This window comes from uncultured Streptococcus sp. (assembly GCF_963456385.1).
Taxonomy (GTDB): domain Bacteria; phylum Bacillota; class Bacilli; order Lactobacillales; family Streptococcaceae; genus Streptococcus.
In genome coordinates, this window is sequence record NZ_CAUOLF010000016.1 from 1 (window position 1) to 57671 (window position 57671).

The window sequence follows — 57671 nt, forward strand, 5'->3', positions numbered from 1 at the left end:
ACTCCTGGGCTAGACCAAGCAATTGCCTTAGGATAATGCTTCTTCCAGTCAGCTATATAGGCATAGTGAATCTTATTAGGCGAGACAAGGTGTGCAACTGGTCCCAAAGCGTCCAACTGATCAAACAAGGCTTGATTTGGCTGAATTGGTGAATGGCACCAGAGCTGGCCATTTGCTAACTTGATGACAGTCATGCGGGTAGAAAAAGGCAAATTTGTCACCACTGCATCCATCTCAATCAAATCACCGTCGACAATCCAGATATTCTCAGCAATGGGCTTCAAGCTATAAAGCGGTTCATAGGTAGGAACAGGTCTTTTCATTCTAAAGACTCCTTCTTTCTAGTCCAAAAGTGAAACTTCCCTAGGGCTTGAGGATACTGGGCTAGTCCTAGGGCGGACAGAATCAGAATCTGTGGCAAAAACTGAATCAGATAACGGGTCTTTCCTCCCTCAAAAATCTGCAGAAAAAGCAGGCCGCCAAAAACAGCTAAGGTTAGAAAATTCAGTTCGTCACTGGATCGATATTTCCAAAGAGCAAAGACAAGTCCTGCCGCCATGACAATCCAGACCACCTGCTTGGACAGCGAGAAATAGACAAATTCTGACTTGTCAGTGTTCAGGAAGAAGTTACGGACAAACTGAGTTAAAGGATTATCTTTCGTATCTTGGTAAAAAGGCGATATATAAGGCGTCTTTTCATTTTCGACACTGCGGTAGAGCCAGCCCAAATCTCCTTCTGCTACAGTCAGAGACTGCTTGTGGAAGAGATGATGAGCTAAAGTCAAAGGATTATAATCGCTCAAGCGCCGCTTGATTTCCTTGATAACATATTCCTTAGCAAACATGCCATTGTTATAGTCATACTGCTTGTCAGGCTCAATATACTGCAAGAGCCCTTCTTTCATATCTTCCTGATTGTGGCCATTGAAGGTCAGACCTAAATTGATAAAGAGCAATGGGCCTTTTGCCAAGCCCTCTCCCTTCATAATCGGCACTTCCGTCTGGTGCTTGGACCAGTAATGCAGCGGGGCATAGCTAATCGCAAAACTGCAAGTAAAAACAACTAGTGCCAAAAAGAACTTCTTCCAATTCTTTTTGAAAAAGAGGACTCCGAAGACAGCTATCAGCAGAATCATTACTGTTGGTCTAAAAAAGAAAGCCAGACTAGTCATCAGCCCAAGCAAAATACTGCGCCAAACCAGCTGTCTACTAGTTTCCTCTCCCTTCAGCAATCCCAGAACTAGGAAAATCTGCAGACTGATGAAAGGCAGGGGCGGAATATCGGTATACATTGAAAAGAAATAAGGAGAAAAGCCCAGTAAAAGCACGTATAAACTAAAGACAGCATCTGCAGTCTTTTGGGAAAAATACTTTTGGCAGCCCTTAAAGAGAATCAAGGCCGTTACGTTAGTATAAACAATATTCAAGGCCTGCATGAGCCATAGACCGGATTCCCCAAATACATTAAAGAAAAAACGCTCGTAGAGGAAAAGTGAGACATTGTTAGGGTTGCGAGTCAGATAGCTGGAAATGGAGCTTTCTTTCAGAGTTTTGAAAGCCCCTGTAAAGACTACTGCTGCATCCCGCCTAATCAAAAGCTCTGCCGAAAAGAGCATAATCAGCTGAAAAATAAAGACAGCTAGCATAATAAGAAATTTATGCTGCATTAGCCAATGATAAGCTTTTTCTAGAAAATTCCGATAGCGATAGGCCAGATAAACCAAGCCAGTAAAAGCAATAATAGCTATACTATTCAGCTCTGAAACATGCCATATGGCAATCAAAAACCAGTGAACAGCCGTAATCAGCATAACTTTCTGTAATATCGAAAAGGATAGATGATAAATCTTAGACATAGCTCTATTATACCAAACACAGAGACTTTAAGCCATTTTTAAAGGCAAGACAAGGACGTTTTACTGAAAAATGACCTGAATAAAGGTCAGATCATTTTATTTGTATTCGGTCTAGGCCTGCCAATTTTCTTGGTCTTCCTTAAATCGTTTCAACAAGGCTAATCCTTCAGCATTGATATAGCCTTCTTGCTCAGCTAAGTGAATCAACTCTGTATAGTTTGATAAAGTCACCAATTTCACACCCGCATCATTAAAGTTCTTTTCTGCTTTTGGTAGCTCATAGGTAAAGATGGCCGCTGCGCCAATCACGTCCGCACCTTCTCGTTTAGCGGCAGCGATAGCATCCAAAACCGAACCGCCAGTTGAGATTAAGTCTTCAATGACAACCATCTTTTGCCCAGGCGCTACGCGACCTTCGATTTGATTGCCCGCTCCGTGATCTTTTGGTTTGCTGCGGATATAGGCAAATGGCAGGTTCATCTTATCAGCGATAATAGCTCCGTGAGGAATACCTGCTGTCGCAGTTCCAGCGATGACTTCTACATCTGGAAATTCCGCCTGAATCTTTTCGACAAAACCATCTTCAATCAAGGTCCGAGTCTCTGGATAAGCCAAGGTCACACGGTTGTCCGTATATATAGGTGATTTGATGCCCGACGCCCATGTAAAAGGCTCTTCTGGCTTCAAATACACAGCTTTAATTTTCAATAAATCACGCGCAATCTCTTTTGCTAAAGTCATTTTTGCTCCTTATAAATTTGAAATTTTATGATACTGTTAATTTTGTATAACGATTTAATTCGAATTCCTTGTTTTGCTTAGCTATTCCACTGCTTCTTGATCTCATGGTAGGCATCCCAAGGATTTTCAGCTTGGATAATCGGACGGCCGACTACAATATAATCACTGCCGATTTGATGGGCTTCCTGCGGAGTCATGACCCGTTTTTGGTCGCCGATTTCTGATCCAGCTGGCCGAATGCCCGGCGTCACACAGAGAAAGTCATTTGCAGTTGCTGCCTTAATCAGTTCCACTTCTTGAGCCGAGCAAACTACGCCATCTAAACCAGCTTCTTTGGCTTTCCGAGCGTAATTGACAACAGACTCCTGAACTGTGGTCTGGATGTTTTGGCAATCCCGCATATCTTCCTCACTGGTCGAGGTCAGCTGGGTCACAGCAACCAACTTAGCCTTATCCCCCAAGACCTTCTTGGCTTCGCTCATCATCTCCACACCACCCGCTGCATGGACCGTCACCATGTCGATACCAAATGTTCCTAAGACAGACATAGCTGATCGAACCGTATTGGGAATGTCGTGCAGTTTCAAATCCAAGAAAATGCTGTGTCCCAGAGCTTTCAGATAATGAACGATTTCTGGACCGATGGCATAGAAGAATTCCATGCCGATTTTGACATAGAGTTTTTCATCTTCCGGAAAATGCTCCAAGAAATCTTTGACATCATCAAAAGATGGAAAGTCGAGGGCGATAATAGGCCGTTCTTCACGCATGAGGGGAAAATCTCCTTTTAAATTATTATCTTCAAAGAGGTCCATTAGACATTTATATCTCAAAACCACCTTCACATTAGGCTCAGAGACATAGAAAAAACCTTGCCCGAGAGCAAGGTTACACGAAAATGTGGCAGTATCTGCCATTCAAACGTATGTACCTTAGTAGCCTCTCTGGACTTCTTTAAAGGTTATATTTAGTTCATTCTATAATTTCACAGCAGGTTTGTCAAGTAAAAATGTAACTTTAAAGCAAATTCTCTCGAACTTCTTTTCGTAAAGTTTCAAGACTCTCGATGCCGTATTTATCCATAAGCTCAGGCAGGTTCTCAATGATGGTCGGGCAGGCATAAGGATCCGTGAAATTAGCAGTTCCCACTCCAATAGCTGAAGCGCCCGCTATAAACATCTCCAGAGCAGCCTCCGCTGAATCAACTCCACCCATACCAATAATAGGAAGTTTGCTTGCCTGAGCCACTTGACGGATCAGCTTGAGCGCTACCGGAAAGACAGCTGGACCCGACATACCACCTGTGCCATTAGCGATAATAGGCTTGCGCGACTTCAAGTCAAATCGCATACCTACTAAGGTGTTAATCATGGTAAAACCAGCAGCACCAGCGTCTTCAACAGCCTTAGCTACCTGAGTGATGTCTGCTACGCTCGGAGTCAATTTGACATAGACTGGTACAGCAGAAGTCTCTACTGCTGCCTTGGTTGCTCCGTAAGCCAACTCTGGAACTTGACCAATCAAAAGGCCAGCATTGCCATGGTCAACGTTAGGGCAGGAGATATTGAGCTCGATAGCCTTGACATTAGGAGCTTGAGAAATTTTCCCAGCCACTGTGGCATATTCTTGATTGGAAAAGCCCGCTACATTGGCGATGATTGGCAGGTCGGGATAATGCTTTTCCAGCCAGGGCAGTTTTTCAGCTAGAACAACCTCAACACCTGGATTTTGCAGGCCAATGGCATTGAGCATACCAGCTGGCGTTTCTGCCACACGCGGAGTGGGATTGCCAAAGCGTGGCTCCAGAGTCGTAGCCTTTATCATGATGGAGCCTAGCAAGTCCAAGTCATAGTATTTGGCATATTCCTGTCCGAAGCCAAAGCAGCCAGATGCTGGAATAATTGGATTTTTCAGGTCCAAGCCTGGCAAGGAAACTCTTAAACGTTGGTCACTCATTCTTTCCCCTCCTAGACAATAATCGTCCCCGTCTCAAAGACCGGACCGTCTTCACAAACCCGCTTATTGACCGACTCGTCCTGACCGGCCACATGAACTACGCAGGCATAGCAGGCGCCCATGCCACAAGCCATACGAGACTCCATGGAGAGATAAGCATGCGGATGGTCCTGAAACTTACGATCCACATACTGAAGCATAGCAGGCGCACCACAGGAATAGACAGCCGCATAGTCTTGAGACAACTCATCCACAACGGCTGATACATAGCCCTGACGACCATAAGAACCGTTATCCGTCGTGACAATGACATCAGCGTATTTTTTCATTTCTGCTTCCAAAATGACAACAGATTTATCAGCGAATCCCAATACAGCTGTCACTTGAGCTCCCTTGGCATGCAAGTCTTTAGCAACCTCAAGCAGAGGAGGAACACCAATCCCACCACCGATAATCAAAGCTCGCTCACCTTCCCTTACAGGACTCAAATCAAAGCCATTGCCCTGAGGCCCCATAACATCAAGAAAAGATCCAACTGGCAGTTGAGAAAAAATAGCTGTCCCGCCGCCTTCTATCCGATAAATGATGCGACAAGTCAGATTGTCTCGGTCAATCTCTGCGATTGAGATAGGCCGGCGCAAAAGCTTGCTGTCATCTGGTACCCGAATATGTAAAAACTGCCCTGCCTGCATCTGAGCAACCATTTGTCCCTTTAGAATCATGGAAAAAATATTAGGTGCAATTTCTACTTGCTCCAGCAGCTCCATCTGCTCCAGCATAATCTTGCCAAATCTCTTTTTGCAACTGTCACTAGCCATGACAACCTCACTTTCTACAAGAAAAAACCTCGCCGCAGCAAGGTTTCGCAAAAAACAAGGCAGCCAACTGCCTCTTATACCGTTTTTCCTACCTTGCAGCCTCACTGGACTTGATTAAAGGTTAAATTGTAAACATTATATCGTTAGCGATGAGGAATGTCAAGGTGACTACAAAAAAAATAATGCATCAGAAAATAAAATCTAGAACTAGTTCAAATTTACAGAATCTTTTTTCACAAGATACCAGCTGCCCGAATCTATCTTAATAAACTCTAAATCGACTTGCCTAAGCTTCATATTGCTTTCATCTGGCTTAGGTGACACATAAGAAACTTTTAAATTAGAAATATAATCTTCAGCTGACAGATTTTGATTTTGCGGTGGTCCATACAGACTGATAATTTCTTCATAGGTAGAACCCGTTTGAGAATTTCCTTCCTTATTTTCCAAAAGCAAACTATCGAACGCTGCTTGAGTCCAAGTGAAATCTCTGCTCGCTTCGGTATCAATGGGTAATTTAGAACTATTTAAATTGTAGTATTCTTTAGAGATAAGTTTGTATTCATCTTTAAATTTTTCAAAAACTAAGCTTACATAAGCATACTTATAACGCTCGATACTATGCCATCGCAACCGAATTTGAGGAGTTTCTTTCCCATAATTCAAGGCTATCCATCCTTCACCCGAATCAGGCCTCCCATATCTGCTGATTATCGCATCCAGACTTGTCCCTCCAAGATTTTTGTCAAATCTTAAACCATCAAAATCCTGAACTTCCCAAGAAAATTGATATTCTTTTTCGTCACTTATCAACTTTCTAGCAAAAATTTCTGCCTCATTTTGTTCAGAATCAGAACTTGTAGAAGATACTATTTCCTGTGTTGAACTAGTTTTTCTAGAAGTTGAATGTTTATGCGAATGAAGAAATGAAAAAACAACAGCCGTCAAAATAAGTGCTCCGTAAACTAAAGAACCTATGACAATAAATGCAGTCCTTTTATTCTTGCTCTTTTTCTCCTCTTTGGAAATATCTGAAAATATTTCTTCGAATGATTCATCATCTTTTTTCATAACTTCTTGATTTAATTACCTTACTAACTTATAGATTTAGTTTAGACTACATAGATAGTATTCAAAACAGATTTCATTAACACAATCTAACTAGACTAAGACCAACTTTTATTTTATCATGGCTATTTCAAAAAATCAAAATCCAGACGCAACCAATCCTATAAAAATCGTTATTCAAGTAGATTGAGAAAATCTACTTCCACCATTCTATATCCATAGTAACATATAGAAGTTCTTACATATGTGAAGTTTGTCCTCAGAACTAGCAATCACTAGAAAAATCAACTAAGTTTGTGATAAAATAGTCCTATGAGAATTCAACAGTTACACTATATCATCAAAATTGTCGAGACTGGTAGTATGAATGAGGCTGCCAAGCAACTTTTCATTACTCAACCTAGTTTGTCCAATGCTGTGCGGGACTTGGAAAATGAAATGGGGATTGAGATTTTTATTCGCAATCCAAAAGGAATTACCTTGACCAAGGACGGCATGGAGTTTCTTTCTTATGCTCGGCAGGTAGTTGAGCAGACGCAGCTTCTAGAGGAGAGATACAAAAACCCTGTCGCCCACCGAGAGCTTTTCAGCGTTTCTGCTCAGCACTATGCCTTTGTGGTCAATGCCTTTGTCTCCCTTCTTAAAAAAAGCGATATGGAGAAATACGAGCTCTTTCTGCGGGAAACTCGGACTTGGGAGATCATTGACGACGTAAAAAACTTCCGCAGCGAAATTGGCGTCCTCTTTCTCAATAGCTACAACCGCGATGTTCTATCCAAGATGCTGGATGACAATCACCTGATTGCCACTCATCTCTTCACGGCTCAGCCCCATATCTTTGTCAGCAAGTCCAATCCGCTTGCCAAGAAAAAGCTGGTCCAATTATCTGACTTAGAAAACTTCCCCTACCTCAGCTATGACCAAGGGACTCACAACTCCTTCTACTTTTCTGAGGAAATTCTCTCTCAGGAACATCATAAAAAATCTATCGTGGTCAGCGACCGTGCGACCCTCTTTAACCTTTTGATCGGTCTGGATGGCTACACGATTGCAACCGGTATCCTCAACAGCAACCTCAACGGAGATAATATCGTGTCAATCCCACTGGACATTGATGATCCGATTGAGCTGGTCTACATCCAGCATGAAAAAGCTAGCCTATCCAAAATGGGAGAACGCTTCATTGAGTATCTGATTGAGGAAGTGAAGTTTGATAAATAAACTGCAAAAAACACCCGAAAAAGCTTTTTCAGGTGTTTTTCTATTGTTTCAACTTCCCCAACACTTCTCCTATCTTGCCCTCAATGACTAGATCTGCTTGGCTGTCTTGAGTGATGCTGGTCTTGTTGATGACGACCAGATGCTTTCCTGCAAAGTACTGGATGAGGCTGGCCGCTGGATAAACGACTAAGGAAGTGCCACCGATTATCAGTAGATCTGCTTGATGGATAGCTTGAGCTGCCTGCTGGAAAACTTCCATATCTAGCGGTTCTTCATAGAGGGTCACATCTGGCTTGACAATACCGCCACAGTCAGAGCAGTGAGGAATGGTAGCGTGCAGAGCCAGAAAGCCGTCCAAATTATAGAATCGCTTACAATTCAGACAGTAATTTCTATCCGCACTGCCATGTAATTTGAGAACCTTTTTCGAACCGGCCATTTCATGCAAACTATCGATATTTTGAGTCACCACAGCCTTGAGCTTACCTGCTTTCTCCAAGTCTGCCAAGTAGACATGAGCAGCATTGGGCTTAGCCTCTGGATAGAGTAGGTACTTCTTGTAAAAATCAAAAAATTCCTGCGGATAGCGCTCAAACATAGTGTGAGAAACCAGCTGCTCCGCTGTAAAGTGCCGACCCAGCTCGACGCTGTATATCCCATCTGAGCTGCGGAAGTCCGGAATATTGGACTCCGTCGAAACCCCCGCTCCACCGAAAAAGACCATATTCTGACTTTGGTCTATCCATTCTTGCAGCCTTGCAATCTTATCCATCCTGCTACTCCTTATAAGAGACTTTCTATGACCGCATTCGCTCGGTCGAAGTAAAAAGGTTCCCCCTGGTAGACAATGCCTGTCTCCTGCGCCAAATCAATCAGAAGCTCCATAAAGTGTTGAGATGAGAAACCTGTCGTCCTGTGCAATTCTTCCTCATCGAAAGGCTTGATAAGATGAGCCATCGGATTGCGGACTGACTTTTCTAACTCTCTTAGCTGTTGTGCTGATTCTTTGACTGATTCGGGCAAATTTAACTGCAAAATCAGCTCCGTCAAACTAGAAGAATTGACCGTGCTTTCCGCATGAAAATTTTGCAGGTCAGGATTATCAGAATTCCGCATCTTTTCAAACTTCCAACGGTCGTAACTGGCTCCTCGCGAATTATGAATATAGCAGTCAATATCCGGTACTTGCATGCGAATCAGCCGCATAAAAATCCGATAAATAGCCGGACTGACTGCTCTGATAAAGTCTATCAACTGTTCATTTCTCAGTTTGGCTTCCAAATCATAAAGGTAATTGACCAGCTGCTCATCCGCTTCATTTTCATGGTAAAAAAGCTGAAAATCAGCTAGGTCAGACCCAGTGATTTCCAACTTTAGATTCATCATAGATTGGATGTTGAGCTCTCTTCGATCCGCTAAACACTCAAGAAGAAGGACCAAGTCAGACCGGACACTGCTTCCTGCTCGCTCAGCCAGCTTATACGCATAAGCATAGTCATAGCGGGAAATAGCAAAGAGAATAGCTTCTTTGACATCTACTTTCATGCTTCTGCAATCAAGGTTTCCAAACCAACCTTCATCATATCGGTAAAGGTATTTTGGCGTTCTTCAGCCGTCGTATCCTCTTCAGGATTGACCAAGCTATCAGAAATGGTCATAATCGCGAGAGCATCTACATGGTGCTGAGCAGCCAGATAGTAAAGTGCCGCGGCTTCCATTTCAACTGCCTTAACGCCCCATTTACCAAGCTCAATATTCTTTTCAAAGTAGTTTGAGTAAAAGACATCTGACGACAAGACATTTCCAACGTGCGTCGTCATACCGAGATCTTTGGAGATATGATAGGCCTTATCTAGTAAATCAAAGCTAGCGATTTGTGGGAAATCATACTGTGGCCAGTCATTGCGGATGATATTGGAGTTAGTTGCAGCCGCCTGCGCCAGTACTAATTCACGGACATGCACATCAGCATTCAGCGAGCCTGCTGTTCCGACACGGATCAGCTTTTTCACACCGTAATCAACAATCAGCTCACGCGCGTAGATAGAGATTGACGGCATTCCCATTCCAGTCCCCATAACAGATACACGATGACCCTTGTAAGTACCAGTGTAACCGAACATATTGCGGACTTCATTGAAGCAAACAGCATCCTCAAGGAAATTCTCCGCAATAAACTTAGCCCGAAGCGGATCCCCCGGAAGAAGAATTTTATCCGCAATTTCACCTGGCTTAGCAGAAATATGAATAGACATAGTTAAGATACCAAACCCGTCAAAAACAAAGGGAAAATAGGAGATGGTCGCAGTGAGCGATGCTCGCAAGACCAACTATCTTTTTCCCATAGCTTTTAGGATGGGTTCAATTCCTTTCTTTCTTAATTTTAATATTTCATAGAAAGACTAGCCCGAGTTCAATTCAGACTCAGACGCCCTTCCTTTCTGTGTTTATTTTAAAGATAGTTTTCCGCTTGTGTCCAAATCTGAACACCTCGCTCTACCTTTCTTGAGTTTAATGATTTTATCAGCATAGATAGAAAGGCTAGATCGGGTTTAATTACCACCCCAGACACTCCGCCTTTCAACATTTTTACAATTCAGCAAGTGTTTCTTTAAGTAATCGTTTGAAATCACCCTTGACACGTTCTGTTACTTCAACCACTTCCTCATGATTAAGCTCTTCTTGGAACCCAGCAGCAAAGTTTGTAATGCATGAAATCCCAAGGACTTTCAAGCCAGAATGTGCTGCTACAATCACTTCAGGAACAGTAGACATGCCGACTGCATCCGCTCCAAGTGTCTTATAAGCTCGGATTTCTGCTGGCGTTTCATAAGTTGGTCCAGTTACACCGATATAGACACCCTCATCCAGCTTGATGCCAAGCTTATCAGCAACTTTGTGAGCGACGGCACGGTATTCTGGAGTGTAAGATTTAGACATATCAGGGAAACGCGGACCAAATTCATCCAAGTTTTCACCAATCAAAGGATTTTGACCAGTCATATTGATATGGTCAGTGATCGCCATAAGCGTACCAGGGCCATAGCCGATACCGCCAGCAGCATTGGTAACAATAACACCTGTCGCACCAAGAGCCTTCATCACACGCACTGGGAAAGTAACGATTTCTAATGGATTTCCTTCATAGAAATGGAAACGGCCTTGCAGTGCCAAGACTTTCCGTCCTGCCAAGTCTCCATAAACTAATTTACCAGCGTGACCAACAACAGTTGAGCGGCCCCAGTTTGGAATATCCGCATAGTCAAGACTAACGGCATTTTCGATTTCTTCAGCCAATTCTCCCAAACCAGATCCCAAAATCAGACCAAACTCAGGCTCTGTCATACCTTTTTCTTTCAAAAAAGCCGCTGTTGCTTTGATTTTTTCTGATAAGCTTGTCATAAAACATTTTCCTCACTCTCTTATAATGCTTATACCAATTTGTCCAAGAAGCTTTGACCAATCATCGCCTTGTCCACTCCGAAGTTTTCAGCAACGGTAGCTGAGATATCCGCAAAGTGTCCGACAGGAATATGACCATGACCGCTCAGCGATTTTCCGAAGACCAAAAGCGGAATGTATTCACGAGTGTGGTCGGTTCCAGCATAGGTCGGGTCATTACCATGGTCAGCAGTAATCATGAGCAAATCATTTTCACGCATGTTTTCAATGATTTCTGGGATGCGCGCATCAAACTCTTCCAAACAATCACGGTAGCCATGTGGATCACGGCGGTGACCATAAAGAGCATCAAAGTCTACTAGGTTAGTGAATGAAAAACCTTCTTTGAAATTCTCGTCTTTCAGAGCTTTGACCAAAGTATCTACACCATGATTGTTAGACTTATTGTGTCCCAAGTCATGGTTGATTCCAGCACCGTTGAAGATGTCGTTAATCTTACCAACAGAATAAGTATCAATTCCAGCTTCATTGAGCTTATCAAGTACAGTTGGATTAAACGGAGAAACGGCATAGTCGTGACGGTTGGCTGTACGAGTGAAGTTGCCTGGCTCACCTACATAAGGACGAGCGATGATACGTCCCAGAAGCGCAGGCCGTTCCATGGTAATAGAGCGGGCGAACTCACAGATACGATAGAGCTCTTCCAAAGGAATCACTTCTTCGTGTGCCGCGATTTGTAATACTGGGTCTGCAGAGGTGTAGATAATCAGCTCGCCTGTTTCCATCTGACGAGGACCAAAGTCATCAATAACTGCTGTACCAGAGTATGGCTTGTTAGCCTCACGAATGATCTTGCGACCAGAAAACTCTTCAATCTGAGTCAGGATTTCTTCTGGGAAGCCATTCCAGAAAGTATCAAAAGGCTCAGTAATATTGAGACCCATGATTTCCCAGTGTCCTGTCATCGTGTCTTTTCCAAGAGATACTTCTTCCAGCTTGGTATAGTAACCGCTAGGATTTTCTTCTTGAGGAACGGTCTTCAAAGGAGCAGGACGCTCGATATTTCCCAGGCCGATCTTAGCCATGTTTGGCACATTCAGTCCTACCGTTTTGGAAATATGTCCCAGAGTATCTGAAGCACCATCTGGTACCCCTGCATTGACAAAATTATTAGCATCTGGTGCAGCACCGATACCAACTGAGTCCATGACTACCAAGTGAATACGATTAAATTTTGGCATAAAATACCTCTTTCTATTTATTGGCCTCTAAAACTTGAAGACCCGATTTTCCAGCAACAATGACCTTGTCTACCATTTGATTAAACAGTCCATGCTCCACTACGCCCACTACATGATCTAGTTCTTGCGCAAACTCGACTGGATTTTCAATCACACCTAAATCTAAGTCGATAATGAAATTCTGCATGTCCGTAACAAAACGCTGACCGTCCTTCTGACGAAAGGCTGGGTTATAGCCCGCACGTTCAAAGCGACGAAAGAGCTGCTCAGCACCGTACTGAACAACTTCTACTGGTAGCTTGAAGGCACCTAGCTTCTCTACCATCTTGCTCTCATCGACCACCCAGATATAGTGCTTAGTAGGAACCGCCACGACTTTCTCCATGAGAAGTGCGCCGCCACCGCCCTTGATACCGTTAAAAACTGAATCAACCTCATCAGCACCATCAACAGTGACATCCACCTGATCCACATCGTCGATAGACTTGAGCGGAATGCCCAGCTCTTCAGCCTGTTTGCTAGTGACACTGGAAGTCGTCACAGCTGTAATCTGCAATCCTTCTTCCTGGATACGCCGACCAATCTCTTCGACAAAATAATAAGCAGTTGAACCCGTCCCGAGACCAACAATCATCCCGCTTTGGACAAATTCAGCAGCCTTTATCCCTGCCAGTTTCTTTAGATTTTCCATAGCACCTCCTCGAATCACACTACTTTCATTATATCATGATTCTCACTAACATGAAAGTGTTTTCTTTGCCAGACTTAAATTGCATTCTTTCCGCTTGATAATCGAAAGCCTTGCTCCTCCTTGATTTTTGCGTTACAATTAGGGTAATTGATTTTAAAAAACAAGGAAAAACACAGTATGATTACCAGAGAATTTGATACAATCGCTGCAATTTCTACGCCTCTTGGCGAAGGGGCCATCGGTATCGTCAGACTAAGCGGAACTGACAGCTTTGCTATTGCCCAAAAAATCTTCAAAGGGAAAAATCTGAGCAAAGTGGCCAGTCACACACTCAACTACGGCCATATCGTCGATCCTCAAAATCAGGAAATTCTAGACGAGGTCATGCTTGGTGCTATGCGCTCTCCCAAGACCTTCACGCGCGAGGATATCATTGAGATTAATACCCACGGCGGAATTGCGGTCACTAATGAAATCCTGCAGCTCGCTATCCGCGAGGGCGCTAGAATGGCTGAGCCTGGTGAATTTACCAAGCGGGCCTTTCTCAATGGGCGCGTAGATTTAACTCAGGCCGAGGCCGTTATGGACATCATCCGCGCCAAGACCGATAAAGCCATGAACAATGCTGTCAAGCAGCTGGATGGCTCCCTCTCTGACCTCATTAACAATACCCGTCGGGAAATCCTCAACACACTGGCTCAAGTCGAAGTAAATATTGACTATCCCGAGTACGACGACGTGGAAGAGATGACGACCCAACTTATGCGAGAAAAAACAGCAGAGTTCGAGGCATTGCTGAGCAATCTCCTCAATACTGCACGACGAGGTAAGATTTTACGCGAAGGTATTTCCACTGCTATCATCGGACGGCCTAATGTTGGCAAGTCCAGCCTGCTCAACAATCTCCTGCGCGAGGACAAGGCCATTGTGACTGATATCGAGGGAACGACTCGTGATGTGATCGAGGAGTATGTCAATATCAAGGGCGTGCCGCTCAAGCTCATCGATACCGCAGGCATTCGGGAAACCGACGACCTTGTGGAGCAGATTGGAGTTGAGCGCTCTAAAAAAGCCCTGCAGGAAGCTGACTTGGTTCTATTAGTTTTAAACGCCAGCGAGCTTCTGACGGATCAGGACAAACAATTGCTCGAAATCAGTCAAGATAGCAATCGTATCGTCTTGCTTAACAAGACTGACCTTGAGGAAAAGATTGAGCTGGATCAGCTGCCAGCAGATGCTATCAAGATTTCTGTCCTCCACAATCAAAATATCAATAAAATTGAAGAACGCATCAATCAGCTCTTCTTTAAAAATGCTGGTATCGTCGAGCAAGACGCTACCTACCTGTCCAACGCCCGTCACATTTCCTTGATCGAAAAAGCTCTGGAAAGTCTGCAAGCCGTCAACCAAGGCTTGGAAATGGGTATGCCGGTAGATCTACTCCAAGTCGATATGACCCGCACCTGGGAAATCCTTGGCGAAATCACTGGCGACGCTGCACCAGACGAGCTCATCACCCAACTCTTCAGCCAATTCTGCCTAGGGAAATAGAAAATAAGAGGACTGAATAAAACAGTCCTTTTTATGATAAGTAAAAACGAAACAACACAGTTTCTCCTTATCACGACCTATCAAAAATTCATAAATCGTATGTATTCTATTGTACAGTTACTTAAATCTTGAGAGTACAAAAACTCGATTTTTGCTTCTTCAAATGTCACGATGATTGTACAGTTACTTAAATCTTGAGAGTACAAAAACCATCTTATGTTACCTTTAAATGTTCTGAATGTTGTACAGTTACTTAAATCTTGAGAGTACAAAAACTCCGTATCGAGCTTTAAACTCTTCACGAAGGTTGTACAGTTACTTAAATCTTGAGAGTACAAAAACGTATGTGCTGGTTATTAACAACAAGCAATAGTTGTACAGTTACTTAAATCTTGAGAGTACAAAAACAACTCAATTGTTGTTTCATTTTCTCGCAAGGTTGTACAGTTACTTAAATCTTGAGAGTACAAAAACAAGGAGGAACACATTATGTTCAGAAGAATGTTGTACAGTTACTTAAATCTTGAGAGTACAAAAACCACTACCAACAGATTCGATAATGGAACCGAGTTGTACAGTTACTTAAATCTTGAGAGTACAAAAACGTTGGCGAAGTTTATACGACGCTCATTTCAGTTGTACAGTTACTTAAATCTTGAGAGTACAAAAACAAGCCATCATAAAGTAAATTCATAAGTATAGTTGTACAGTTACTTAAATCTTGAGAGTACAAAAACTGCTCGTTGCATCATGTTTCCGAGCACATTGTTGTACAGTTACTTAAATCTTGAGAGTACAAAAACTACGGCGGGTGGAAGAGCAGACTGAGGTTGGTTGTACAGTTACTTAAATCTTGAGAGTACAAAAACTAGCCTTAGACCTTACATCTTTCAGCTTATGTTGTACAGTTACTTAAATCTTGAGAGTACAAAAACTGATACACACTCCTTACAAAATGTGCAGGGGTTGTACAGTTACTTAAATCTTGAGAGTACAAAAACCAATCGCTATAAGAAATTATTGGCTCAAAAGTTGTACAGTTACTTAAATCTTGAGAGTACAAAAACTGAACAGGTGTGCGAAGACGAGTCTTGTATGTTGTACAGTTACTTAAATCTTGAGAGTACAAAAACGGAGGTTTAACAATGCCTATGTTATGACGCGTTGTACAGTTACTTAAATCTTGAGAGTACAAAAACAAACCTCTGCTCAGCCTCTAGTCTAGCGATGTTGTACAGTTACTTAAATCTTGAGAGTACAAAAACTATCAGCTTTAATGACTTGTGTTACTGGTTGTTGTACAGTTACTTAAATCTTGAGAGTACAAAAACCGGTTCGAATGATTTGATTTTAAGAATATAGTTGTACAGTTACTTAAATCTTGAGAGTACAAAAACAGATGTCAGAATATGACAAAGATAAAATTGGTTGTACAGTTACTTAAATCTTGAGAGTACAAAAACAGATAACCAGACAATTCAACATTTGCAGGAGTTGTACAGTTACTTAAATCTTGAGAGTACAAAAACCAAAGACATAATGGGCAAGCTTCCTAAAGGTTGTACAGTTACTTAAATCTTGAGAGTACAAAAACCTATATGTGGTAAGGAAGATGAAAGCTATTGTTGTACAGTTACTTAAATCTTGAGAGTACAAAAACATCAGTTCTTTATATCTTGGGCCAGCAATAGTTGTACAGTTACTTAAATCTTGAGAGTACAAAAACCGTGCTGGAGCGCCTACATAGAGAGCATCCGTTGTACAGTTACTTAAATCTTGAGAGTACAAAAACAGGAGCAAGCTCCTTTCTTTTGTTACCAGAGTTGTACAGTTACTTAAATCTTGAGAGTACAAAAACTCATGATAACTATTGCTTGTCAAAGTAGGAGTTGTACAGTTACTTAAATCTTGAGAGTACAAAAACGCAAAGCGTTCGTTCTGTGCAATCTTCCTGGTTGTACAGTTACTTAAATCTTGAGAGTACAAAAACCTCACAAGGTGTCTTAAAGATTGAAAACGGGTTGTACAGTTACTTAAATCTTGAGAGTACAAAAACTGTAGAAGAAAGGAGACAGCGTATGAAAAGGTTGTACAGTTACTTAAATCTTGAGAGTACAAAAACTTTTGAAATGTTTAAGATTATATTCATTTCGTTGTACAGTTACTTAAATCTTGAGAGTACAAAAACCGCGACGGTGAATAGAACCTGGAGTAGTTTGTTGTACAGTTACTTAAATCTTGAGAGTACAAAAACACCGCTTCTCACAACTGCTTGAAGTGAACGGTTGTACAGTTACTTAAATCTTGAGAGTACAAAAACCATGGAGGAAACAAATGAAACTAAATCCAAGTTGTACAGTTACTTAAATCTTGAGAGTACAAAAACATCGGCAGCCTCTGCCTGACCTACGCACTCGTTGTACAGTTACTTAAATCTTGAGAGTACAAAAACTCAACACACCATTGGACTGAAGCTGATTGGGTTGTACAGTTACTTAAATCTTGAGAGTACAAAAACCAGCTATCTTGAATATAGATGTAAGTATACGTTGTACAGTTACTTAAATCTTGAGAGTACAAAAACGATTTGGATAATAACATCAGCAATAGATTGGTTGTACAGTTACTTAAATCTTGAGAGTACAAAAACCAGGGTTAAGCGCAGAGTAATTGACTCCGCGTTGTACAGTTACTTAAATCTTGAGAGTACAAAAACTTAGAACCAAAGCTGTTCATCTCACGTTGGGTTGTACAGTTACTTAAATCTTGAGAGTACAAAAACCAGAGAAGTCTCCTTTGTTTTCGTTATATAGTTGTACAGTTACTTAAATCTTGAGAGTACAAAAACCTCAAATGTAAAAATTGTGATTTTTATACTCATATATTGATTATAATGTCTATCGCGATTCCTGTCAATTATGGGTATTCAAAAACTTAATCAATAGCGGATTAGACATCTTAGAACAAATTTTTTGTTTTTTATCGTATTGGTACAAATGATTTATAATTTTCAAAGTAACTATATCTTGAATAGATAAACTAATATGAGCAGTATCCTTACTAAAAAGATATGACGAAACTTTTTGTAACGATTCTAAAAAAAACTTTTCATCCGGTACCTCATTAGCAGGATATTGACCAATAAATCTTTCATACATAAATGAAAATTCGTAAAAGTGCTCTACTAAATCCGCGACAATATTAACATTCATTATATTTTCTTTATTTATATAAATATATCCCTCGCTTGATAAAAAGTTAATAACGTGAAAATTTTGTAAATCCATAGTCATCTCATTCATCTTTTTACAACAATTTATAAACTCAGTATAGTTTAAATAACTATCCATGTTATGAGTGATAAGAATTATCTTACTACTGCTTTGACATGCAACTTCTGATATCATGTCTAAAAAGAAGAAAAATTTTGTTTCATTCTCTAAAAATTCAAAGGAGATGTTTTTATCACCTAGACCGAAATAAGGTAGAAAATTTTTAATAATTAGTTGCTCAGGGTTAAAATACTGGCTTTCAGTGTGATATTGAACTTCTCCAATGTGAAGATTAAGTCTTTGATTCACACTACTTGAAATGAGATCCAATTTGTCATTAATCACATCAATTAGTCCCATTATTTCAAAATCATTTAGCTTACTTTTTAAATAATCAAAGGAAACTGTACCTTTCTTATAAGCCATTTGTTCGATTAAATCTTGTATATCTGAAATTGAGATAATCTTATAATCTGTTCTTTTCAAAACATTTTCGTCAGAAATAATTACTGGCTCATTTTGCTCAAAAAGACTTAGGTCTTCCATACTATATTTTTTTCCATTAAAATACCAGATTAGTATTTGCCAAATATAATATTTCAACTGTTTATTTTCTCCTATTATTTGAGTAAACTTTCCAAAGTTTATTGATAAATCTTCTCGATAAGGATGTGTGAATTTCCATTTCATATAACCACCATTTTTTTATCACTAACTACTTCTTCTTGTTTAGTTTTGCCACCAATGATTAGAACCATTTCAGAAAACTGTTTTTCTGTTACAGCTAGTAGACGAACATTACCGCTAGGTAGGTTACTTTGTTTTAGTTTTTTGTAAAATTTACTAGCAAAACTACGATTAGGACAAGTTCGATAATATACGGAAAACTGTAGCATTTCAAAACCATTTGCAATCAATTCTTTACGGAAATTACGGTAGCTTCGCTTTTCCTGATTAGTTTCCATAGGAAGATCAAAAAAACAAATCAATCTCATCGCTTCATACCTCATTTTATTTACTCCATTCCAAACTCGAGACAATCGGACAATAAAATTTTGTTGTATCTTTGTCCGCAATACATTTGATAAATCCTTTTACATATTTATCCATAGCTCCAGTTACAGTGCAATTTTCCTTACCATAACGAATCTTTGCATTTAATAAATCCGTTAAAGCTAATCGAAATTCATATTTTAAATAGTCTTCTTCCCTTAAATGATGATAAACCCATACATCAATAATCTGTCTGAAAGGTTCCATCAGATCATCTACTAGATTAAATTGATTGTATTCATTTTTGTGAAAGATTCCAATCAAGGGATTTAATCCATAACCAGCCACAATCCTTGCCATTTGAGCTCTCATAATCGCATAACCATAATTTAAACCTGCATTAATAACATCAGCTTCCTGCTGGGTTACGCGAACAAATTTTTTACCAAATAATTCATTAAAATAAACTTTAGCTGCATGTCCTTCTCGATTAGTTTTATCTCCTAGTTCAATATGGTCTTTATAGTCAGCCAATAATTGAATACAAGCTAAATCTTTCTCAAACATGGCTAACACATCCTGCTGATTATTAATCTTGAAATAAGTAATAATTTGCCAGAGCTTGTCTTTTTGATCCTGTGTCCAAAGCAATTGTTCTTGTAATCTCTTATAAGCTCTGAAATGCCCATTTTGAGAATGATAGACACCGGTTGGCAGATGCTCATTGTCACAAACGACCAAAGCAATGTTGTATTTACTTAGAGCACTTAGTAAACGAAGTGTAACAACTGTATCCCCTCCCTCTGCAACTATAATGGAAATATCACTCAAAGGAATGGTATATTCTTCTCCCAACTTTTTAATTAAGAGGTTATCTAGTTTTAATCTCATTTTTTCACTTTGACATACATGTACAATTCTCCAAGTCATAAACTTCTCCTTTACACACGAAAACACCCCGTCAAGAGACAGGGTGTTGATTTCGGCATGAAGCCTTATCTTTGTAGCTTCTGCAAGATTTAAGTAACTGTGTAAGGCGTCCCTTACAATTATCATTATAATATATTACAGAACTAATTGCAACTCTTTTTTAAAAATTATTTTAAAATTTGAGCTTTGGAGCATCACCCTCTTTTTTGATGAAACGTTTGTTACCCAAAATATCTGTTTGGACTTTGTAGATGGAGATATTCGCTTTGTTTAAACCTTTCAAGCACTGTCCTCCTTTAGCGACATTCCCTAATAAAGCCATTAGGGGCTGATTCCCCTCAAATTTAGCTTTATCATAGGGTTTCAATTCAACATAGTGTTTTTGGTTTGGCATAGTTCTAGATAAAAACCTAAACATTTGTTGTTCATCAGTCTTTGTATCCCTAACTAAAATCAAATCATTTTTATATAAGGTAAATTTGAATTCTGATTGTTCGCTTACTCCTTCTTTTTCTTTGATTTTGTAATATTTTTCTGAATTGATAGAATAGTTCCCAGTTCCCTTTTCAAACTGTAAATCAGCATATTTCAATCCTAGTAATTCATATTTTCCAGTCTCAGGATTAAAATAGACATCTGTACGCCATGGAGATAAAGATTGCAATATAACCTGATTCTCACTATTATCTGGGGTAATATCTATATGATTCCCTAATTTGTTATCATAGTATTTCAGGCTCTTAATTTCTGGACCTTTTCCTTTTTTACTATATTTTCGAATAGGACCATTTTCCTGTCTATATTTCTCAAAAGGATTGCAAGCAACTTCTTTTCCTTTTTCATTCTGTTCCTTATCAGGATACGTTTTTAAAATCTCCTCAATAACCTTTTCAAAAGTTAGTGGATCCTTATGGTACATCAGGAATTTACTTTTATCCTTCTTATAGAGTTTTATGAAAGCGTCATAGCCCGTTTGAGTATATATATCTTTAATCTTACCCAATACATAAGTTTCCTCTGACTTATCTTTACCTAATTTCGCTTTTCTCGTTGCATAAATTGTTGCATCAGAAATCTTACGATTATATTTTGAATCCTTTTGATAGGAAAATAAAATACTTTCTTCGAATTTTTCGCTGCTTACCGTATCAACAAAATGATCATAAGGAGCTCTAAATACTAATTCTTTGTACTCATCATCAGTCAATGAAATAATCTCTCCTGTTTCAGAATCCACAAATTTGGTATCTTTATACGAAATCAGAGGATTACTCTGCTTTTTCCAAAGTCTTAATTGACTGGACACCGCGATAATTAATGCATCGACTGCATGATGATGATAAGTTTCACGCGATTTGTCAATCCGCCACTTTCTTCTAAGTTGAGAAGTAAATTGTCCGCGCACTACTGAAATCTTGGTATCAAATTCATTCAATTTATAAAAATCCTGAAGAGTATTTAAAACTACTCTGGAAGAATAACGAGTATCAACTAGATTGCGCTCAATAAATTTTTGTTTTACTTCAATTTTGTTAATGTCTTCCTCATTCAGCAAGTAATCTTTCTTTTTATTACTGAGTGTCTTAGAGTCTTTGACATAGGATTTAAATTCTCTATATGACCAAGAATCATCCATAGCATCAAGAGCTTGAAATGGTGTACGCTGTCCTTTCTCTTGATTGGCCGTTGCTAAAACTAGCACCTTATTGGCTAAACTATCATCAAAAGAAAGAGAAAGTGGCAAAATATGATCAATCTCATATTTGTATTGATTATGAATTAAATCACTGATTGGAACATTCTTTCCAGTGTATAAACATTTTTCTCCCTGTTGATGCCAGAGTCGAATCTTTGTTGCCAATTCTTTATGCCCGTGAAAGACATTATCTGGTAGTTCTTTTTTTCCATTATATTGATAAGCTGCTTTTTCCATTGCAGCATTTTTCTCATCTTCATTAGCTTTTTGACGCTTCACATAATCTTTCTTTGCATCTTCTTCATTAGTTTCCCGCGCCATTTCAATAACGATATTGTCAAAGATACCATATTTTTTTGTAGCAAAATTTATGATTTTAATTGCTTGTCTGACTGACTTAGCAACTACTGGATTGTAAATTTCTTCGGTCAATTCCTTCTCATCAATATACTTAGTTCGTTTTGATGTTGCCTTTGTTTTTTGTTTACCCAATCGTGTAAGGATTGTCATCTGCTCTTCAGATGTTTCATAAAGCTCTGGAATTAACTCCATCATCAATTTGATTGAAAAATTATGCCAGCCTTTTCCAAACAAGGAACTATTAGACTTTCTAAATGAAACTAATTCAGCAATCTGATCTTGTTCAAATTCTTCTTTGGTAAATGATGCTTTAATCGCTTCTTCAATTCCTTCACGTTCCGTATTGAGTGTGAGGATATGAGCAAGCTCATCTAAAACTTCTCTGGATAGTCTCTCAACATCGACCGTTTCCAATGTTTGCATTTTTCGATAAATATCCAAAGTATGCATTTCTGGTTTTTCACTTTTATCAATCCGATATCCCTTGATATCGTCCACTGACGCGTCAACCATTTTTGCTATATACTTCAACAAAGTAGCAGCACCTAAAGTTTTAGCTCCTTTTGCATACTCAATAATCTGTCTCTTCTGCTCCTCACTAAGCTTCTTAGTTTCTGTTGGAACAATCAGATTGTTCAAATCATTGAGTAAATTAAATTCCTGAGCCGTGTAAGAAGCTTTAGAAGCTCTGTATTCCTCTGGATAAAAGGTACATTTCCCAATCAAAATACCAAAAATATTATCCAAAGTTGTTCCATCTGTTCTGAAGCGTCCATAATCCGTGCGAGACTTTTCATTCCCTGGTCCATGGTAATACTTACGTTTTCCAGTTAAAATCGTTAAATAAGCCTGAATAAATTCATCTGTGATATCTTGATTATAGTCTTGCTGTTTTGTCAAGATTCGCTCTGCTTCTTTTTTATATGAAGAGGTCGAAAACACATTAAGCAAACGGTGTTTTTCTCCATTTTCTTCGATAGTAAAATCACCTCGAACCTGTCCGTATTTCTCAAAACGTTCCAGCTGAATCTGTCCCGGCGTTTTATCTGCGAGCAGCTTTCTATTTTCTTCAACAGCCTTTCCATACTCTGAGGAAGAAGACTCTCCATCTTCGTTAGCATCATCAAGATAACTAATCCCTCTCCTTTTGACAATATTTTTCAACGCAATGAATAATTCTTCATTAGTTAATTTCTCAATTAGTCCCTTAACTCGTAGCTCATATGGGTTTAAATTGATAGGTACTTTAGAAAAATCTGTCAACAAACCATATTCATCAAATAACTCGTTTAGTCGTTCTCGACGATGCTTATTACGACGATTTAATCTTCTTGATTGTCTATTTTTTCTACGTTCCACATTATTGTCCGCAGTTGCAGCAGGAAATATCCTTGAATTAGCATGTATAATTTTGCCAGTTTTCTTATCTAAAATACCGACTCCAACTGATGCAATACCAATATCCAAACCTAAGACTAAACCATTCATAATAATCTCCTTTTTAATATATTATCTTAACTCCATTTTACAACTAAATTTTTTAAAACTCAACTAAAAATGCAACACTTTTTTAATTATTTACTAGGGAGTATTAGGCAGTAGAAGAGTAGGAATAGTTATTTCTATCTTAAGATTTAAAACACTACACTAAATAATCCCTATCGTGAGAATTTCGATAGGGATTATTCTTTATTTAATATTCTAAATACTCCGTCCAAAACTGACGTTAACGACTCAGTCAGGCTCAAGAGAAAATGACAACCCATCTCTTTTCCTCCTGAGAGCATTGAAAAAAGCCTTAGACAGGCTTTTAGAATGTCCCCTGCCGGAATCGAACCAGCAACTACTCCTTAGGAGGGAGCTGTTATATCCATTGAACTAAGGGGACTTAGAGAAAAACTCTGCCCAACAACAGAGTCTTTCTAAAATTAACGGCGAATTTCTTTGATACGCGCTGCCTTACCTTGCAATGCACGAAGGTAGTACAATTTAGCACGACGGACTTTACCGTAACGAACGACTTCAATCTTGTCAACACGTGGAGTGTGGATTGGGAAAGTACGTTCAACACCGATACCGTTAGAGATTTTACGAACGGTGTAAGTTTCTGAGATACCAGCACCTTTACGAGCGATAACCACACCTTCAAAGATCTGGATACGTTCGCGAGTTCCTTCGACAACTTTCGCGTGAACGCGGACAGTGTCACCAGGACGGAATGCAGGGATGTCAGTACGAAGTTGACCTTCAGTCAAGCTTTGGATTAATGGATTCATTTTTTCTACTCCTATCTTACTAATCTTAAGGTTCAAGACCGCAGCGGATTAGCCGTTTTTTGTGCTTCCATTAGGCACAAACTATATTATATCAAAATTTCTAAAAATGTAAAGATGTTTAAATGAAAATTCCCAAAAGAATCGCTAAAAATCCGAGGATATAAGTCAAAGCCAAATAGAGAAGAAATTTCTTTCGCTCCGAAAAGAGATCCGCCAGCTCAGCATTCAAGGTGGAAAAGGTCGTCAGACCACCACAGAAGCCTGTTGCCAAAATCACATAAAGCTGCTTGTCTTCTATATGATTATAAAAATAACCAATGAGAAAAGCACCTAGCAAGTTTGCCAATAAAGTCCCAATCGGCAGAGATGCTCTGCTATTAACCTTGGAGAAAACATAACGAACGAGAGCACCAGAGCCGCAACAGATTAACATCGCCCAGATCATGACTTCACCTGCTTTCCAACCCATAGGGCGATTGCAAGGCCGCCACCTACACTTAAAACTAGATAAATAAAAAGCTCCATATAGCGCCCTGAATCAGCTAGTTTGATACTGTCTAGCAGAAGACCAGAAAAAGTCGTCAAACCTCCGCAAAAACCGGTCGAAAGCGCTAGAATTAGGCGCTGAGACTTAACTTTACTGCTAAGATAGTCCTTGATAATATAGACCAGCAAAAAAGTTCCCAAATAATTGACCAGTAAGGTACCCAGCGGAAATGAATCAGCAACAACTAATAAAAGAGCTATCTGATAACGTAGCCAACCGCCTGCCATCGCAGATAAAGCCACAGCTATCGAGTTCCGTACTTCTTTCATTAGATATTTTTATTCTGAAATTCACGTGAACGTTTTAAAATGTCAGAAAAAGTCGCAACAACAGTTTCCTTATAGTCTTTGTTTTCAACCTTATCCGCCACTCTGGCAAAAATCACATCTTCTCTCTTGCTATCCAAGACAGCTGCGCCTGTTAATTTTTTTAAAGCTACGACTTGGCCAACCAGATTCATGCGTTGCTCCAGCAGGGCAACGATTGCATCATCCACTTGATCAATTTCCTGTCTGATTTCTTCTAACGTCATCTACTTCCTCCTTGTATTTTATCTATCATAACAAAATATAGTAAAATTTTCTAGTTTAATTCTAAATAAAAAAGTCCAATGGACCTTAGATTAAGGGGGGAGTCGCAAGGGCGAGTTTTTATCTACAACCTAAAACAGTCCCCCGGACATTATTAAAGGGAACTTGCTTTTGCGAGTTCTCATCAGCAGGTTAAAAAGGTCCAGTGGACCTTTTTAACCAACTGAGCCTTCCATACTCATGTTGATGAGTTGGTTGAGCTCGACAGCGTATTCCATTGGAAGTTCTTTGGTAATAGGTTCCATAAATCCGTTGATAATCATAGCTGTGGCTTCTTCTTCACTGATGCCTCGGCTCATCAGGTAGTAGAGCTGGTCCTCAGACACTTTGGAAACCTTGGCTTCATGTTCTAGCGCGACATTGGAATTATGGATTTCATTAAAAGGAATGGTGTCAGAACTGGACTCACCATCCATCAGAATGGTATCACACTCGATATGAGATTTGGAGCCTGCACTATTCTTACCAAAGCGGACCTGACCACGATAGTCTGTCTTTCCACCATCCTTAGCCACTGATTTAGAAATTAAGGTACTGGAAGTCTTGGGTGCATTATGAAATACCTTACACCCCGCATCCAAGTGCTGGCCATAGTTGGCAAAAGACATAGATAGAACAGAAGTTCTTGCATTGCGACCATTAAGAATGCTACAAGGATATTTCATATTGACCTTGCTGCCTAAGTTTCCATCAATCCACTCTAAGGTACCGCCCTCTTCAACAATCCCTCGCTCCGTTACAAGGTTATAGACATTGTCCGACCAGTTTTGAATGGTCGTATAGCGGAAAAAGGCATCCTTTTTGACAATGATTTCGACATTTGCCGCATGAAGACTATTGCTTGTGTAAGTCGGTGCTGTACAGCCCTCGATATACTGGATAGAGCCACCCTCCTCGATAATCATCAAGGAGCGCTCAAACTGGCCAGCATTTTCACCATTGATTCGAAAATAGGTCTGAACAGGAACTTGGCACTGGACGTTCTTAGGCACATAGATAAAGGTTCCGCCGGACCAAACTGCACTATTAAGAGCAGAGAATTTATGCTCAGCATTTGAAATCACAGTACCAAAATACTGCTTGACCAAGTCCGGATATTCCTGAACAGCCGTATCCGTGTCAGTGAAGATAATCCCCAGCTTGGCAAACTCTTCCTTCATATTGTGGTAAACCACTTCAGATTCATACTGAGCCACAGCTCCAGATAGAAAGCGCTTCTCGGCTTCTGGAATTCCCAAGCGGTCAAAGGTTTTCTTAATCTCTTCTGGGACTTCATCCCAACTGCGAGCCCGATCTCCGCTTAGCTTCTGATAGTAGATAACATCATCAAAGCGAATCCCTGACAAATCAGGGCCAAAGTCGGGCATAGGCAGCTTATGAAAGAGTTCCAAGGATCGCAGACGATAGTCCAGCATCCACTGGGGCTCATTCTTGATTTCTGAAATTTCTCGAACCACTTCTTCTGTCAGGCCTTTACCAGTCGAAAAGAGCGGCTTGACATCGTCATGAAAGCCAAAGGCATAGTCGCGTTCTTTCATAGGGACTCCTCCTTTATCTGATGGATAGCGCTTACTTACATTATACTCCTAATCATGAGAATTGTCAGAAAATAACACTTTCGCACAAAAAAAACGGCCGCAGCCGTTTCCTCTATTTATCACTTTAAACTTTATTAACCAAGCCTTCTGCAAAAGCTTCTAAGCGCGCAATATCATCATCTTCTGCAGATAGGTCTACTTTAACGCTTTCTGCACCCTTCACCGCTCCTGTAGCAGCAAAGACAGAATCAAAGTCATCGACAGCCTTGCAGAATTCGTCATAGAAAGTATCGCCCGACCCGACCACTCCGTAGACCTTGTCAGACAAATCCAAACCAGACAAGTCTTCGTAGAAGTCCATCATCTCATCAGGCAGCTCACCATCACCATAGGTATAGGTCGCCACAATCGCAATATCTGCTTCCAAGAAATCTTCTGCATCGACAGTGGTGCACTCGTCCACTTCAACTTCTACATCCAGGTCTCTTAGCTTATCCGCCACAATATCAGCAATTTCCTCGGTGTTTCCAGTCATGCTGGCAAATACAATTTTCGCTAAGGTCATAGTTTCCTCCAAATTCTAATCTGCTCTCATTATATCATATCTTTTTTATTTTAAAAATAAAAACTCTTATGCTACAATGGGTAAAGAAAGTTGACGAGGTTATTTATGACTCTTTATCATGATATTTTAAGTAAGATCAAAGAATACGATACTATTATCATCCACCGCCATATGCGGCCAGATCCTGATGCTCTTGGCAGTCAGGTCGGACTACAAAAGCTGCTTCAGTACCATTTCCCAGAAAAAACAATCAAAGCGACAGGCTACGATGAGCCTAATCTCATGTGGTTGGCGCAAATGAACCAAGTTGCAGACGAAGAATACCAAGAGGCCCTAGTCATCGTCTGTGACACTGCTAATACAGCCCGCATTGACGACCAACGCTACACGACAGGTGATTTCCTCATCAAAATCGATCATCATCCTGATGATGAGGTTTACGGAGATATTTCTCTAGTTGATACAAGTTCCAGCAGTGCCAGTGAGATGATTGCTCTCTTTGCCTTTGAAAATAACTTAGACTTGAGCAAAGAAGCTGCAGAACTCATCTATGCTGGTATCATCGGTGACACTGGCCGCTTCCTTTATCCTTCTACTAGTGCCCGCACATTCGAAGTAGCTGCCAAATTACGCAAGTACGATTTCGACTTATCAGCCTTGTCTCGCAAAATGGACTCTATAAGCCGCCAGGTAGCTAAACTGCAGGGCTATGTCTATGAGCAATTGGAAATAGATGAAAATGGAACTGCACGGGTCATTCTGCCTCAGGAAGTTTTACAAGCCTATCAACTGACCGATGCTGACACAGCAGCCATCGTCGGGGCACCTGGACGAATCGAAGAAGTCGGTCTGTGGGCTATCTTTGTTGAGCAACCAGACGGGCACTATCGTGTCCGCATGCGCAGCAAGGTTATTCCTATAAATGGTATTGCTAAAAATCATCACGGCGGTGGACACCCCTTAGCCAGCGGAGCCAATGCATTTTCTAAAGAAGAAATAGAGCAAATCTACACCGAGATGAAAGAATTGGCAAAAAAGTAAGAAATTAGTCTAAAAGTCTTGTCAAATCAATCAGAATTTGATAAACTATCAAAGTAACTAATCTATGGCTCGCAAAGAGACCATGGCAGAAAGGAAATTTTTGTAAAATGAGAAAAGATATTCATCCAGAATACCGCCCAGTTGTCTTCATGGACACTTCTACCGGCTACCAGTTCCTTAGTGGTTCAACTAAGCGTTCAAACGAAACAGTTGAATTCGAAGGGGAAACTTACCCATTGATCCGTGTAGAAATTTCATCAGACTCACACCCATTCTACACTGGACGTCAAAAGTTCACTCAAGCAGATGGACGTGTGGATCGTTTCAACAAAAAATACGGTCTCAAATAATCATAAGCACCAATCGGTGCTTTTTTTGTACTCAAAAATTTCTTTTCGCCTTTTTTGAACTTTAAAATCTGTGCACAACCGCCACTTTTGCTTCCTAGTTAATTCAACAAAAAAACTCCAAAAGTCAGACGATTAAAATCTAACTTTTGGAGTGTGGTTTATATGCAACCAAAGATTAAGAACACAGATGTTTAAGAATAAAATTCCTTATTCTTATTATTTATAGCTGTAAGCCCAGTAGTAAACACCGTTTCCGTCTACAACTGTCGCTACTGCACCTTCAGTTACGTTAGGATCAAGAAGCAATTCTCTCAGACCGCTGTTAGCCCATTTCTTAACGACAACAGATGGATCTTCATCACGACGTCCAACAAAGCCTGAGCTATCGTATTGACGTGAGATTTCATTTACTTTTGGAAGTGCTTGATTTTGATAAATGTCTTCTGACCAAGTCAACTCTTTCAAGCCTTGAGCTTTACGCTCTTCATTGATTTTAGCGAAAGCTTCTTTAGCTTTTGAAACATAGTCATAGTTTGTATCGTTTGTTGCTTCAACACGGTAAACAAACTTAACATAACCAAATTCTACATCACTGTATTTCTTGTCCTCAACACCACTCTTAAGGTTTGCAATCAAGACATAATCCTTAGCATATGGGTCTTCTTTGGTTTTCTCAAAGATTTCTGGATCTTCGATTTCCCACTCAACCTTAGCATCCCATCCTGCGTTATCAAGGAACTTAGGATTCATCTTTTCGATAACGTAGTTTTTGAACTCTTCAACGTTCTTGAATGGCAGCGGTTGACCTGCTTTAGCAGTTGTCACTAGGTTAGTTGAGTACAATTTCACGCTAGAGTCTTTATCACTGTACATGTATTCATCATCTGCAGTGTTTTCGTGAAGTTTAGGATCAAGAGCTGGATCGTTTGGATCAGTCATACCTTGAAGTTTCCATTTGTCACCAAACCATTTCCAATATGGAGAGTATCCATTTGCTTCTGAGTCAGATGGTATACGGTAATAATGGGTAGAACCATCGAAGTAATAGTTAGGATCTGACTCAAGAGTCTTGTCACCTGGTTTTCCAGTTGGGTAGATAATTTTTGGAGCTCGTCCATTTGGTGCCCATGTCAAGTGTTCAAGACCTTCTGCTGGTTTTTCAACATATGGCGGAATTTGATCTTCACTTGGTTTATCAGTTGTTACCAAACCAGGAGTCTCTGGTGCAGCAGGTCTTGTTGGAGTTTCTGGTTTTGGTTCTGCTGGTTGCTCTGGTTTTGGAGCAAATGGATTGAGATCACCTTCTGCACCGTTAATCGGAGGATTTTCTGGCAAATCAACACTTGGTACCTCTGGTTTTGGTTCTGCTGGTGTAGTAGGCTCATCTGGTTTATCAGTAGGAGCTGGCGTTGGTTGTTCTGGTTCCGCTGGAGTCGGAGTTGGAACTTCTGGTTTTGGTTCTTCCGGCTGACTTGGAGTTGTTGGATTAGTAGAGTTATCAGTAGAATCCTTAACAAATACCCACTTACCATTTTGATAGTAGTAATAGTCGCCATTATCCAATAAATAGTAATGATAACCATTTTCATAACGATAATGTGGATCGTTTTCCAGATTGTTATTGGATGTGCTGTTATTGTTAGTATTTGTCAGTGGCTTCCACTCACCATCACGATAGATACGGTAAGAACCATCTGTCATACGGTAGTAATGGTTACCATTCCAGTAAATATAGTTCTCATCATTTGCTAGATTGTTGTAGTTATTCCAACCATTATATCCGTAGTTGTTGCTATAGTTATAATTCCAGTTGTTATAGCCTGGATAATAGTTATTATAACCATAGTCGTAATTATAGCCATTGTAACCGTAGTTATAGTTGTTATAGCCATAATTGTAGTTATTGTAACCATAGTTATAATTATTGTAACCATAGTTGTAATTGTTGTAACGGTAGTTGCGGTTGTTACGGTAATTATAGTTGTTATAACCATAGTTATAATTGTTGTAACCACCATTCCAGTAATTATAACCTGGTTGATAGTAGTTATAGCCATAATCTTGAGCCTGAGCATTATTCGCAAGAGCAAATGCTGGAATAATAGCCGCAGCTGCTACAACAGATCTTGATAAGAGTCTGAAACGATTGTTCATATTAATTAAACCTCCAAAGTGACCAACATCACTTCATATTTTTGTGGGGGGAATTTATCTTTTGTGCACAACTTCATAAAAAAGAATTTTACGAAAATACAGCCGGCTGACAGTTGACTTCTCCATCAATATCAAACGCAAAAAACGAATCACTAGTTAGTGAATCCACCTTGTTAAAGGTTGCACATAAATGTTTTTATAGCATTTGATTTAGAAACAAAGAAGTCAATATGCTTGAAAATACTTTTTTATGCATATCTCACCCTCGAGATGAATTATAGCACAAGAAATTTTTGAATGCAAGCATTTTAGTTAACAAGGTGTAAATTATTTTTACGGGTAATTTTTTATAGTTCGTATTTTTGTTTTATTTTATATTTTTTATCTATAAAAATCATTAAAAACTTCTCATTTACGAACTAAAACAATATAAAAATGTTTATAATTAGGTTTACACTGTGTAAATTATTTTTATTACTTATTTATAAAAACTCCTCACCCTATCATTCCGATTTTTTATTTAAGTTTATTTTAAGCTTATATTAAGCCTTTTTTAAGCTAAACTTAAGTTTGTTTTAAGAATTAAAGAATCTGTTTGTGAATTCCTCCCTTATGGGTTTTTATTTATAGAAATGAATAAGTGTTAAAGAGTAGTAAAAAATACTAGAAGCATTTATTCCAGCTTCTAGTATTTTTGTATTTATTAATATTTTAGTTGTTTGATAACTAAGAGGTGGCTATCTTCCTCTCCGACCAAGCTGTGTGGCTCATTGGGCTCCATCGTCAAAAAGGAACCTGCCACTAGCCGCACGGTTTGTTCTCCAGCAGAAAAGCTCACATCTCCCGACAAACAAACAACTGTTACTAGTGCATCAGCACTGTGCTCTGGTACTTCTTTTCCTTTAGCAAGATGCAGATGATGTATGATCCTGCCTTCTTCTTGAACAGGTGTTTCTGCAAAATCATTATTGGGATTGGTAACAAAAAATTTCATTTTCTTCCTCCTTCTAATGGATGATGTGACTACTGATCTTCATAGCCTCCACCGGTAATGCCGAAATATTCTTCTAAAGATTTGCCTGATTGAGCAATTTCCTTGGCTTCTTTACCAATATAGCGCAGATGCCAGCTTTCAGGCATATAGCCAGTTGAACCTTCCTTACCCTCTAGATAGCGAACGATAAAACCGTATTTATAGGCGTTATCTAGAAGCCACTGACTTGCTCCAGCTTCTTGTACGAGATTGCCATTCTTGTCAATCAAGTCAAATGCCAAACCAGTCTGGTGCTCGCTGTAGCCTGGTCGAGCTGAATAGCGGTCTGCAGCTGCCTTACCATCCTGATTGACATAGTTTTGATAGAGCTCGGTCTGAGTATCATAGCTGCGGAAACCACTGTATTGGTCGCTAATGGCATAGCCTTGTGCCTGCATGTCTGCAATCAGTTTGAGCAATTCTGCTTTAGCAGTCGCATTCTCACCTGGGTTATAGGAAGCAGACAAAGGATAGTGTTTGTTGACAACAAGAATCTCATCATATTTCCCTTTGACACTGTAGTAGCTGCCGTTATAAGAAACATTTTGATCAAGAGTTTTGGCCTCGTGATTTTGCTCTTTTTTAGTATCAGCGCTATCTGAAGATGTTGTCGTATCTTGGTTAGAATTTTTGTCTTTTTCAGCATCTTGTTTCTTAACTGTGCTAGTTGAGCTAGCCGCTTGTTTATCAGAGCTATCTCCAGTAGTGTCTTTACCAGACGAACACGCGCCTAGAACAAGAACGGATGCCGCAAGAAAAATTAGTTTACTGTATTTCATTGTCATAATATCAACCTTCTGAAACTTCAAGATTATAGATTACAAAAGAATCCCCGTTAGGTTTCAAGTAATAAGTCTTATTTTTACGATTTACACTATTTGGAGTGTTATCGGTATAGTGGACCGTATAGTCCTCATATGTTGTCACGATATAGGAACCATTTTCTTCCTTGATTTCGCGGATATCCAAAGCTCCTGGCTCATAATAGTTAATTTTCGCTTTCTTAACACCACCACCAGAGGTCCACTCAACCATTTCTCGATATACTGCACTAGAGGTATCGTAGTATTGAGAATAGTTGTTGCTCCTGTTAGAAACTGAGCTGAAAACAGCACTGCGGTAGTCATTAAGGAAAGTAGAGACTTTTGCCTTTTGAGCCTCAACCTTTTTCGCTTCTTCGTTCTTTTCTCTAATCTTAGAAACTACTTCCTTAGGAAGCGATAATTTCACATTAGTAGTATCATTTTCCACAATTACTGTCTCTTTATTGGTAGTAAAGGTAGTATCAGAGATAGTAAACTTGGCATAAATTTCAAGTTCTTGATAAGGAACAAGCTGCAACTCAGGGGTTAAACTGCTACCACTTTCTTTACCATTAACAACGATTTTAATATCTGTTGCTTTTGAAGTTTCAGAAGGCATAGTAATTTTTAGCTGTTTCTTTTCAGACTTGAGATCCAGTTTGATTTCATTATCCTTAGCCGTAGCTAAATCAAGCTGAACCTTACTCTCTACATCTCCAACATCCGTCTTACCTTTGAGAGTAAAGTCTTGTTTAATGAAGTGATATTCACCCAATTCAGTGTCTGTATTTTTCTTAAGAGTAATAGTTTTTTTCTCACCAGGTTTAATGGTAGCATTATCTAAATTAGTATTGACTTTAACTTTGACTGGATAGGAAACCATCTGATATTCCTGGAAAATACCAAATTTCTTACTCTTTTCAGTAACACCTAAAATCTTATTATTGTTGTCATCAATATAAGCAGATTTACCATTTGACTCAACAATGTTATCTAGCTCAGTTTCGAGATTAATCTCCTGACTCTCTAGGTGCTCAACTAAAGCTCTTGCTTCAGCACGTGTCCACTTATCGGATTGAGTAGAGAGAAGACTTGCCACTTCATCAAAGTCTTTACTAGAGACTGCTTTTGCAAAATGGTCTGTGACCACTTTGACTCCGGTTATAGAGTTTAGATAGAAGAAAGCTCCAATCAAAGCAGCAACTAGAAGGGTTGGACCCCCAATCATGATTGCTTGCTTTTTGGATATTCTCTTTTTAGCCTTTTTTACTGGCTTCTGTGGTAATTGTGAGTCGAGCAATTCAGACCGAATAGGCAAGTTAGAGAATCCTTGACTCTTAGCTTCTGCAAATTCTTCTTTGGTAGGTTTTCGACCAATATTATTTTCAAAAGCTTGCAGCCAATTCTTACGAAGCTCTTCATATTGGCTAGATTCAAATGAGCTTTGCTTATCATCTTGGTGGGAAGATGGTTGAACCGATTCTTCTGTGACAGAATCTTCAGAAGGTGTCTCCTGAACAATATCTTGATTCTCAGAAGCTTCATCAGTAGTATTTTCTACTGACGAAGTTTCTGTGGTTGCTTCCTCTACTTCGCCTGCAATCTCCTTAATCTTTTTTGGATCAAAGTTAGATTGTTTGCCAGCTTGGAACTCACTTGCAGTTGGTTTTCGACCAATTACTTTTTCAAAGAGATCAACCCATTTTTCTTTTGTTGCCATAAATCTCCTCCAAGATTACATCATTGCGATACTAGCTAGTAGAGAAAAAGCGATGAAAGAGAAGATAATTGTAATCACACCATTGATAATAATGGCCAATAGATATTTATAAAAAGGATCCATAGAGTTGTTTGTCTTGGAATAAATCAAAGCAAAGGTCGCTCCAACTCCAATTAACAAAATTCCAATCCATGTGAATAAAAGGGACAATTGAATGACTCCTAGTAGAGCAAATAGAGCTGAAATAGCAATAAACGGAAGAACTATAGCATACAGTCGGCCGTACCAATCAAAAGCCTTATTAAAGGTAAAACTTCCATCCTGATAGACCAAACGCTTCACAACAAAACCACCTAAAATAATAGAAAAAAGGAAGAGAGCCGCTGCTATCAGGGAAACAAAAAAGACTTTGAAATTAAGAGACGGAACAACATCATACAAACTAAGACTGTATACCCTAAACATATTGATGATACTGTAAACGTTGGAATTTGCGACAATAGCAAAAAAGAACACTGTCAAACCTAGAGATAGGTAGCCATTCACCTTACTGCTCTCAACTTCAGATGTCGGTGATTTCCAAGCTGAAACAAGCCAAGCCCAGAAACCTTTCATTGTTTTAGAAAACTCGCTGGGTTGAGGAGGTTGCTGACTGTAATAAGCCTGTGGTCCTTGTTGAGGTACTTGTGAATTGAACTGTCCTTGCTGCGGGTTGTTCTGATAAGCTTGCGGACCAAAAGACTGAGGCTGTCCAGCAAAGGGGTTCGCTTGCTGAAATCCTTGTTGCTGATATGGTTGTCCCTGATTAGCAAATTGATTTGGATTTGCTTGTTGCTGAGGAACTTCTTGATATTGTTGAGAAGTCTGCTGAGCAAAAGGCTGTTGGAAATTTTGCGGCTGTTCAAAGCTTGATGAAGCCGGACTAGCTTCACTAGAGGCTTGCTCCGCACTTACCTGTTCAGCTTCAACAAATTCCCCGGCAGCCAATGCTTGGGCAATTTCTTCCTCTGTAGCCGAGCGTCCATTAACGGCCTCAAAATATTCAAGCCAATCTTGTTTTGACATAAAAGATCTCCTATCTATAAATTATTATACTACTATAGTATACAAAAAAAGGGCCGGAAATTCAATCTATTCCGGCATTTGCTCTTCTTAATCGCTTGTCATATCGTCAATTTAGCAGGAAAAGCTTCGACTCCTCCTTCGACATTGATTACTTGGTAACCCTTAGCTTCCAAAAATTCGCAAGCACGCGCTGAGCGGCCGCCTTTTTGGCAGATGATATGGTAGGGGATTTGTTTATCTAATTGCTCATACTTCTCCGGTAGGCTGCTGAGAGGCAGATTCTGAGCTCCAGAGACATGTCCAGCTGTAAATTCGTCCACCTCGCGGACATCAATCAACTGCAGTTCTTCTGCCTGCAATTTGTCATATAAATCTTTCGCACTAATTTTATGCATTCTTTTTCTCCTATTCATTCATAATCACGATTTTTCCAAAACCTGCTGTTCCCTCTATAAAAGCATGAGCTTTGGGCACTTGCTCTAGGGAAAAGACACGCCTTGGTGTAACATTGACCTGGTACTGGTCAATATAGTCAAATAATTCATTCATCAAGTCTTGACTCACATGAGCAGAGTGAAAACTTGTCAGAAAACTGTTATTTCTAATTTCCTCAATTGGGTTGAAACCATTCAACTCCCACTGGCCACCCAAGAGGCCAGTCACACAGATAATCCCGCCCTCTGCGATATGGTCAAAAGAATCCTTGACAGTCGCTGGGCCGACCAACTCCAAGATTTTGTCAAACTTCTCCTCTGTTTCCAGTTGGCCATCCTGATCTATGATGATATCGTCGTAAGCTTGGTGTTTGAGTAGAAACTGTTTGGAACCACTATTGACCGATCCGACGATATGTGTGTCTGGAAACTGTGCCTTGACCAGACGAGCAAAGGCCAAACCGACACCGCTAGTAGCAGCTCGGACTAAAATCTTGTCATTGGGCTCAATACACAGATTTTTCATAGAGCCTAGAGCAGTATAATAGGTCTCTGGCACTGCAGCCAGCTCCGTCCAGGTCAGGTTGGTCTCGACTGTATAAATTTGGTCGTTCGGCAGGAGGACATACTCAGCATAAGAACCGTCAAAAGCTCGCCCCATTTCACCCATAATGGAAACCACTTTCTGGTCAATCTCTAAATCTGACCGAGTCGTCTCGGCAACATGGCCAACACACTCAATGCCTAAAATTCGAGGGAAGGTGACACTAGGAGATAAACCCTCGCGAGTAAAAATCTCTGAGTGGTTAATTCCAAATCCTCTAACCTTGACCAAGGTCCAGCCTTCTTGAAGTTGTGGAATCGGTCTTTCTTCCAGCAGAAGCTTTTCTGGACCACCTGCTTCGTAAATGACTATAGCTTTCATCGTTTCCATAGAATCACCTCGCTTTCTACAAAGTTTAGCATTCTAAGCCGAGACTTTTCAAAAAATCTGTCAGATATTCCTGCAAGGTATAATAGTTCTTTTACAAAATCATCAGCCGGCTTCTTGAGGGAAACCAAGTTGCTGGATACGTCCTTCAACCAAGATCAAGGTGGAGGTACAAAAGCGCTAGCAAACGAGTGATATCAATCCGCTAGGTTTAATCACTCGAAAGAGCAGCTGGATAGTACTCCTCTATCACAGCAAAACAGTTAGTTAAAGATCCAGGACTTGGTAAGAGTAGCCCAAATCTTGCAAAAATTTGAACAAATCCTGTGTAGAGATAAAGATGGTCTTTTCATTAGTATTAGGATGGAAAGTCATGCGTTCTTCGTTGATAATCTCTTTATCAAAATAAACTTGAATGTCCTTCTCCTCATTATTGAGCAAACCAAAAGGTGAAACCGTTCCGGCTGGTAGGTTCATTTTCTCAGCCAAGGATTCCAATGAGGCCATGCGAATCCGATCGGCTCCCACTTGAACTTTAAAGTCATCCATATCCAATCGTTTCTTGTCATCCATAATTAGAAGATAATACTGAGTTTTCTTCCTGTTGGTCAAAAACATGGACTTAGTCCGAACACCTTCCATGCCTTCAATATAGCTATCTGCCTGCTCTGTCGTAAATGCAGGTGGGTGCTCCACCACATCAAAGGCGATCCCCAACTCTTGCAACTTGTTAGCTACTTGTTGATAAGCATCCATAGTTTTCTCCTTTATTGATGAATAATCTTTTGCACCAACGCTTGCAATTCTGGCACCACTTCAGCCTCAAACCAAGGATTTTTAGCCATCCAGATTTGGTTGCGGGGCGATGGGTGAACCAAAGGAAAAAAGTCAGGCAGGTAGTCTTGATAATGCTGAACCGTCTCGGTCAGCTTGATATTTCCTTTTTGATGCAGATAATATTTCTGTGCATACTGACCAATCAAAATGGTCAGCTCAATATCTGGCAAAAGCTCTAAAATCGGCTGATGCCACCTTTCGGCAAAGCCCTTACGAGGTGGTAAATCTCCAGACTTCCCATGCCCCGGAAAATAAAAATCCATGGGCAAAACCGCAAAGTATCCAGAATGATAAAAAGTCTCTTCATCGACACCCAGCCATTCTCTCAGCCGGTCACCACTCTTGTCCTTCCAGTAAAGCCCTGCCTGCTGAGTTTTCAGCCCCGGCGCTTGACCAACAATGTTAATCCGAGCATTCTTAGGTGCCGCAAAGAGTGGCTTGATTCCCTGCTCCGTAAATTCTTGATTTTCTGAATCAGCCATGATGGTCTTGGCAATATCCTCTATTGTTTGCATGACAGCTCCTTGAAAAGAAACTCATCCAGCAAGGCCAAACGAGTTCTTCTTTTTTATTTGATTAGCTCGTAGATAGCCTCCGCGTAAATGGCCGCAGCACGGAAAAGGTCTTCTACATCAGTAAATTCGTTGGCTTGGTGCATGGTGTTGACATAGTCTGGGAACATAGCACCAAAAGCCACACCGCGCTTCAAAAGACGGCCAAAGGTTCCACCACCAATGACTTGCTCATGTCCTTTGAGACCTGTTTGCTTTTCATAAACACTCAAAAGAGTTGCTACCAACTCATCATCTGCTGGAACATAGTGCGGAGTATGTCCATGCTCAGACAAACTCACAGACACAACACCAGTAACTTTTTCAAGACCGGCCTGAATTGTTTTCGGATCAGTACCTTGAGGGTAACGGATGTTCAGAGCAATGGTATTGTCAGCCTTGGCACTGTCAAAATGGAAAACACCAGCATTCATGCTGAGAGCACCCATTTTAGCATCTGTATAAGCAATTCCTAACTTCTCACCTGCAAAGTCCTCGTGCAGAACTTGAGCTGCAACTTCCAGATAAGCCTTGGCGTCACCAGCAAAGTCAAATTGGTTGAGGAAGAGAGCTAGATAGGTTGCTCCGTTGATACCATCCTCTGGTGTAGAACCATGAGCTGATTTCCCAATGACTGTCACTTCAAGAGCGTCGCCATTTTCTCTCAGACTAGCTGAAACCTTGTGAGCAGCAGCAAAGTCTTGTAATTTCTTATCCAATTCCGCTGCATCAACTGCTGATGTAAAAATAGCTGTCGCTGATTCTGGCACCATATTCTCACGAAGTCCGCCAGTGAAGCTCTTTAGTTTAAAGCTGCCATCATTACTGTTACCAAAGTGGAGATATTCTGTGATATTCCCTTTTTCACCATTAATGATTGGAAATTCTGCATCTGGTGAGAAACCAAAGTCTGGCTCAGGCAAACCAACATGCTTGAAATAATAGTCCATGTCTTGCCAACCTGATTCCTCGTCTGTCCCCACCACAAAGCGCACGCGCTTCGATACTGGCAAGCCCAAGTCTTTGATGATTTTCAAACCGTAGTAACAAGCCATGGTTGGCCCTTTATCATCAGACGAACCACGCGCATAAAGCTTACCATCAATAATTTCAGGTTTGTAAGGATCTGTATTCCAGCCACTCCCGGCAGGGACTACATCCATGTGGGCAAAAATCCCAAGTTCTTCAGTACCCTCACCAAAAGTAAAGTGACCAGCATAATTGTCCACATTCTTTGTTTCATAGCCATCACGCTCAGCGATCTCTAAAAACTTATGCAGAGCTTGAACAGGTCCAGGTCCAAAAGGATGTTCATTATCAGCTTTGGAATCATCTCGTTCTGAGTTGATTTCCAAAAGACTGAACAGGTCAGCTAAGAGATCTTCTCTTCGTTTTTCAACTTCTGCTTTAAAATCAATTGTCATTATTTTACCCCAATTTCCAATTCGATTTAAATCGATAAAACTATGGATTAAATCGTAAATATAACTATATCAACGTTTCTCAATGATTTCATCAACTGGCAAACGATAACTAGGTTCTAGTTTTTCATCAGTATAACCAACAGTAATCAAGAGTTCTGGACGGAAACGCTCATCAATTTCCAAAACCTCATTAACCTTTGATTTATCGAAACCTAAGATAATGTTAGATCCGATACCTTGGTCAGTCAGAGCCAGAACAAGATTCATGGCCACCAGACCAGCATTGAGAGCTAAATAATCGCTCTTTTGCTGTTCACTATAGCGAGCAAACTCAGCTGGCAGATTCTGCATGTAAAACTGGAGTTGCTCATCAGAGAAATTCTTAACTCCAGCCACACGCGCAATCTTGCGAGCCCGTTTGGGCAAATCTGTATCCGTAAAGAGAGCAATGGTCACTGGTGCTTCCTTAATCTGGTCCACATTTCCACCGAAAGCTGTTTCAGCCAAAGCTTGATTATGCTCCCGCACCACAACGAACTTCCATGGCTGACTATTGTGGGCACTGGGTGCCAACGTTGCAATTTCAATGGCTGTGCGAACATCCTTTGGATCCACAGGTTTGTCGTTAAAACGCTTGGTTGCATGACGCTTTTTGTTGAGTTCTAGAAATTTCATAAGTTGCATCCTTTTCTAAATATACTAGCTTCATTTTATCATATTTTGTAAGAGTTTGCAGTTTTTTTCCTTTCATAAATTTCACTAAATCATTATTAGAAATGCTTAAATTATGCCTATTTTTATTTATAATTGAGTATAAACAATATTTTATTTAAAAATTTTTTGATTCAATCTTATCTTTTAAGTCACTTAAATTTCCATCTATTTTACATTTTGCTACAAAAAAAGCAGGTGATTCTTACCTGCTTTGTTAATATTATTGTCCAGATTTAAGCTGACCAAGAGCTTTATAAGCCCCTTCAATAGCCTTCTTCATAGCATCACGTCCTGTTTTCAATTGCTGAGCAAATAGAGCACGATTTTGTTCTGGAATTTCTGTATCATCTGAACCAGCACTTGAGAGCGTTTCATTAAAAGTTTCTCTTGAAGTTTCCATAGATTGAATAGCTGGTTCTACTTGTTGATTGTATGCTTCTTTCCCAGCCTCAGGTACTTTGTTCCCAATTTCATCAATGTACTTTTTATAATTATCAATCAACTTACTAAAGAGAGCTTTCATGTCACCAATTGTTTTAGCATTGTCGATTTCTTCATCTGTCAAAAGAACAATTTCTGGGATTTCTACATCTGAACTAGCTGTTTTTGATGAAGTTTCAGAGCTACTTGATTTACTCTTTGAAGTAGATTTTTTTTCTACAGAACTTGAAGCTTTTTCAGAAGAATCTGATGTTGTTTTTCCAGAACATGCTGCTAAAGTTATAACCGATAAAAGCGCTACACTAGCTGTAATAATTTTTCTCATTACTGTCTCCTATTAATAAAGAATAGACATATTATAATACAAAATTATTTTATTGTCAAACATTATAGGCATTATAATAGACCATCCATTTCTGTTAATTTTTTCCTAATTATTAAAAAAATTCTGCAAACACTGTCCTTATATGAGATTTGTCTATTCTAAATCCACCTGTGGCTCTGCTACTTCAGGCAAGGAAGTTTTCTGCTGATCTACTAGATTTAATTTAGCCCACACTGCTTCTGCCACTGCTCGTGGTACGCCGACTTCGACGATTTGGTCAACACTGGCTTCTTTAATCTTGGTTAGAGATTTGAAGTGTTTCATAAGATTTTGCTTGCGTTTTGGTCCCAAGCCTTCAATGCCATCTAGCTGCGATGAGAAGGAATTCTTAGACCGGAGCTGGCGGTGGAAGGTAATGGCGAAGCGGTGGACTTCATCTTGGATACGCTGAAGCAGGAAAAATTCCTGCGAATTCCGGGATAATTCTACAACTTGCAGAGGGTCACCAAAGAGCAATTCATGGGTCTGGTGCTTGTCATTTTTTTGCAGTCCAGCGATGGGAATATCCAATCCCAACTGGTCCTGAATAACTTCTTTAGCGACATTGACCTGCCCCTGTCCACCGTCAATGACAATCAGATCGGGCGGAGTCAGTCCATCCCGAATCACTCGACTATAGCGCCGCTTGATGACCTCACGCATACTTGCGTAGTCATCAGGTCCTATCACAGTCTTAATCTTATACTTGCGATAGTCTTTCTTGCTGGGCTTGCCATTGACAAAGACCACCATAGCTGATACAGGACTGGTCCCCATGATGTTGGAGTTATCAAAAGACTCAATACGAACAGGTGTCGGAATGTTAAGAAGCTGACCTAAATTTTCGATTGCACCTTGGGTCTTTTCAATAGATTTCTCCAAAAGGTCAAATTTCTGCTGGAGACTGACTCGGGCGTTTTTGATAGCCAGATTGACCAACTGCTTCTTCTCGCCTCGCTGGGGCTTTAGCACCTTGGTATCCACCATGGCCCGTACAGCTTCTTCGTCAATATCTGCCGGAATCAAAATTTCATTGGGCTTGAGGTGGGATTTTTCCTGATAGAACTGGCCAATATAGGTCAAAAAATCTTCGTCAGGATCATTGTAATAAGGAAAAAGATTGACATCGCGCTCGATTAACTTGCCCTGGCGGACAAAGAAGACCTGTACGCACATCCAGCCCTTATCTACATAGTAACCAAAGACATCCCGATTCTGCAAATCCTTGGCCATGACCCGCTGCTTGGTTCGCAGGGTGCCAATGGACTGAATCAAGTCGCGGTACTCTGCCGCTTTTTCAAACTCCATAGCTTGCGCTGCGCCAGCCATTTTCCCCCGTAAATCCTCAATAATCTGGTCATCCTGTCCCTTGAGAAAGGCAGCTACCTCCTGAGCCAGCTCTTTGAAATACTGGCTGTCTACTTGGCAAATAGTGTGAGCCTTGCACTGCCCCAGATGGTAGTAAAAGCAGACCTTTTCAGGCGGATTTGTACACTTGCGGAAAGGAAAGAGTCGATCCAAAAGACGCTTAATTTCATTGGCCGCACCGACATCCGGATAAGGACCAAAATAAAGTCCACCGTCCTTTTTGACTTGGCGCGTGATGATTAGGCGTGGATAGGTTTCGTTAGTAATCTTGATAAATGGATAGGACTTATCGTCCTTGAGCATGATATTGTACTTGGGCTGGTTTTCCTTGATTAGATTGATTTCCAGAAGCAAAGCCTCAATGTTAGACTCGGTGACAATAAACTCAAAATCCTCAATCTCAGAAACAAGAGCCTCCGTCTTGGTATCATGACTACCACGGAAATAAGAACGAACCCGGTTGCGCAGATTCTTGGCTTTGCCAACATAAATAATGGTATCGTTTTTGTCTTTGTGAATGTAACAGCCGGGACTGGTCGGCAACAGTTCCAGCTTTGATTGGATTAGCTTGTTCATAGGTCTATTATAGCAGAAAAGGGAAGCATTCAACAGGTAGACACTAGATTATTAGAAAATCATAAGTTTGATTCTTTTCATAGGTAATACTGAACTTTAACTTGTCTTTATATCTTCTTGCAAGTATCAAAAATCAATCTCAAAAGAAACATGATTTTCTTTATAACAAAGCATTTTCTAAGCAAAAATCAAGCAATCGATTGCACAGCCATTTTAATAGGCTTTGATTAAATAAACAGAAATAAAATAGAAAAATTTTAGAAAAATTAATATATTTTTAAAAAAATTTCAAAAAAAGACTTGACAAAAATTGCAAACGGTTGCATAATAGGATTGTAAATAAAAATTCCGGGAGGAAATAGGAATGAAAACATGGAAAAAAGTAGTATTGGGCAGTGTCAGCTTGCTGGCTGCAGGAACGCTGTTAGCAGCTTGTAGCTCGAACAGTAGCAAGGAGAACTCTTCTTCTAAAGCCGATAGCAAGACCTTGAAACTTTGGGTACCAACTGGTTCTAAAGATTCTTACTCTGATACAGTTAGCAAGTTCGAGAAAGAATCAGGCTACAAGGTTGACGTAGTCGAAATGGAAGATCCAAACGCTCAGGAAAATCTGACAAAAGATGCTAGTACTGCTGCTGATGTTTTCTCTCTGCCACACGACCAACTTGGTAAATTAGTTGAAGCTGGAGCTATTCAAGAAGTTCCTTCTAAAATGGCAGAAGAAGTCAAGAAAAACGATACTGAACAAGCAGCAATTGGTGCTCAATACAAAGGCAAAACTTATGCTTTCCCATACGGTATCGAATCACAAGTAACCTACTATAACAAGTCAAAACTTTCCGCTGATGATGTTAAGTCTTATGAAACCATCACTTCTAAAGCTAAATTTGGTGGAAACTTGAAAGAGGCTAATGGATACATCACTGCTCCACTCTTCCTTTCTGTTGGCGACACTCTCTTTGGTAAAGATGGTGAGCAAGTAGACGGAACAAACTGGGGTAACGAAGCCGGTGTCAACGTTCTGAAGTTCATCGCAGCTCAAAAGAATAACAGCGGTTTTGTGAACGTAGATGCTTCTAACCTTCTTGCTAAATTTGAAGATGGTTCAGTTGACGCTTTCCAATCAGGTCCATGGGACTACGCAGCTGCTGAAAAAGCTGTCGGCAAAGACAACCTTGGTATCTCTGTTTACCCAACTGTTAACATCGGTGGACAAGACGTTCAACAAAAAGCCTTCCTCGGTGTAAAACTTTACGCAGTTAACCAAACACCTTCAAACGGCGACACTGACCGTATCGCAGCAAGCTACAAACTGGCTCAAGTGCTTACTAGCAAAGAAAGCCAAGAAAACCAATTCAAGTTTGAAGGACGTCACATCATCCCTGCTAACAAAGAAGTGCAAGAGTCTGAAGATGTTAAGAAAGATGCCTTGGCACAAGCTGTTATCACAATGGGATCTTCTGATACCTACACAACAGTTATGCCTAAACTTAGCCAAATGTCTGTCTTCTGGACTGAAAGTGCTGCAATCCTCAGCGATGCTTACAACGGTAAATTTGGTGAAGATCAATACCTCGCAAAATTACAACAGTTTGATAAAGATTTAGCAGCAGCTAAATAATCCTCAAACGAATAAAAATAAGCATTGAAGTGAGGAGGGCAGCCTCCTCACTTCTTTCTTTGTAAATATAAGGAGAATACTATGACTCAGTCATCTTATGACAATGCATCCATGGTTCAGGTCTTTAAAGAGGGAACTTGGGATGTCAAACTCTCTTTTCTGGTAATGGGACTGAGCAACCTTGTAAACAAACAATTTATCAAGGGGCTGCTCTTCCTCTTCTCAGAAATTGCTTTCCTGATTGCTTTTGCAGTCCAAATCATACCAGCTATTGGTGGCATGATTACATTGGGGACTCAAGAGCAGGGAGAGGCTATCAAAAAAGTTAACGGTTTGGAAATCACCGTTCAAGTAGCGGGTGACAACTCTATGCTGATGCTGATTTTTGGACTTGCTTCTCTTATCTTCTGTGCAGTCTTCGCCTACATCTACTGGTGTAACCTGAAAAGTGCTCGTCACTTGATGGCACTCAAGCAGTCCGGTCAGAAGATTCCTAACTTCGTTGAGGACTTTAAGACGCTTGCTGACGGCCGCTTCCACATGGGTCTAATGAGCATTCCTCTCATTGGAGTACTGCTCTTTACCATCCTGCCTCTGATCTATATGATCTGCTTGGCCTTTACTAACTTTGACCATAAGCATCCAGCTCCTAAGTCACTTTTTGACTGGGTTGGCTTCTCTAGCTTTGGTGATGTTTTCTCAGGTCGCATGGCTAGCACCTTCTTCCCACTTTTAGGCTGGACCTTGATTTGGGCGGTTGCTGCGACAGCTACTACATTCTTCTTCGGTATTGTTTTAGCTCTCTTGCTCAATACCAAAGGCCTCAAGTACAAGAAAGTTTGGCGCACACTCTTCGTTATTACTATCGCAGTTCCACAATTCGTATCCCTGCTCTTAATGCGTAATTTCCTGAATGACAATGGACCTTTGAACGGATTATTGCAAAGCCTCCATCTCATTCAGCATCCAATTCCATTCTTGAGTGACCCTGTTTGGGCTAAGTTCTCAATCATCCTTGTCAATATGTGGATTGGTATTCCATTTACCATGCTGGTAGCGACTGGGATTATCATGAACCTACCTAGCGAGCAAATCGAAGCTGCTGAGATTGATGGAGCTAGCAAGCTTCAAATCTTCAAGAGCATTACTTTCCCTCAAATTCTCTTGATTATGGCGCCATCACTCATCCAGCAGTTTATCGGGAACATCAACAACTTCAACGTTATCTACTTCCTGACAGGCGGTGGACCTACTAACTCTTCCTACTATCAGGCTGGCTCAACTGACCTCTTGGTTACCTGGCTCTATAAACTGACTGTTTCTGCCAAGGACTATAATCTAGCATCTGTTATCGGTATCCTGATCTTTGCAATCTCTGCAGCCTTCAGTCTCTTAGCCTATACTAGATCCGCATCATTCAAGGAAGGAACTGCTAAATAATGAAAAATAGAAAAAAACTCAGTTTATTAGGGATTTATGTCTTACTGGCTGTTTTAGCACTCATCTGGCTAACGCCGATTATCTGGATTTTTCTAACCAGCTTCCGTGGTGAAGGCTCTAATGCAGTCCCTTACTTCTTCCCTAAGACCTATACTCTTGACAACTATATCAGACTGTTTAATAACAACACATATCCTTTTCTTCAGTGGTTTATGAATACCCTGATTGTTGCCACAGCGACCTGTATCCTGTCTACTTTGATTACTGTGGGTATGGCTTACTCACTCAGCCGTATCAAGTTCAAGCATAAAAACCGTTTCCTCAAGCTGGCTCTGGTTCTTAATATGTTCCCAGGTTTCATGTCTATGATTGCGGTTTACTACATCTTGAAAGCACTCAATTTGACACAAACTCTGACATCATTGATTCTGGTTTATTCAGCTGGAGCAGCCCTAGGCTTCTATATTGCTAAAGGTTTCTTTGATACTATCCCATATTCTTTGGACGAATCCGCTATGATCGACGGAGCGACCCGCTTCCAAATCTTCCGGACTATTACATTGCCGCTTTCAAAACCGATTATCGTTTATACAGCACTTATGGCTTTCATGGGACCTTGGGTCGACTTCATCTTTGCCTCTGTCATCCTAGGCGATGTCAAGGAAAAATACACAGTTGCTTTAGGACTTTTCCAAATGCTTAATAAGGACGCCATAAATAAATGGTTCTTACCTTTCACATCTGGAGCGATTATCATCGCTATCCCAATCACTCTTCTCTTCATCTTCATGCAGAAATACTACGTAGAAGGTGTAACAGGCGGAGCAGTCAAATAAAATCTATTATGTATATTGAAAACTTCCGACAGTTAATATCGGAAGTTTTTATCTTTCTTTTTATATTAGATTGTTTAATTGCTGTAGACACCAAAAAATGAGTCTGGAAATTATTCCAGGCTCATTTTGTATTTCTTTAATTATAATCTTCGTCTCTGCGACGGCGCTTGTTGGTTCCCAAAAAGGCAGCTGCACCAAGTGCCATACCAAAAATTGCAAGGCGTTCTGCTTCTGAGCCAGTATTTGGCAGAATAGCAGGTACCGTTGGAGCCTTATCGGCTGTCGTAGCCACACTTGCTAGCTGAGCTGCAGGATTTACAACAAAATCAGTAAATGCACCACCACCTGCCGCTTGAACGGCACCCGTAGTTGCTCCTTTGACTTCACGAGTGTTCGCATGAACTTCTGCAGTCTTAGCATCTGAATCTTTCTTAGATTCATCCTCTGCACCTGGACCAGCAGCTCCGCCTTTTACAGCTGTTAGAGGCTGTTTATCTTCACCTGAGCGATAGTTACTATTCAGAGCATTTCCATACAGGAGAGATGCTTGATTCAAGATACTCAAGAGAGTTTCATAATTCGCTTGAAGACTGTTGTAGGATTCCTCAAGGACAGCTAAAATTGCAGTCTCTTGATTTAAGATTGCTTGTTTAGCTTCAAAATCAAGCTGCGCTTCTGCCAACTCTCGCTCAGCTTCTGCTAGTAACTGAGGAGCATTTTTTAGATCAATAACTTTCTTTTTAGCTGCTGCTAATGTTTTTTGAGCAGCCAAGAAATCCTCTTGAGCAGTAGTCAAACTAGCTTTCGCAGCTTCTTGGGCTGACTGAAGTTCTGCCAACTTATCCTTAGCTGCCGCTAGAACTGCCTGAGCATTGCTCAAGTTAGTCTGATAAGGTGCTAGGTTTGCTGCAATCTTAGCTGTCGCTCTGTCGAGAGCTTCCTGCTTAAGGGCAACATTTTGCTTGGTCAAAGCCAGATTATTTTCAGCAGTTGCTACTTTCTGACGAGCTGCTTCAACTGCTGCAATTTGAGCTGCCGCTGCCTTTTGAGCATCAGCTAATTGAGCATTGAGGATATTAATAGCTGATTCCTTACCGACTTTTTGAGCCTTGAGTTCAGCCAATTGATTCTTAAGTGCTGTAACATTAGCATTAGAACCTGCAGAACGACCGCCACTAGCACGCAACAACTGCTCCATAGCCGCAACAGTCAGCAAAGTACCATTATTAACACGTTGGTCAAAGTTGCTAATATGATGGAAACCAACTTCGGATGTACCATGAGGTGTGCCCCATTGGTTTGGATGCTTATCATAAGCTGCTGAGATAGCATTGGCTTTATTATCCATCATCTGAACATAGTGTCCAATCTGAGCAAATACGCCAGCACCAACCCGCATATAGATAGCATTAGCATCAAGCTGAGTTTCATCAGTAGGCAGTCCATATTGCGCTGCAATCTCTTGATACTTTTCTTTTTCTTTGTGCCAGAAATTGACTGCTCCTTGTGGGTCAAAGCTAATCGCCACATTTTCGTTACCAATCAGCTTGCCCATGTGCCAGTTATTGCGCTCAAAGTAGATAGTCTGAATCTGGCTAGCCACATTCGCATACGGATCAACCAACAACTCTTGTAAGCCAGCATTACGACGGTAAGCATTAATCGCCTTCACCAACTCCAAAGCTTGAAGGTTATTTTCTAGACTAGCTGGACTGGTTGGGTCAGAATTAACTGAGATACCAAATTCATTTTGACCTCGTTGGTAAACAGCAAGTGCATTGTTGGCAGCATCACGAATTTCTTGATTAGCCGCATTGTTACGAACATTTTCTAAAAATTGAGAATAAGTCGTATTGCGAAGGTCAACAGGATCTGTTGCTGCTGCTTTCTCGGCAGCCGGAATCTGTCCTTCAAGCGAGCTAATAGCTTGATTGGTTTGGCTCAAAGATGCCTTTGCCTGATTGATTTTATTCTGAATATCAGCCTGCACCTGTGGAGCAGAAGATGCTGCTTGCTCTGCCTTTGTCAGTTCAGATTTTGCATTGTCTAAAGCAGTCTGTGCTTGACTTTGCTGACTCTTAGCAGTTGCTACAGCTTGCTCTTCTGAGTTAAGTGGTGTTTTAGCTTGTTTCAATTCAGTCTCTGCAACATCTACCAGAGATTGACTCGCTTTAATAGTATTTGCTTGATCTTTAACAGCTTGGTCAGCCTTGGCAGCTTTAGCCGCTGCTTCTCGAACAGCAACGTCTTTCGTGCTAACCTCTTGCTCTGCTGTTTTTGCTTCTGTCTCCGCTTTAGCAACATTTTCTTCTGTTGCTTCTGCCTGTATTTCTTTAGCAGTCTCAACAGCGGCTTCAGCCACTTTCACGCTAGTTTTTGCATCTTCAGCTTCTGTTTTAGCAGTATCTACTATCGATCTTTGCTCATCGAGTTTAGCTTTAGCAGCTTCAGCATTTTCTTGGGCAACAGCTACATCTGCTGCTGTCACCGGTTTTCCAGTTACTTCAGTCGCTTGTGGAGCTGTTACAGTTGATTCAACCAACTCATCCGCGTGCACTTGATGGGTCAGTCCACCAGAAATAATAGTTGTAGCTGCGATACCAGTCGCTACAACAGACTTGCCTATTTTCTTTTCCATAATCAATCTCCTTTTTATAATCTCACATACTATAATTAACCTGGGTATAGCAGCCCGCATAGTAATATACTATCACAAAACGCTAGTATTAACTAGTAGCAAACGTATCCTTTTAATAGTTTTTTTATTACATTTTTGTTACAAAAATGTTGTATTAGAAAAATAAGATGGTTTTTCCAACAAAAATGAGCATTTCTGTATCGAATAAAGCAAAAACTCCTAGATCCTTTCTAAGAGTTAACTTTGCTTGTCAGTCAGATTGAGCTTGTCGAATTTCTTCTAACATTGCTTCTTCTTCGGCCGTCATTTCATAGTGTTCCAACAAGTCTGGACGTCTTAGGTAGGTCTTTTTCAGACTTTCATAAAGACGCCACTTACGGATATTTTCATGATGGCCACTCATGAGGACTTCCGGAACGACCATACCCCGATAGTCATAGGGCCGAGTGTACTGAGGATATTCCAAGAGTCCAGATGAAAAACTATCATCTGTATGACTGGCTTCCTTACCAATAACCTCTGGAATCAGGCGAACGGTAGCATCAATCATGGTCATAGCCGCCAATTCTCCTCCAGTAAGGACATAGTCCCCAAGCGAAATCTCATCTGTCACTAAAGTCTTGATCCGATCATCATAGCCTTCATAATGGCCACAAATGAAAATGAGTTCCTCTTCTTTAGCTAGCTCCTCAGCATAGGCTTGATCAAAAGTCCGACCAGCAGGATCCAGCAAAATCACGCGCGGCTGCTGCTTTTCAATGGCATCATAGGCATCAAAAATAGGTTGGGCCCGTAGCAGCATACCCTGGCCTCCGCCGTATGGCTCGTCGTCTACATGCCGGGATTTTTCAGCCTTTTCTCGGAAATTGTGGTAGTTGATTTCTAAGATGCCTTTTTCCCGCGCTTTTCCTACAATAGAGTGCTCCAAGGGCGCAAACATCTCCGGAAAGAGAGTCAAAATATCAATTTTCATCGTCAAGTCCTTCCGGTATCTCTACATCAACCCGACCTTGCTCAATGTCAATCCCCAGCACCACTGGCGGAATATAAGGCAGCAGCAAGTCGCGCTTGCCCTTACGTTTGACCACCCAGACATCATTGGCTCCTGGCTGCAGAATTTCCTTAATCCTACCAAGAAGAACATCATTTTCATAGACTTCAAGGCCGATGATTTCATGGTAGTAAAATTCCCCGTCTTCCAAGTCCGTCAAATCTTCCTCTCGGACCTTCAGAGTGAAATCACGGAATTTCTCGATGTCATTGATGTGGTACATCCCCTTAAACTTGATAATATCAAAGTTCTTGATCTTGCGATGACTGGCAATCTCCACGTCCATGACAAACTGATCTTTCTTGTCAAACAGGGCAAGGGTATTACCTTTTCTAAAACGCTCTTCTGCAAAATCCGTCACTGACAAAACCCGCATCTCACCTTGCAGACCTTGCGTATTGACAATTTTTCCAACATTAAAATAATTCATCTCGACTCCAACATATTATACTCTGCCTAGTATTTTATCATGATATAGGGGAATGTACAAGGGAGATAAGGGGGAATTCTCTTGCCTATATTTATTTGATTAATGTTGCTATTTAACGTATAATTATACATATAGAACCTCAACACCGTAAACACCCAAGTGTGTTTACGCAAAACTAGAAAGAAGTTGGTGATACCTATGGGAAAAAAGTTAAGCAAACTCCTTCTCTCTACTGCTATTCTAGCTACCACAGCCGCCAGTTTGACTGCTTTGACACAGGTCAAAAAAGGCCAAGCAATGGAAAATGAAACGAAAGAAACTAGAAATGTCTCAGCCCTTGACGAAAAAATTGCTCAAATTGATAACCTAACCATCAAGGCTTTCCTAGAATACTATGCTAGTCAGAACATGACCTCCGCATCGTCTCTTCCAATGATAGATGATTTAGAGGCCAATACGCGCATCATCGTTATTGATATAGACTATGCAGATACAAGCATCCCCCCTGCCATTGGAACATCAGTCGATGGATCCGAAGGGCCTGTCGGGGGAACTGTTGATGATGATGGCCAATATATCGAGTTTGATACCAGTGACCATAGCAAATCCGCAACCGTTCAGGAAATTCGAGATGCTATTGCTGAAATACTAGGATAATACTCTCATAAAAACGTACTAAATAGCTGAGGTTTTAATCTCAGCTATTTTGCATATATCTTTACTCCCGCTTTCAATATACTATTAAAGTTTGTATACATCTTGCCCATCACACTTCAAAAGAAGCTCAGCTATCTTTTCTGACTGACTCCAATGTAAATAATGATGGTTGCCTCCTAAAATAATCTGAGTATTTTGTGAAGCAAATTCGGAATCTTTATATTCTTGTTCTCGATAGGCCTGACTCAGGATAAAAATCGGGAATTGAAAAGAAATATCTAAGTTCTGAAAATCGCTTTCTGCGATACTGCAGTAATGTTGAAATCCTTCTTGTACAGATTTTAATCTATCTGAACTCTTTTCTGCCTTAGCCCATAAGATTTTAAAATCAGCAGCTGGAAAACTCTCTTGTTCTATTTTTTTCATATATTCATATCCTCCACCGAGCATCTGAACTTTCTCCTGTAAGGATAAAAATTCGGGATAAGGATTCTGCGCTAATTCGCCATATAGAACAGAATAAGTGGTCGGTTCAATCAAGATTAGTCCCTGACAAAACGGCTCTGACTCAGCAATTTTAACTGCTACGAGGCCGCTAATACTGTGCGCGCAAATAGCATACTGAATGACTTTAAAATGCGATAAAACCTCTATAATAGATTGGACCAAATCGTCCAAAACAAAACTTTCTTGATTTTCCAGTGGGCTTTGGCCAGCATTAGGGTAATCTATTGTTAAATAGCCCCAATTTTTAGGTAACTTCCGAATGACTGGCAAAAAATTTTCATAGGTCGGCAGACTCCCTGCACCGCTTAAAAATACAGCAATCTTTTCCGCAGGTTGATAGGACACAAATAGCTGTCCTATTTTCGTTTTGATCATTCTTTCTTTCATAATGTTTCTAATCAATTCTAAAAAATATTATCTGGGCACACACTAGTATCTGAGAGCTAGCTATTTTACTAGCAGAATAAGGACATCCCAATACCCAAAATTATATACCAAAATTTTTTCATATTCAACCAAGATTCGTGTTAGAAGAGGCAGTTGCTTGCACTGTGAATGAAGGCTAATCTCAAGGCTTGTTTTTCCTAAAAATCTATGCTAAGGTAAAGGCAGAATACGAAAAGGAGGGGCTACTATGATAAGAAGCGGCCATCTGATTTACAAGGTAAAAGGCTTACGGCAAGCGGTCAAGGAATGGGAAGAAAAGGGTTTTGTCGTCGAATACGGCAGAAGGAAAAAACCCAACAATGCCTTAATATACTTTAGTCAAGGCCCCTATATTGAGCTACTGGAAAATACGGGCATTCCTGTAATAGCCAAAATCATAGCTAAACTATTTGGCAGACCTAAAAATCTGGAGCGCTTTTTCTACTGGGATGAGTGCGAGGAAGGCTGGCAAGGACTTTGTATCGAAAAAGCTTCTTCGTCAAAAGAATCCCCTCGATAAAGAATTTCAAAACTAAGATCGTCATATTCTAGAAATGCATTCGACGAGCGGAAACCCTTGCTGTGATAGAAATCCCAGCGAGCTTGACGCTGTTCAATATTATCACACGGCTCATCTAAGCGCTCGATTTCTAAAATCATGGTTCGCTGATAGAAATTGACCAGCTTTTCGATGATTTCACCGCCATAGCCATGGCTGCGCAGGTGGGGCATAATCGCAAAGAAACTAACATAAAAGGCTTGCGCGTTGGAGATGGCAAAGGCAAAACCAACAAATTCCTTTTCATGATAAAAGGCGAAAAAATTAGCATCTTCCTGTTCCTCATATCGCAAAAATTCACTGAGCGGTATCCTTTCCTCTTCTGGAAAAGCTTCATTATTCAAGGCTTCTACCTTATCCAAATCTGGAAAATCTGCTGTAATGATCTGGCTGGTTAAGCTCATAAAATCACTCCTTTTCTAGTGATAGTATAATAAATTTTGCAACTGGTTTCAAAAAAGAGCCCTGAAAGAGCTCCTATGTATCCATTTTTTCTTCATATAATAGAAAGGTGCCGAATGCCTAGATAGAATCGGTTGGCCCCCCACCGAAGAGGAATTATCCTAGCTGCTACTCACTATTTCACGTAAATTATCCAAATGCTGGTTATCAGTCACAGCCATAATGCTAACGCCTTCTGGCCAAACAAAGTCTGGAGTAAACTTGCTTTCCAAAGGCTGATTTTTTGTCAGACGGTATCCGATAATATTAAGATGATAAAGCCTGCGAGCATCTACTTCACGGACCGTTTTCCCGACCCAGCTAGCAGGCAGTTCAAACTCAGCCACTACTACATCGTCATCCAGCTGGAAGACCTCAATCGAATGGTTCAAGAGAATAGTCTTAGCCAATGAAATACCAGCCTCCACTTCAGGCAGAATAACCAGATCAGCTCCCACCTTTTCCAGCACCTGCTGAGTTACTTCATCTTTGACCTTGGCAATGACATTTTTAACGCCCAATGCCTTGCAGTGCATGACCGCTAGGACGCTGGATTCCAGACTTTCTCCCGTCGCTACGATGACCGTATCACAGGACCCAACGTCTGCCGCCTCTAAAAGCTCCATATCAGTAATGTCCCCGATCACACCAACGGCAATCATGTCTTCATACTGATTGATTGTCTCTTCGTGATTATCAATCGCAATGATTTCTACATCTTGAGAAATCAAGGCCTCAATGATACTCTGTCCAAAAATCCCCAAGCCGAGGATTCCAACTGTTTGATTTGCCATTTCTTTTCTCCTATCCAATCATAATGTCCGCCTTGCTGTAATGCAAGGTAGCCGCCTTCTTCGGTTGATAATGGTTAAGACTGACCATAAGAGTCAGCGGCCCTACCCGTCCAATAAACATCAGCAGCATAATCACAATCATACCAGCTGTATTGAGGCTGGTAGTGATATTGGCCGTGACACCAACTGTAGCAAGTGCTGACACAGTCTCAAATATCAGGTAAATAAAGCGATGACTGCTATCAGTCACTAGCCCAAGAGCCAAAAGACCAAGTAGAAATGTCAGCTGAAAAATCACTGTCACACCAAAAGCCTTCTGCACTAGCTGAGGAGCCAGTGTTCTCCGCCCCATATTGGTATGAGGCAAGCCCAGGATTTCCTTTCGAGCAAAAAGCAAAAGAACTAGGAAGGTCGTAATTTTCAGACCGCCCGCTGTACCACCCGGAGCCCCTCCCAGAAACATCTGGAGCAGATAGATAAACAGGGTTACTGGACGAGCAGCTGTATAATCAATGGAAGCAAAGCCAGCTGTCCTCATACTGACTGTCTGAAAAAAGCTGACCAGTAGCTTATCGCCAAAGGAAAGATTGCCAATCGTTCCAGGATTATTGTACTCCGTCCAGAGACTCGTGACCGTCCCAAAAACAAGGAGACCAGCAGTCAGCAGCAAGACTACCTTAGTATGAAAGTGCAGTCCCTTCTGTTTTCCTCCCAATTTAGTCGCCAAGTCAAACCAGACCATAAAGCCAAGGCCTCCAGTGATGATGAGGAGAGCCAAGGTGATATTGACCAAAACATCTGTCTGCAAGCCTAGTAGGCTATCATTGCCAAAATTATCAAAGCCCGCATTACAAAATGCAGAAACTGCTAAAAAGATAGAATTAAAAATCCCTTTTCTCAGACCAAACTTGGGAATGAAGCGAATCATGAGAAGGAGCGCACCCAGTCCTTCGATAGTAAAAGTCGTGATAAAAATCGAACGGACAAATTGACCTAAGGTACGATTATGACCATAACTAAAACTATCCCGCAGAATACTTCGATCCTTGAGGCTGAGCTTTTTCCGACTTTCCATGGTGAAAAATCCGATAAAAGTCAGGATTCCCAAGCCACCAATCTGAATCAGTAACATGCAAAGGAGCTGCCCCCAGACATTGTATGTATCCACAACCGATCGAGTAAAAAGTCCTGTCACACAGACCATCGAGACAGCTGTAAAAAGATGATCCAGATAGCCCGCTTGGGAACTTTCCGTCTGCACCCAAGGCAGACTGAGTAGCAAGGAGCCACAGAATATCACCAGAAGAAAAGACAAGATAATCTTTTGCGCTGGTGACAAGCGTGAAAATAAATGCTTCATAAAGTTTCCTTTCCTGATCTAATAAACGCAGAGGCTAGCCTTATCTGCCCTTCTCTTTCCTTGACAGCCCGCTGCAAATCATCTGGACTCTGCAAGTTTCTGACTTTGATGGCATAATCCGCTGCGACGATAGCATGGCCCCGCATGTGGCCTGTTGCGACTGCTTGGGCAAAGACACGCGCAGCATATTTACCGATTTGTGATTGGGCTTGCTGCGACAGTTTGTTAGCCAAGAAACCAGCCTGCCTTAGTTCATAGGCAGATGCCCTATCATCAAGTCGAGCCCGAAAAATCGCTCTTACCTGAGTCAAAATCTTCTGCTTTTCAGACTCATCTTCCGCATCTATCAGAGCTATAAAGCTTGACGCCATTTTCATAGCCCATCGAGCCAGTTGCCCCTGAGGAAGCTGTTCCAAAACAAGCTCCAATTCCAATCTCTTCTCACCATCATCCAGGATTTTCAGCTTGTATGGGCTCGGTAAAATCACTTGGCTATTCTCATAACACTTGCGCTCATGAGCGTTCCAAGCATAATCTTCTGGCTTCATATGCCCTCCAGTTTCGAATTTTTCTAAACTCGCCCCTGCATTTCGTTCTTCTCTTAAATGAAGTGTCTAGTTCTCACATACGCTCGAACTGCATCAATTCCCCTAAATTCAACTGCGCCTAACGGCTTATTTCATTAAGGGGCTTGTACCCATGCTTCGCTGGGCATCAATTTCTCTAAGCTCACTTGAGATCCGCGTACTCAGCTCGCTAAGAGAAATAGAAAAAAACGAGACACACTGGTCCCGTTCTTCTTATTTCTCATCAATAACGATGCGAACTTTTTTGTACTCGGTTGGGACAGAGTAAACAATCGTCCTTATAGCGGAGATAGTACGACCTTTACGACCGATTACACGTCCAACATCACTCTGATCAAGATCCAGGTGATATTCTAAAAATTCAGGTGTATCCTCAATCTTGATAGTTAAGGCATCTGGCTGTGAAATCAAAGGTTTCACTATCGCAATAATTAGATTTTCAATCGTGTCCATATGTCAACCTACGCTTCTATTATTTAGAGTATTTTGAATCGTGGAATTTCTTCAATACGCCTTCTTTTGAAAGGATGTTGCGTACAGTATCAGAAGGTTGTGCACCATTACCCAACCACTCAAGGATACGGTCTTCTTTCAAAGTCACTTGGTTTTCAGCTACAAGTGGATTGTAAGTACCAACGGTTTCGATGAAACGTCCGTCACGAGGTGAACGTGAGTCTGCAACATTGATACGGTAGAACGGTTTTTTCTTAGAACCCATACGAGTCAAACGGATTTTTACTGCCATTATTAAGGTCTCTTTTCTTTATTTTTTTCTTTTGGTGAAATAGCAAAGCTATTAAGCACATGTTCTATTATAGCAGATTAAAGACGGCTGTCAAGTTTTTTTCTTGACAGAGTTAAAATTTTTTTAGATTAGTCTTTTTGCCTTAAAAGCACAATGCGTTTTTACTAGCTTACTTGATAAAAATATATTTAAGAGAAAATAAAGCAAGGATTTTTGCAGTCTCCTTATGGAACCAATAGTCTGATAATGTCGTCATAAGAATAAGCGGTATAGGTCGGCTGAAAAAGACTTTGATTTTCTAGCTGCTTGGGATTGTACCAGATAGAGTCCAATCCAGCATTATTAGCGCCAGCAATATCAGCTGTCAAGGAGTCTCCAATCATCAAAGTCTGAGACAGATCAAAATCTGGTATCTGCTCTGCTATTTTTTCATAAAATAAAGCTTCAGGCTTCTGAGTC

At 40.6% G+C, this 57671-nt stretch carries 56 protein-coding genes, 1 tRNA gene and 1 CRISPR repeat array (1 of these 58 running past the window's edge); of the genes, 9 read left to right on the top strand and 48 right to left on the bottom strand.

What is annotated here, in order from left to right:
- The 7 genes from RP262_RS07475 to RP262_RS07505 all read right to left on the bottom strand — a co-directional run.
- On the bottom strand, positions 1 to 323 hold a 323-nt coding region (locus tag RP262_RS07475), incomplete at its 3' end, for a DUF4336 domain-containing protein (protein WP_311154751.1).
- Entirely contained in the window at positions 320 to 1858 is a 1539-nt protein-coding gene (locus RP262_RS07480; RefSeq protein WP_311154752.1) for a glycosyltransferase family 39 protein, read from the bottom strand. The genes RP262_RS07480 and RP262_RS07475, both read right to left, overlap by 4 nt.
- A 111-nt stretch (positions 1859 to 1969) precedes the next feature.
- Positions 1970 to 2599 carry an orotate phosphoribosyltransferase gene (gene pyrE, locus RP262_RS07485; protein ID WP_301412403.1) on the bottom strand — a complete coding sequence of 210 codons (630 nt, stop codon included), beginning with the start codon at positions 2597 to 2599 and terminating at the stop codon, positions 1970 to 1972.
- A gap of 77 nt (positions 2600 to 2676) precedes the next feature.
- The gene (gene pyrF, locus RP262_RS07490) at positions 2677 to 3369 is read right to left on the bottom strand and encodes an orotidine-5'-phosphate decarboxylase (protein WP_002895411.1); all 693 of its coding nucleotides are present in this window, start codon (positions 3367 to 3369) and stop codon (positions 2677 to 2679) included.
- Between the two features lie 247 nt (positions 3370 to 3616).
- Complete coding sequence (locus RP262_RS07495) at positions 3617 to 4555, bottom strand: dihydroorotate dehydrogenase (RefSeq protein WP_311154753.1); 939 nt, start codon at positions 4553 to 4555, stop codon at positions 3617 to 3619.
- Between the two features lie 11 nt (positions 4556 to 4566).
- Complete coding sequence (locus tag RP262_RS07500; protein WP_311154754.1) at positions 4567 to 5478, bottom strand: dihydroorotate dehydrogenase electron transfer subunit; 912 nt, start codon at positions 5476 to 5478, stop codon at positions 4567 to 4569.
- A 102-nt stretch (positions 5479 to 5580) separates the two neighbouring features.
- The gene (locus RP262_RS07505; protein WP_311154755.1) at positions 5581 to 6444 is read right to left on the bottom strand and encodes a hypothetical protein; all 864 of its coding nucleotides are present in this window, start codon (positions 6442 to 6444) and stop codon (positions 5581 to 5583) included.
- 309 nt (positions 6445 to 6753) lie between these two features.
- On the opposite strand from RP262_RS07505, the gene RP262_RS07510 reads away from it, so the two are divergent.
- Positions 6754 to 7662, top strand: coding sequence for a LysR family transcriptional regulator (locus tag RP262_RS07510; RefSeq protein WP_002897493.1), 909 nt, complete (start codon positions 6754 to 6756; stop codon positions 7660 to 7662).
- 40 nt (positions 7663 to 7702) lie between these two features.
- On the opposite strand, the gene RP262_RS07515 is transcribed toward RP262_RS07510, so the two are convergent.
- The 6 genes from RP262_RS07515 to rpiA form a co-directional block, all read right to left on the bottom strand.
- Positions 7703 to 8434 carry an NAD-dependent protein deacylase gene (locus RP262_RS07515; protein WP_311154756.1) on the bottom strand — a complete coding sequence of 244 codons (732 nt, stop codon included), beginning with the start codon at positions 8432 to 8434 and terminating at the stop codon, positions 7703 to 7705.
- 11 nt (positions 8435 to 8445) lie between these two features.
- Positions 8446 to 9207 carry a hypothetical protein gene (locus RP262_RS07520; protein ID WP_311154757.1) on the bottom strand — a complete coding sequence of 254 codons (762 nt, stop codon included), beginning with the start codon at positions 9205 to 9207 and terminating at the stop codon, positions 8446 to 8448.
- Entirely contained in the window at positions 9204 to 9917 is a 714-nt protein-coding gene (gene deoD, locus RP262_RS07525) for a purine-nucleoside phosphorylase (RefSeq protein ID WP_311154758.1), read from the bottom strand. The genes RP262_RS07520 and deoD overlap by 4 nt, the downstream gene beginning before the upstream one ends.
- 334 nt (positions 9918 to 10251) lie before the next feature.
- Positions 10252 to 11064: a purine-nucleoside phosphorylase gene (locus RP262_RS07530; RefSeq protein ID WP_002906475.1), complete on the bottom strand. Its 813-nt coding sequence runs from the start codon at positions 11062 to 11064 to the stop codon at positions 10252 to 10254.
- Positions 11065 to 11093: 29 nt separating this feature from the next.
- Positions 11094 to 12305, bottom strand: a complete 1212-nt coding sequence (locus RP262_RS07535; protein ID WP_311154759.1) for a phosphopentomutase — start codon at positions 12303 to 12305, stop codon at positions 11094 to 11096.
- A 13-nt stretch (positions 12306 to 12318) separates the two neighbouring features.
- Entirely contained in the window at positions 12319 to 12996 is a 678-nt protein-coding gene (gene rpiA, locus RP262_RS07540) for a ribose-5-phosphate isomerase RpiA (RefSeq protein ID WP_002906472.1), read from the bottom strand.
- Between the two features lie 177 nt (positions 12997 to 13173).
- On the opposite strand from rpiA, the gene mnmE reads away from it, so the two are divergent.
- Positions 13174 to 14547, top strand: a complete 1374-nt coding sequence (mnmE, locus tag RP262_RS07545) for a tRNA uridine-5-carboxymethylaminomethyl(34) synthesis GTPase MnmE (RefSeq protein WP_002906470.1) — start codon at positions 13174 to 13176, stop codon at positions 14545 to 14547.
- 108 nt (positions 14548 to 14655) lie between these two features.
- Positions 14656 to 17395: a CRISPR direct-repeat array (repeat unit 36 nt; unit sequence GTTGTACAGTTACTTAAATCTTGAGAGTACAAAAAC).
- A gap of 64 nt (positions 17396 to 17459) precedes the next feature.
- On the opposite strand, the gene csn2-St is transcribed toward mnmE, so the two are convergent.
- The 11 genes from csn2-St to RP262_RS07600 all read right to left on the bottom strand — a co-directional run bounded on the left by csn2-St (position 17460) and on the right by RP262_RS07600 (position 27314).
- Positions 17460 to 18509: a CRISPR-associated protein Csn2-St gene (gene csn2-St, locus RP262_RS07550; RefSeq protein ID WP_311154760.1), complete on the bottom strand. Its 1050-nt coding sequence runs from the start codon at positions 18507 to 18509 to the stop codon at positions 17460 to 17462.
- Positions 18506 to 18829 carry a CRISPR-associated endonuclease Cas2 gene (cas2, locus tag RP262_RS07555; protein WP_223312977.1) on the bottom strand — a complete coding sequence of 108 codons (324 nt, stop codon included), beginning with the start codon at positions 18827 to 18829 and terminating at the stop codon, positions 18506 to 18508. The genes csn2-St and cas2 overlap by 4 nt, the downstream gene beginning before the upstream one ends.
- A 1-nt stretch (position 18830) precedes the next feature.
- Complete coding sequence (gene cas1, locus RP262_RS07560) at positions 18831 to 19742, bottom strand: type II CRISPR-associated endonuclease Cas1 (RefSeq protein ID WP_311154761.1); 912 nt, start codon at positions 19740 to 19742, stop codon at positions 18831 to 18833.
- A 172-nt stretch (positions 19743 to 19914) separates the two neighbouring features.
- The gene (gene cas9, locus RP262_RS07565; RefSeq protein WP_311154762.1) at positions 19915 to 23286 is read right to left on the bottom strand and encodes a type II CRISPR RNA-guided endonuclease Cas9; all 3372 of its coding nucleotides are present in this window, start codon (positions 23284 to 23286) and stop codon (positions 19915 to 19917) included.
- Between the two features lie 328 nt (positions 23287 to 23614).
- A tRNA-Arg gene (locus RP262_RS07570) sits at positions 23615 to 23686 on the bottom strand.
- 40 nt (positions 23687 to 23726) lie between these two features.
- Positions 23727 to 24074: a 50S ribosomal protein L19 gene (gene rplS / locus RP262_RS07575; RefSeq protein ID WP_009660455.1), complete on the bottom strand. Its 348-nt coding sequence runs from the start codon at positions 24072 to 24074 to the stop codon at positions 23727 to 23729.
- A gap of 118 nt (positions 24075 to 24192) precedes the next feature.
- Positions 24193 to 24519 carry a fluoride efflux transporter CrcB gene (crcB, locus tag RP262_RS07580; protein ID WP_311154763.1) on the bottom strand — a complete coding sequence of 109 codons (327 nt, stop codon included), beginning with the start codon at positions 24517 to 24519 and terminating at the stop codon, positions 24193 to 24195.
- A complete protein-coding gene (crcB, locus tag RP262_RS07585) occupies positions 24516 to 24890 on the bottom strand; it encodes a fluoride efflux transporter CrcB (protein WP_295506914.1) in 375 nt (124 codons plus the stop codon). Before crcB (RP262_RS07585) ends, crcB (RP262_RS07580) begins: the two co-directional genes overlap by 4 nt.
- Positions 24890 to 25153 carry a chorismate mutase gene (locus RP262_RS07590; RefSeq protein WP_126435517.1) on the bottom strand — a complete coding sequence of 88 codons (264 nt, stop codon included), beginning with the start codon at positions 25151 to 25153 and terminating at the stop codon, positions 24890 to 24892. Before RP262_RS07590 ends, crcB (RP262_RS07585) begins: the two co-directional genes overlap by 1 nt.
- 213 nt (positions 25154 to 25366) lie before the next feature.
- Positions 25367 to 26749 (bottom strand): Fe-S cluster assembly protein SufB, encoded by a 1383-nt coding sequence (gene sufB, locus RP262_RS07595; protein WP_002918936.1) that lies wholly within the window; start codon positions 26747 to 26749, stop codon positions 25367 to 25369.
- Positions 26750 to 26873: 124 nt separating this feature from the next.
- Entirely contained in the window at positions 26874 to 27314 is a 441-nt protein-coding gene (locus RP262_RS07600) for a flavodoxin (protein WP_049541108.1), read from the bottom strand.
- A gap of 105 nt (positions 27315 to 27419) precedes the next feature.
- Between RP262_RS07600 and RP262_RS07605 the strand changes: the two genes are divergently transcribed.
- A complete protein-coding gene (locus RP262_RS07605; RefSeq protein WP_311154764.1) occupies positions 27420 to 28355 on the top strand; it encodes a bifunctional oligoribonuclease/PAP phosphatase NrnA in 936 nt (311 codons plus the stop codon).
- Between the two features lie 107 nt (positions 28356 to 28462).
- Positions 28463 to 28705 (top strand): type B 50S ribosomal protein L31, encoded by a 243-nt coding sequence (locus RP262_RS07610; RefSeq protein WP_002895374.1) that lies wholly within the window; start codon positions 28463 to 28465, stop codon positions 28703 to 28705.
- A 216-nt stretch (positions 28706 to 28921) separates the two neighbouring features.
- Here RP262_RS07610 and RP262_RS07615 read toward each other — a convergent pair whose 3' ends face one another.
- From RP262_RS07615 to uvrC, 13 genes are all read right to left on the bottom strand, one after another.
- Positions 28922 to 30859, bottom strand: a complete 1938-nt coding sequence (locus tag RP262_RS07615) for a CAP domain-containing protein (RefSeq protein ID WP_311154765.1) — start codon at positions 30857 to 30859, stop codon at positions 28922 to 28924.
- A gap of 703 nt (positions 30860 to 31562) precedes the next feature.
- Positions 31563 to 31853, bottom strand: coding sequence for a cupin domain-containing protein (locus RP262_RS07620; RefSeq protein WP_002895366.1), 291 nt, complete (start codon positions 31851 to 31853; stop codon positions 31563 to 31565).
- A gap of 29 nt (positions 31854 to 31882) precedes the next feature.
- Positions 31883 to 32677, bottom strand: a complete 795-nt coding sequence (gene ldcB / locus RP262_RS07625; protein WP_371601580.1) for an LD-carboxypeptidase LdcB/DacB — start codon at positions 32675 to 32677, stop codon at positions 31883 to 31885.
- Between the two features lie 4 nt (positions 32678 to 32681).
- A complete protein-coding gene (locus tag RP262_RS07630; RefSeq protein WP_311154766.1) occupies positions 32682 to 34415 on the bottom strand; it encodes a TcaA second domain-containing protein in 1734 nt (577 codons plus the stop codon).
- A 15-nt stretch (positions 34416 to 34430) separates the two neighbouring features.
- Positions 34431 to 35480: a DUF6574 domain-containing protein gene (locus tag RP262_RS07635; protein WP_124765983.1), complete on the bottom strand. Its 1050-nt coding sequence runs from the start codon at positions 35478 to 35480 to the stop codon at positions 34431 to 34433.
- Between the two features lie 98 nt (positions 35481 to 35578).
- On the bottom strand, positions 35579 to 35893 hold the full coding sequence (locus RP262_RS07640) for a rhodanese-like domain-containing protein (protein WP_311154767.1): 315 nt from the start codon (positions 35891 to 35893) through the stop codon (positions 35579 to 35581).
- Positions 35886 to 36848: a zinc-binding alcohol dehydrogenase family protein gene (locus RP262_RS07645; RefSeq protein WP_311154768.1), complete on the bottom strand. Its 963-nt coding sequence runs from the start codon at positions 36846 to 36848 to the stop codon at positions 35886 to 35888. Before RP262_RS07645 ends, RP262_RS07640 begins: the two co-directional genes overlap by 8 nt.
- 264 nt (positions 36849 to 37112) lie before the next feature.
- A complete protein-coding gene (locus tag RP262_RS07650) occupies positions 37113 to 37601 on the bottom strand; it encodes a prolyl-tRNA synthetase associated domain-containing protein (RefSeq protein ID WP_124765985.1) in 489 nt (162 codons plus the stop codon).
- A gap of 11 nt (positions 37602 to 37612) precedes the next feature.
- Positions 37613 to 38197: a uracil-DNA glycosylase family protein gene (locus tag RP262_RS07655; protein ID WP_002912595.1), complete on the bottom strand. Its 585-nt coding sequence runs from the start codon at positions 38195 to 38197 to the stop codon at positions 37613 to 37615.
- A 53-nt stretch (positions 38198 to 38250) separates the two neighbouring features.
- Positions 38251 to 39657: a dipeptidase PepV gene (gene pepV, locus RP262_RS07660; protein ID WP_002912597.1), complete on the bottom strand. Its 1407-nt coding sequence runs from the start codon at positions 39655 to 39657 to the stop codon at positions 38251 to 38253.
- Between the two features lie 69 nt (positions 39658 to 39726).
- Positions 39727 to 40332, bottom strand: a complete 606-nt coding sequence (locus tag RP262_RS07665; RefSeq protein WP_032913401.1) for a nitroreductase family protein — start codon at positions 40330 to 40332, stop codon at positions 39727 to 39729.
- Between the two features lie 259 nt (positions 40333 to 40591).
- Positions 40592 to 41137 carry a hypothetical protein gene (locus RP262_RS07670; protein ID WP_002915030.1) on the bottom strand — a complete coding sequence of 182 codons (546 nt, stop codon included), beginning with the start codon at positions 41135 to 41137 and terminating at the stop codon, positions 40592 to 40594.
- Between the two features lie 153 nt (positions 41138 to 41290).
- Positions 41291 to 43120: an excinuclease ABC subunit UvrC gene (uvrC, locus tag RP262_RS07675; protein ID WP_311154769.1), complete on the bottom strand. Its 1830-nt coding sequence runs from the start codon at positions 43118 to 43120 to the stop codon at positions 41291 to 41293.
- Positions 43121 to 43484: 364 nt separating this feature from the next.
- Between uvrC and RP262_RS07680 the strand changes: the two genes are divergently transcribed.
- The 3 genes from RP262_RS07680 (at position 43485) to RP262_RS07690 (ending at position 47017) form a co-directional block, all read left to right on the top strand.
- A complete protein-coding gene (locus tag RP262_RS07680) occupies positions 43485 to 44741 on the top strand; it encodes an extracellular solute-binding protein (RefSeq protein WP_002915028.1) in 1257 nt (418 codons plus the stop codon).
- Between the two features lie 81 nt (positions 44742 to 44822).
- Positions 44823 to 46181, top strand: a complete 1359-nt coding sequence (locus RP262_RS07685) for a carbohydrate ABC transporter permease (protein WP_002904606.1) — start codon at positions 44823 to 44825, stop codon at positions 46179 to 46181.
- A complete protein-coding gene (locus RP262_RS07690) occupies positions 46181 to 47017 on the top strand; it encodes a sugar ABC transporter permease (RefSeq protein ID WP_002904608.1) in 837 nt (278 codons plus the stop codon). The genes RP262_RS07685 and RP262_RS07690 overlap by 1 nt, the downstream gene beginning before the upstream one ends.
- Positions 47018 to 47153: 136 nt before the next feature.
- Here RP262_RS07690 and RP262_RS07695 read toward each other — a convergent pair whose 3' ends face one another.
- The 3 genes from RP262_RS07695 to rimM form a co-directional block, all read right to left on the bottom strand.
- Complete coding sequence (locus tag RP262_RS07695) at positions 47154 to 49715, bottom strand: CAP domain-containing protein (protein ID WP_124765753.1); 2562 nt, start codon at positions 49713 to 49715, stop codon at positions 47154 to 47156.
- 190 nt (positions 49716 to 49905) lie between these two features.
- Positions 49906 to 50628 (bottom strand): tRNA (guanosine(37)-N1)-methyltransferase TrmD, encoded by a 723-nt coding sequence (gene trmD / locus RP262_RS07700; protein ID WP_124765755.1) that lies wholly within the window; start codon positions 50626 to 50628, stop codon positions 49906 to 49908.
- A complete protein-coding gene (gene rimM / locus RP262_RS07705; RefSeq protein ID WP_311154770.1) occupies positions 50618 to 51136 on the bottom strand; it encodes a ribosome maturation factor RimM in 519 nt (172 codons plus the stop codon). Before rimM ends, trmD begins: the two co-directional genes overlap by 11 nt.
- A gap of 198 nt (positions 51137 to 51334) precedes the next feature.
- Between rimM and RP262_RS07710 the strand changes: the two genes are divergently transcribed.
- The gene (locus RP262_RS07710) at positions 51335 to 51793 is read left to right on the top strand and encodes a hypothetical protein (protein ID WP_002897445.1); all 459 of its coding nucleotides are present in this window, start codon (positions 51335 to 51337) and stop codon (positions 51791 to 51793) included.
- 84 nt (positions 51794 to 51877) lie between these two features.
- On the opposite strand, the gene RP262_RS07715 is transcribed toward RP262_RS07710, so the two are convergent.
- On the bottom strand, positions 51878 to 52687 hold the full coding sequence (locus RP262_RS07715; protein WP_049541167.1) for an alpha/beta fold hydrolase: 810 nt from the start codon (positions 52685 to 52687) through the stop codon (positions 51878 to 51880).
- A gap of 247 nt (positions 52688 to 52934) precedes the next feature.
- Here RP262_RS07715 and RP262_RS07720 point away from each other — a divergent pair, with 247 nt between their 5' ends.
- Positions 52935 to 53246 carry a VOC family protein gene (locus RP262_RS07720; RefSeq protein WP_002912608.1) on the top strand — a complete coding sequence of 104 codons (312 nt, stop codon included), beginning with the start codon at positions 52935 to 52937 and terminating at the stop codon, positions 53244 to 53246.
- Here RP262_RS07720 and RP262_RS07725 read toward each other — a convergent pair.
- From RP262_RS07725 to RP262_RS07755, 7 genes are all read right to left on the bottom strand, one after another.
- Positions 53168 to 53689, bottom strand: coding sequence for a GNAT family N-acetyltransferase (locus RP262_RS07725; RefSeq protein ID WP_002900222.1), 522 nt, complete (start codon positions 53687 to 53689; stop codon positions 53168 to 53170). The two genes, RP262_RS07720 and RP262_RS07725, sit on opposite strands and share 79 nt — an antisense overlap.
- Positions 53690 to 53848: 159 nt before the next feature.
- Positions 53849 to 54520: a TrkA family potassium uptake protein gene (locus RP262_RS07730; RefSeq protein WP_032913402.1), complete on the bottom strand. Its 672-nt coding sequence runs from the start codon at positions 54518 to 54520 to the stop codon at positions 53849 to 53851.
- A gap of 10 nt (positions 54521 to 54530) precedes the next feature.
- Positions 54531 to 55880, bottom strand: a complete 1350-nt coding sequence (locus RP262_RS07735) for a TrkH family potassium uptake protein (protein ID WP_125378504.1) — start codon at positions 55878 to 55880, stop codon at positions 54531 to 54533.
- A complete protein-coding gene (locus tag RP262_RS07740; protein WP_311154771.1) occupies positions 55877 to 56428 on the bottom strand; it encodes a putative immunity protein in 552 nt (183 codons plus the stop codon). Before RP262_RS07740 ends, RP262_RS07735 begins: the two co-directional genes overlap by 4 nt.
- Before the next feature lie 252 nt (positions 56429 to 56680).
- Entirely contained in the window at positions 56681 to 56920 is a 240-nt protein-coding gene (kphA, locus tag RP262_RS07745; RefSeq protein WP_002895313.1) for an RNA-binding protein KphA, read from the bottom strand.
- A gap of 19 nt (positions 56921 to 56939) precedes the next feature.
- Positions 56940 to 57212 (bottom strand): 30S ribosomal protein S16, encoded by a 273-nt coding sequence (gene rpsP, locus RP262_RS07750; RefSeq protein ID WP_002895310.1) that lies wholly within the window; start codon positions 57210 to 57212, stop codon positions 56940 to 56942.
- 224 nt (positions 57213 to 57436) lie between these two features.
- Positions 57437 to 57671, bottom strand: partial view of a YjjG family noncanonical pyrimidine nucleotidase gene (locus RP262_RS07755; RefSeq protein ID WP_049539229.1) — the final stretch only. It continues 455 nt past the right edge of the window; only the last 235 of its 690 coding nucleotides appear in the window; its start codon lies beyond the right edge, outside the window — the gene reads right to left on this strand; it ends in the stop codon at positions 57437 to 57439.

Coding starts and splice junctions, on each gene's coding strand:
- RP262_RS07635 (WP_124765983.1), bottom strand. CDS start 35,480: ATGTCAAAACAAGATTGGCTTGAATATTTTGAGGCCGTTAATGGACGC.
- pyrE (WP_301412403.1), bottom strand. CDS start 2,599: ATGACTTTAGCAAAAGAGATTGCGCGTGATTTATTGAAAATTAAAGCT.
- ldcB (WP_371601580.1), bottom strand. CDS start 32,677: ATGACAATGAAATACAGTAAACTAATTTTTCTTGCGGCATCCGTTCTT.
- uvrC (WP_311154769.1), bottom strand. CDS start 43,120: ATGAACAAGCTAATCCAATCAAAGCTGGAACTGTTGCCGACCAGTCCC.
- RP262_RS07685 (WP_002904606.1), top strand. CDS start 44,823: ATGACTCAGTCATCTTATGACAATGCATCCATGGTTCAGGTCTTTAAA.
- crcB (WP_295506914.1), bottom strand. CDS start 24,890: ATGAAAGAAGTACGGAACTCGATAGCTGTGGCTTTATCTGCGATGGCA.
- RP262_RS07680 (WP_002915028.1), top strand. CDS start 43,485: ATGAAAACATGGAAAAAAGTAGTATTGGGCAGTGTCAGCTTGCTGGCT.
- RP262_RS07505 (WP_311154755.1), bottom strand. CDS start 6,444: ATGAAAAAAGATGATGAATCATTCGAAGAAATATTTTCAGATATTTCC.
- csn2-St (WP_311154760.1), bottom strand. CDS start 18,509: ATGAAATGGAAATTCACACATCCTTATCGAGAAGATTTATCAATAAAC.
- RP262_RS07590 (WP_126435517.1), bottom strand. CDS start 25,153: ATGACGTTAGAAGAAATCAGACAGGAAATTGATCAAGTGGATGATGCA.
- crcB (WP_311154763.1), bottom strand. CDS start 24,519: ATGATCTGGGCGATGTTAATCTGTTGCGGCTCTGGTGCTCTCGTTCGT.
- RP262_RS07615 (WP_311154765.1), bottom strand. CDS start 30,859: ATGAACAATCGTTTCAGACTCTTATCAAGATCTGTTGTAGCAGCTGCG.
- sufB (WP_002918936.1), bottom strand. CDS start 26,749: ATGAAAGAACGCGACTATGCCTTTGGCTTTCATGACGATGTCAAGCCG.
- rplS (WP_009660455.1), bottom strand. CDS start 24,074: ATGAATCCATTAATCCAAAGCTTGACTGAAGGTCAACTTCGTACTGAC.
- RP262_RS07650 (WP_124765985.1), bottom strand. CDS start 37,601: ATGGATGCTTATCAACAAGTAGCTAACAAGTTGCAAGAGTTGGGGATC.
- RP262_RS07740 (WP_311154771.1), bottom strand. CDS start 56,428: ATGAAGCCAGAAGATTATGCTTGGAACGCTCATGAGCGCAAGTGTTAT.
- cas9 (WP_311154762.1), bottom strand. CDS start 23,286: ATGAATGGTTTAGTCTTAGGTTTGGATATTGGTATTGCATCAGTTGGA.
- RP262_RS07605 (WP_311154764.1), top strand. CDS start 27,420: ATGACTCTTTATCATGATATTTTAAGTAAGATCAAAGAATACGATACT.
- RP262_RS07630 (WP_311154766.1), bottom strand. CDS start 34,415: ATGGCAACAAAAGAAAAATGGGTTGATCTCTTTGAAAAAGTAATTGGT.
- RP262_RS07725 (WP_002900222.1), bottom strand. CDS start 53,689: ATGAGCTTAACCAGCCAGATCATTACAGCAGATTTTCCAGATTTGGAT.
- RP262_RS07510 (WP_002897493.1), top strand. CDS start 6,754: ATGAGAATTCAACAGTTACACTATATCATCAAAATTGTCGAGACTGGT.
- RP262_RS07735 (WP_125378504.1), bottom strand. CDS start 55,880: ATGAAGCATTTATTTTCACGCTTGTCACCAGCGCAAAAGATTATCTTG.
- RP262_RS07720 (WP_002912608.1), top strand. CDS start 52,935: ATGATAAGAAGCGGCCATCTGATTTACAAGGTAAAAGGCTTACGGCAA.
- RP262_RS07600 (WP_049541108.1), bottom strand. CDS start 27,314: ATGACCTTAGCGAAAATTGTATTTGCCAGCATGACTGGAAACACCGAG.
- RP262_RS07665 (WP_032913401.1), bottom strand. CDS start 40,332: ATGAAATTTCTAGAACTCAACAAAAAGCGTCATGCAACCAAGCGTTTT.
- trmD (WP_124765755.1), bottom strand. CDS start 50,628: ATGAAAATTGATATTTTGACTCTCTTTCCGGAGATGTTTGCGCCCTTG.
- RP262_RS07535 (WP_311154759.1), bottom strand. CDS start 12,305: ATGCCAAAATTTAATCGTATTCACTTGGTAGTCATGGACTCAGTTGGT.
- RP262_RS07645 (WP_311154768.1), bottom strand. CDS start 36,848: ATGGAAACGATGAAAGCTATAGTCATTTACGAAGCAGGTGGTCCAGAA.
- RP262_RS07495 (WP_311154753.1), bottom strand. CDS start 4,555: ATGAGTGACCAACGTTTAAGAGTTTCCTTGCCAGGCTTGGACCTGAAA.
- RP262_RS07710 (WP_002897445.1), top strand. CDS start 51,335: ATGGGAAAAAAGTTAAGCAAACTCCTTCTCTCTACTGCTATTCTAGCT.
- RP262_RS07640 (WP_311154767.1), bottom strand. CDS start 35,893: ATGAATAGGAGAAAAAGAATGCATAAAATTAGTGCGAAAGATTTATAT.
- RP262_RS07655 (WP_002912595.1), bottom strand. CDS start 38,197: ATGCAAACAATAGAGGATATTGCCAAGACCATCATGGCTGATTCAGAA.
- kphA (WP_002895313.1), bottom strand. CDS start 56,920: ATGGACACGATTGAAAATCTAATTATTGCGATAGTGAAACCTTTGATT.
- RP262_RS07715 (WP_049541167.1), bottom strand. CDS start 52,687: ATGAAAGAAAGAATGATCAAAACGAAAATAGGACAGCTATTTGTGTCC.
- mnmE (WP_002906470.1), top strand. CDS start 13,174: ATGATTACCAGAGAATTTGATACAATCGCTGCAATTTCTACGCCTCTT.
- deoD (WP_311154758.1), bottom strand. CDS start 9,917: ATGTCTATTCATATTTCTGCTAAGCCAGGTGAAATTGCGGATAAAATT.
- rpsP (WP_002895310.1), bottom strand. CDS start 57,212: ATGGCAGTAAAAATCCGTTTGACTCGTATGGGTTCTAAGAAAAAACCG.
- RP262_RS07620 (WP_002895366.1), bottom strand. CDS start 31,853: ATGAAATTTTTTGTTACCAATCCCAATAATGATTTTGCAGAAACACCT.
- cas1 (WP_311154761.1), bottom strand. CDS start 19,742: ATGACTTGGAGAATTGTACATGTATGTCAAAGTGAAAAAATGAGATTA.
- RP262_RS07515 (WP_311154756.1), bottom strand. CDS start 8,434: ATGGATAAGATTGCAAGGCTGCAAGAATGGATAGACCAAAGTCAGAAT.
- RP262_RS07690 (WP_002904608.1), top strand. CDS start 46,181: ATGAAAAATAGAAAAAAACTCAGTTTATTAGGGATTTATGTCTTACTG.
- cas2 (WP_223312977.1), bottom strand. CDS start 18,829: ATGAGGTATGAAGCGATGAGATTGATTTGTTTTTTTGATCTTCCTATG.
- rimM (WP_311154770.1), bottom strand. CDS start 51,136: ATGAATTATTTTAATGTTGGAAAAATTGTCAATACGCAAGGTCTGCAA.
- pyrF (WP_002895411.1), bottom strand. CDS start 3,369: ATGCGTGAAGAACGGCCTATTATCGCCCTCGACTTTCCATCTTTTGAT.
- RP262_RS07730 (WP_032913402.1), bottom strand. CDS start 54,520: ATGGCAAATCAAACAGTTGGAATCCTCGGCTTGGGGATTTTTGGACAG.
- RP262_RS07520 (WP_311154757.1), bottom strand. CDS start 9,207: ATGAAAGTAGATGTCAAAGAAGCTATTCTCTTTGCTATTTCCCGCTAT.
- RP262_RS07670 (WP_002915030.1), bottom strand. CDS start 41,137: ATGAGAAAAATTATTACAGCTAGTGTAGCGCTTTTATCGGTTATAACT.
- RP262_RS07480 (WP_311154752.1), bottom strand. CDS start 1,858: ATGTCTAAGATTTATCATCTATCCTTTTCGATATTACAGAAAGTTATG.
- RP262_RS07695 (WP_124765753.1), bottom strand. CDS start 49,715: ATGCGGGCTGCTATACCCAGGTTAATTATAGTATGTGAGATTATAAAA.
- rpiA (WP_002906472.1), bottom strand. CDS start 12,996: ATGGAAAATCTAAAGAAACTGGCAGGGATAAAGGCTGCTGAATTTGTC.
- RP262_RS07610 (WP_002895374.1), top strand. CDS start 28,463: ATGAGAAAAGATATTCATCCAGAATACCGCCCAGTTGTCTTCATGGAC.
- pepV (WP_002912597.1), bottom strand. CDS start 39,657: ATGACAATTGATTTTAAAGCAGAAGTTGAAAAACGAAGAGAAGATCTC.
- RP262_RS07530 (WP_002906475.1), bottom strand. CDS start 11,064: ATGACAAGCTTATCAGAAAAAATCAAAGCAACAGCGGCTTTTTTGAAA.